This window comes from Streptomyces sp. bgisy027, assembly GCF_057710365.1.
Genome location: NZ_JBYIVZ010000018.1, coordinates 115,343 through 173,013 on the forward strand (window position 1 = coordinate 115,343; position 57,671 = coordinate 173,013).

Below are 57,671 nucleotides of genomic sequence, written 5' to 3' on the forward strand. Positions count from 1 at the left end.
CTTGTCGACGGTGAGCGGATCAACTCCTGCCTGGCCCTGGCCGTTCAGTACGACGGCCGGGAGATCACCACCATCGAGGGCATCGCCGGCGGACACCGCACCGAGAGCGCCGAACGCGCCCGCGCGCTGCAGGCGGCGTTCATCAGAACGACGGGTTCCAGTGCGGCTACTGCACCTCCGGTCAGATCTGCTCCGCGGTGGGAATGCTCGCCGAGCACGAGGCTGGAGCGCCGAGCGCGGTGACCGAGCATCCGGCCGCCTCCGGTGTGGCTGCGAGCGGACCCGCCGATCGCAGCATCGGCAAGCCGGCCGACCGCCTCGACGGTCCGGAGAAGACGACCGGTACCGCCCGCTACTCGGCCGAATACCCCTACCCGGACCTCGCCCACGCGGCACTGGTGCACTCGACGGTCGCCCGCGGCCGGATCACCGGCATAAACACCGATGCCGCGGCCCGGGTTCCCGGCGTGCTGAGGGTGCTCACCCACCGCAACGCACCGGTGCTGAAGCCGACACCGAAGGTGAGCCAGCTCAACCAGCACACCACGGCGCCCGGCACCACGGTCAACTACCTCAACACCGACGAGGTGCACTGGAACGGCCAGCCGGTCGCGGTCGTCGTGGCCGAGTCCCTGGGGGCGGCCCAGTACGCCGCCCGGCTGGTCAGCGTCACCTACGGTGAGCTGCCGGCCGTGCTCGATTTCCCGGCCGAGCAGGACAACGCCCTGCCGGACAAGGGCAACCTGATCGTGCCCGGCAAGGCCGAGAAGGGAGACGCGCAGGCCGCGCTCACGACGGCACCGGTGACGGGTGGACCTGTCGTTCAGCACACCCCAGCACACCTACAACGCCCTCGAACCACACTCCGCGACGGCCGCCTGGGACCGCGACCGGCTGACCGTCCATGAGGGAACGCAGAACATCGACTGGGTGCGCACACACCTGGCCATGAAGTTCGCGGTGCCCCGGGACGGCGTGCGGGTGATCTCGCCGTACGTCGGCGGCGCCTTCGGCGGGAAGTGGCAGATCTGGCCCGGGACGGTGCTGGCCGTCATGGCGGCACGGGTGACCGGCCGTCCGGTGCGCATGATGCTCTCGCGGGAGAGCGTGTACCGCACGGTCGGAGGCCGCACGCCGTCCGTCCAACGGGTCGCCCTCGGCGCCCGGACGGACGGCACCCTGACCGCACTCGTGCACACGGGCATCACGCAGGTCGGGCGGCTCGGCGGCTGGTTCGAACCGGTCACCAGCGTGTCGCGCCACGCCTACGCCGCCGAGAACATCCTGGTCGAACAGACCAAGGCCGTGCTGGACACGCTCCCCAACTCGACGACGCGGGCGCCAGGCGAGGCGATCGGCAGCTTCGCCCTGGAGACAGCGGTCGACGAACTGGCATACCGGCTGGACATCGACCCCCTCGAACTACGGGTCCGCAACGAACCGGAGACCAACCCGCTCAACGGCAACCCGTTCTCCCACCGCACGCTGCGCCGCAGTTACGCGATCGGCGCGGAGAAGTTCGGCTGGTACCGGCGAGATCCGCGGCTCCATGCGGGACGGCAGATGGCTCGTCGGCATGGGCATGGCCACGGCCTACCATCCCGCGCAGGAGTTTGTGAGCAAGCTGACGGTCAAGCTGTCGGCCGACGGCACCGTCCCGGTGCGCTGCGGGCTCCACGAGATCGGCAACGGCGCGGTCACGGCCCAGACCCAGATCACCGCCGACGTCCTCGGGGTACCGCCGACGGCCGTGACCGTGCGGTACGGCACCTCCGACGAACCCACCGCAACCACGGCCGCGGCGTCCGCGCAGACCGCGTCGGTGGCCGCCGATCTGACCGCGGCGTGCGAGAAGCTCAAGCAGAAGGTCCTCGCGCTGGCCGGGAAGTCCGCCGCCTCCCCCTTGCGGGGCCACAGCCTCAACGACCTTCAGGCCCGCGACGGCAGGCTGTACATGACCGGCCGGGCCAGCACCGGGGAGACCTACGCCGCGATCCTGGCCCGCGCCGGACGGGCTTCGGTGGAGGTCGCCGTGGGCGCCGACACGCGGATCGGCAACGTGGCCGGGCAGATGAAGATGATGTCGAAGGTCATACGCAACGACCGGCGCCTCGTCAGGGCCGCCACCGGCGCGCACTTCTGCGAGGTACGCGTCGATCACGACACCGGCGAGGTGCGGATCGTGCGCTGGACCGGAGTGTTCGGCATCGGCACCGTGATCAACCCCAAGCTGGCCGGGAGCCAGGTGCGCGGCGCCATCGTCATGGGCATCGGTCTGGCGCTGGGCGAGGAGACGCTCGTCGACCCGCGCAACGGCCGGATCATGAACCCCAGCCTGGCCGAGTACCACATCCCGGTCCACGCCGACGTGCCGCCGATCGACGTCCGCTTCCTCGACGAGCCCGACCCGACCATGCCGCTGGGCCTGATCGGCGTCGGCCAGGTCGGCATCACCGGCGCCGCCGCCGCGATCGGCAACGCCGTCCGCCATGCGACCGGCACGCGGCTGACCCACCTGCCCATCACCCTGGACCAGCTGCTGTGATCGACATCGCCGCGGAGCTACGGGCGTGGTGCGCCAACGGCCGGCCCTTCGCCCTGGCCACCGTCGTCGATACCAGCGGCAGGGCTCGGCGCCCGCCCGCTCGGTGTGGCCACGGCCGTCGCCGCCGACGGAACCGTACTGGGAGGCGTAGCGGTGTTGGGCAGGGTCCTCACCGTCAAACCGGAAGACGCCGTCCCGTCGTCCAGGGTCCACTGGCCATGGCAGCGATCACTCACTGGGCGCATCTTCCGTAGGCCACTCGATCGTGAAGATCAACCAGTCCTGGCCGGTCGCCATCGGGCAGTCGGCGCCGCGCGATCCGTCGCGGCTGGGCCGAGACGGCCGAGATCAGCCCATGGTCTTGAGTCGAGGCGTTCCTGACGGGTGGCCTGCGAAGTACTGGACCAGACCGGGGAATGTCGTGAGAAACCGTTGCCCTTCTGAATGCTCGAGTTGAGTTTCCGCCGTTCAGGCATGGTTTCGGTGTCGCTCCACCCTGTCGCCGTGCCGCTGACCTGACGGCGTCCCTAGGAGGCGCGCTCGCTCCGGTCACCGACGGTCTGGTAGTGATCCTGGCCTTCGGGCAGAGAGCCTGGGCCGTGCGCGGCGAAGCGCGGCCTCATCACGATGAGATACGTGACGGCGGCCACGAAGATCACCAGCGATGTCCAGTCGTTCTGGCGCAGGCCGAGGATGTGGTGGCTCTGATCCACCCGCAGATACTCGATCCAGAAGCGGCCGGCGGTGTAGGCGGCGGCGTACAACGCGAACGCACGGCCTCGGTCGAGACGGAAGCGGCGGTCGGCAAGGAGGACCAGCGCGACCACGCCGAGGTTCCAGAAGGACTCGTACAGGAACGTCGGGTGGTAGGTTGCCAGGTCCTGCATGGTGTAGAGCCGGTGCTCGGGGTCGATTCTCAAACCCCAGGGCACGGTCGTGGCCTTTCCGTAAAGTTCTTGGTTGAACCAGTTGCCCCACCGGCCTATGGCCTGGCCCAACGCGATCCCGGGGGCGACGGCGTCGGCGAACGCCGGCAGGGCGATGCCCTTGCGGCGGCATCCGATCCACGCACCGACGGCTCCACCGGCGACGGCGCCCCAGATGCTCAGGCCGCCCTCCCAGATGTAGAGGGCCTTGACCGGATCGCCGCCTTCGCCGAAGTACGGCTCGCTGGTGGTGACCACGTGGTACAGCCGGGCGCCCACCACGCCGAGCGGGATCGCCCACATCGCGATGTCCGGCACCGTGGTCTTCTCGCCGCCCCGTGCGACCCAGCGGCGGGTCCCCAGCCACATCGCGGCAGCTATGCCGAGGATGAGCATCAGCGCGTACGCGCGCAGCGGCAGCGGGCCCAAGTGGATCTCACCGGCCGGCGGGCTTGGGATGAAGGCGAGGCTCACTGGCCGTTCCTCACGGGTTGCGATAAGTGCCGCGGCCGCCTGCGAGCACGGTGTGGAGCGGCCATACGGCGTTGTGCCGAACGCCGCCCATCCTCGGCCCGCGCCGCGGGGCTTCACATCGACCAGTCGGTCATCTCGCGTCCGCCGTCCGGTTGACCTCGACCGCACCAGTCGCCCGATCTCGCCCGCTCCGGGCTCCGCCTACGCTTGACGGCATGGCACAGCAGCAGTCCTGGGAGCGGTGGCAGACCGTCTGGCAGCACGCGTTCGTCCTCACCGTGCTCACATTGTCCGTGCTGGGTGCGCTGGTGGGTGAGGGCGTGACCGCCGGTGCGGCATGGCTTCAGGCCGGGCTGGTGGTGGCTCTCGCCGCTTGGTACGGGTACTGGGCCGTAGCACGCGGCAGGGCCGGCCATCCGCCGCTGCCCTACCTCGCCGGAGCCGCGGCGGGGTGGGCGGTCATGGTGGCGGTCAACCCGGCGCTGCTCCCGGTGGGCCTGGCGGTCCTGGCTCCGTACTGCCTACGGCGGGCGGGCTGGTCCGCGGCCTGTGTGCTGGCTGTCGGCGTGGTCTGGCTGTGGCAGCGCTCGGCAACGGACGGATCCGTCGATGTGCGGGACTTCCTGGGCTGTGCGCTGGGTATGGCGGCCGCGGTCATCATGGTCGGTTACATCGCCGTGCTTGAGCGGGAGGGCCACACTCGGCAGCGGCTCCTGGACGAACTCACCGCCACCCAAGCCGAGCGAGCGGCCGCGGAGCGGTCCGCCGGCGTCCTGGCCGAACGCCAGCGCCTGTCTCGCGAGGTCCACGACACCCTGACGCAGGGCTTCGCGTCCATCGCCATGCTGCTGGACGCCGTGCGGGACGACCTCACTCCTGACACTCCGGCGGCCCGCCGTGTCGAGCAGGCCATGCGCACCGCCCGGGAAAACCTCGTCGAGAGTCGACGCCTGGTGCACGCGCTGCGCCCGGCGCCGCTGGAAGGCACACATCTGACGGACGCGGTCCGCGAACTCACCGCACGGCTGGCCGAGGAGACCGATATCGATGCCCATACTACGGTCACCGGCCGACCGGCCGCCCTGCCCTCCGGCACGGAGAGCGAGTTGCTGCGCGTGGTCCAGGAGGCGTTGACCAACGCACGCCGACACGCCGAGGCGGCGAGCGTCTCCGTGACACTGTCCTACCTCGAAGACGTCCTGGCCATCGACGTGCAGGACGACGGCAGCGGCTTCACACCCGCGGCTCGGCATCCGGGCGTGGGGCTGGCCACGATGCAGGAACGCGTCTCCTCCCTGGGCGGCGCCTATGTGGTCGAGAGCGCCCCCGGTGAGGGCACCACCGTCACCGTCACGATGCCGCTCCTGCCCCCGTCTCCGCCCGGCGAGGCGGAAGCCGGTCCCGCTGGGGGCCCGCGGCCTGCCGCAGCGGTGGTGATGGCGCCGTGACCACCCACCAGGTGCGGATCCTGATCGTGGACGACCATCCCGTCGTGCGTGACGGACTGACCGCCGTTCTTTCGACTCAGTCCGACTTCACGGTCGTCGGCGAGGCCGCCTCAGGCACCCAGGCGCTGGATCAGGCCGCCGCTCTCGCGCCGGACGTGGTGGTCATGGACCTGCAGATGCCCGGCATGGACGGCGCCACCACAACGGCCGCCATCCGGACCACGCACCCTGACGTGCGAGTGCTCATACTCACCACCTACAACACCGACGCCGACATCACCGCCGCCATCGACGCAGGCGCGGTCGGCTACCTCCTCAAGGACACCGGGCGAGAGGAGCTCTGCGCGGCCATCCGCACCGCGGCCCGCGGGGACGCGGCCCTGTCCCCCTCGGTGGCCACGAAAGTACTCGCCCATGTGCGGGGCGACAGGGGGGCCGGTCTCTCCGGCAGGGAGGTCGAAGTCCTCTCCGCGGCCGCCCGGGGGCAGAGCAACAAGCAGATCGGCCGCGCCCTGCGCCTGTCAGAGGCCACGGTCAAGACCCATCTGCTGCACATCTACGCCAAGCTCGGCGTCGCCGACCGCACAGCCGCCGTCACCACCGCGTTGGGACGCGGCATCATCCGCATCGACTGATGCCGAGGTTCACGCCGTCGCCTGTCGGAAGAACGTCGTGATGCTGACCTGACCGCAAGCAGTGGGGGAAGCTTCACCGACAAGGACTACGCCGTCGCGCTCGTCGACGAAATCGAGGACCCGCGTCACCTCGACCTGCGCTTCATCATCGGTTGCCGATCGGGCCGTCGCATCCCCTTGACCCGGGGGCGCACCCGCCGATGATGGCAGGGTGAGGACACAGAACGGAGAGTCGGTACTGGCCAGGGCAGCGCGGATCTTCGAGGCCTTCACGCCCGAGGAGCCAGCCCTGACCGTCTCCCAGATCGCACGCCGCACCGGACTGCACGTGGCGACGGCGTCCCGGCTGATCGCGGAACTGGTCACGCACGAGTTCCTCGCCCGGGATTCCGACCGCCGCGTCCGGATCGGTCTGCGCATGTGGGAACTGGTGACGCGGGCCTCCCCTGCCGTGTCGCTGCGCGACGCCGCCATGCCATTCATGGAGGGCGTGCACGATGTGGTGGGCCACCATGTGCAGTTGGGGGTGCTTGACGGCGACGAGGTGCTGTTCCTGGAACGGTTGAGCTCGCCCGGCGCGGTCATCAACTACACACGCGTCGCGTGCCGTCTCCCGCTGCACGCCTCCTCCAGCGGCCTCGTCCTGCTGGCCCACGGTCCCGCCGACGTACGCGCGCGGGTCCTCGCCGAACCCCTGCGCCGGTACACCGACGCCACCCCGGCCACCGCCCCCGCGCTGCGCACCTTGCTCGCCGGCATCAGGCAGCAGGGCTACGCGTACTGCCCCGGATACGTGCACGCGGACGCCCTCGGTGTCGCCGCCCCGGTGCGGGACGAACACGGCGACGTCCTGGCGTCCCTGTCGGTGATCGTGCCGAACGAACCCTCAGCGCGGCAGGTCGTACCCGTGGTGCGGACCGCGGTGCATGGGGTCTCGCGTGCACTGCGGTCACGCGGCCAGGCTCGCCCGCCCGCTTTCCCTCTCACTCATTGAGAATGCCGTCGCGCCCCCGGGCACCGGCCCCGCATCCTTCCGGGAACCCAACGACGGGAGGCGACAGCGTGGTCGGTACCAGCGTGGCCGAGGACGCCGCTCGAGGCGGAAGCCCGCGTAGCGCACGGAACGCGGTGACTCTGGCCGTCACCGGAAAAGAGCAAGTGGCCGACGGCGTCGTGTCGTTGACCCTCGCGCGTCCGGACGGCGCCCGGTTGCCGGACTGGACGCCGGGCTCCCACATCGATCTCATCCTGCCGGAAGGGACGACACGGCAGTATTCGCTGTGCGGCGACCGGTGGGACGCCCGGACCTACCGCATCGCCGTCCTCAGGGAGCCGTCGGGCCGGGGAGGGTCCGCGTATGTGCACGACCGGCTCCGTCCAGGCGACCATGTCGGGGTCGGCGGCCCGCGCAACCACTTCCCTCTCGTCCCCTCCGAGAGATACCTGTTCATCGCCGGCGGCATCGGCATCACGCCCCTGCTGCCGATGATCCGGCAGGCCGAACTGCTCGGCACTGAATGGCAGTTGCTGTACGGAGGCCGGACCCGCGCGTCCATGGCCTTCCGGGCGGAGCTGGCCGCCGCTTACGGCGGACGGGTACATGTCGTCCCGCGGTACGAGCAGGGGCACCCGGATCTGGCCACCTACCTCGGCTCGCCGGCCCCGGACACCAAGGTGTACTGCTGCGGCCCCACCCCGCTGCTGGCCGCCGTGGAAGACGCCTGCGCCTCCTGGGCGCCGCACGCGCTGCGCACCGAGCGGTTCAGTGCGACAGACCGATCCGCACCGGTGCGGGACACCGCCTTCGAGGTCGAGCTGCGCCGCAGCGGGCGGACGGTGACGGTCCGGCCCGAGGTTTCCGTGCTGGACGCTCTGCGCGGAGCCGGGGTGGACGTGCTGTCGTCGTGCGAGCAGGGCACGTGCGGCACCTGCCTGACGCCGGTGGTGGCAGGTGAGCCCGATCACCGCGACGCCGTTCTGACGGACCATCAACGCGCCGCGAACGACTGCATGTTCGTGTGTGTCTCGCGATCCTGCGGGGACCGTCTCGTACTCGATCTCTGAGGCCCGCCCACACGCCGCCCCGCACCGCGGCTTCACACCTCCCTCCCTCACTCACACAAGGAGATGAAATGTCCGATATGCTCGCCCGCCCCGTGGCTCCGCCCGTGAGCGATGCCGATCCCTTCTCCCAGGCGTCCCTGCTCCACCCCGAGCCGCTCCACCGGACCCTGCGCGAGGCGGGCCCCGTCGTGTACCTCTCCCGTTACGACGTCCACGCGCTCGCCCGGTACGAGCAGGTGTACGCGGCCCTGGTGGACTGGCAGCACTTCGAGTCCGGATCCGGGGTCGGCCTGGCCAACTTCCGCCGCGAGGAGCCGTGGCGCGCCCCGAGTCTTCTGCTGGAAGCCGATCCACCGCGCCACGACGCGCCGCGCCGGGTACTGCGCGACATCCTCGCTCCGCCCGCACTCCGCCGCCTGCGCGAGGCATGGTCCGCCACGGCGGAGGCACTGGTCGACCGCGTCCTCGACAGCGGCGAGGAGTTCGACGCCTTCCCAGCACTCGCGGAGGCGTTCCCGTTGCGCGTTTTCCCCGACGCGGTGGGCCTCGGGCCCGACGGCCGCGAGAACCTGCTCCCTTACGGAAACATGGCCTTCAACGCTTTCGGTCCGCGCAACGACCTGGTCGCCGCCGACGCGGACCGCGCCGCCGCGCTCGGAACCTGGGTGGGCGCCCGGTGCCGGCGCGAAGCCCTGACCGGCGACGGATTCGGCGCGGCCGTCTGGGCTGCGGCCGACCGTGGCGACATCACGTACGACCAGGCCCCCTTGGTCGTACGCTCGCTGCTCACCGCAGGCGTCGACACCACCGTGCACGGGCTCGCCGCCTGCCTCTACGCGTGCGCCACCCATCCCCGGGAATGGCAACGGTTGCGTGAACGGCCCGAGTTGGCGCGGGTCGCCTTCGACGAGGCGGTGCGCTGGCAGTCACCCGTGCAGACCTTCTTCCGTACAGCCACCACAGACGTCACCGTGGCCGGAACCACCATCGCCGAGGGCACGAAGATCCTCACGTTCCTCGGCGCCGCCAACCGCGACCCCGAGCGCTGGGCCGACCCCGACCGCTTCGACCTCACCCGCGACCCCTCCGGCCACGTCGGCTTCGGCATGGGCCTGCATCAGTGCGTGGGCCAGCACGTGGCCCGCCTGGAGGCGGAGGCGCTGCTGACGGCGCTCGCCCGCCGGGTCGAGTCCTTCGAGCTGGCCGCCGAGCCGCGCCGCCATCTCAACAACACGCTGCGTGCTTGGGAATCCCTGCCCGTACGCATCCGCCACGCTTCCTGACCCACCCCACTCCACGTGCCCGAGCAGAAGAGACACCACTGTGCCCCAGCACGTACGAGGGGTTGTCGGCCGCTTGAAGGGTGACGTGGTCCGCGTTGAGCGATCGCCGCCCTCCTGCTCCGCCCCGGATGCCCGTCCTCGGGTCCGTCGACTTCGCCGACGCGCTCGCCCGGATCGGCCGCTTCCCCGGCTATCGCGTCACCGTCCCCGACGCCCGCCGGTTGCCGCACAGCCGCCTCGACAGCCGCACCGCAGTGGCGGGCCTCACCCATGACGCTGAGCTCGACGTCCCCGTCCTCGGACGCGCTGTGCGCCTCCCCCTCGGCCATGCGGGCGCATGGGCTCACGACGCACACACCACCGGCGGCAGGCCGCACTCATCGACGCGGGGCTCACCCCCGCGCACTTCGCCCGACTCCACTCCCCGTCGGGCTGGACGTCAGCGCCGTCTCACGTGAAGAGACCGCCGTCTCCGCCGCCGCCCGCGACAACGCCGACAGCCGGTCTCTTCCCAGCATCAGCGAGTCGGTCCACCGCTGGCCCGCAGAACCGGCCGGTACGCATGCCTCCTCCTCCCGCTGAGAGACGCTTCTTCCAGGGCTCGGGGCGCTTTCAGGCGCGCACGAGCCGCGCCGCCTCGCCCAAGGCGTCATCCAGGGACTCGGGCTTGTGACCGAATGTGGCTGCGCTGGCCGTGGAATCCATGACGAACGGGCGGTCCCACTGGTAGTGGGTGATCCTCAGCTCGCGCAGGATCGGCACGGCCACGCCGGCGGTCCACAGCACCGGGTACGGGATCGATGCGAGCTTCGGCGCCGGGGAGCCCGCGAGGTCGGTGAACCGGGCCGCGAGTTGGCGGAGGGTCAGCGCGTCGTTCGACGGGACGTGCCACGGCTTGCCCCAGGCCCGTTCGTCCCCCGCCACCGTGACGAGCATCTTGGCCACGTCGTTGACCGAGGTAAAGGTGTGCGGATGGTCGACCGGCATGGGTGCGACGGCCCGCTTGCCGGCCAGCAGGGGCTTGGCCAGTGCCTGGCTGAAGATGCCGGTGCCTTGGAGGAGGTCGCTGCTGCGCACCTCGGTGGCACGGATCCGCCCGGCCTCGTGGGCGGCCAGCGCGTCCCGCCACATCTGGGCCCGCAGCCGCAGCTTCGGGTGCGCATCCGGCCCGACGAGCGGCGTGCCCTCGGTCATCGGCCCGGCCACCGGTCCGTAGCCGTACAGAGTCGCCATCGAGACGAGTACGGCCCCCGTACGCTCGGCCGTGGCGAGCAGCGACGACGCCACCGGAGGCCAGTCGGTCAGCCAACGGTTGTAGGGCGGGTTCGCGCAGTTGAACAGCGCCACCGCTCCCTCACTGAGGGCGATGAGACGCTCGGCGTCGCCGGCGTCCGCGGCCACTTGCTCGATGCCGGGATGCTCGGGACCGGTGCCCCGCCGGCTCACGAGCCGGACCTGTTCACCTCGCTCGGCCAGTAGCTTCGCCGTGGCCACGCCACTCGCACTGGCACCGACGATCACATGCAGGGACATGGTGATGTGCCTCTCCCTTGTCGGGGAATTTCTGAGAGATCGGATGCACAATAACGAGAGCACCCGCTCTCTCGAAGGTACCACCCTCACAGAGCAGGTGCTCTCCAGACAGCACACTCATTCACGAAATGTGCCGCTCCAAAGGCCCCGCAGGTCCACATGGGATCGTGCGCAGACCGAAAAGGGCGAAGGGATCAAGACCGCAGGCCGCTGCCCACCTGCGGGGTACGGCACCCCCGAGGTGGCGTAGGCCACACAGACCCCATCCGCGCACTTCCCCGCGCTCCGCGCCGTGCGGGCCCGGCGCGCCACTCGCCCGGTGTGGTGGCCGCGCGCACGACGCCGTCGACGGCATAGCGGGACACACCCTCGTGATCGAGGTCATAGAGCCGCGACCCGGTCCGCCGTCGATGCGGCAGACCGGGTCCGTTCAACGAGCGTTACAACTGGGATGGTTGGGGTTGCGGACCGGAGGGACGGCGAGGTTGCCCGTCAGAGCTTGCCGGCGTTGGGGGTGCCGACGCCAGTCGGTCCGTCGTATCCCTTGACTCCGGTGCAAAGGTAGTCCCCGCCGCAGAAGCCGTTGGATCCCTCGACTACGTCGTTCATGTGGGCGGCGTTCCTGTACAGGGGCGCGGCGCTCTCGCTGTACTGCCTGGGGTCGGGGCTCATCGCGATCATGGAGGCGACGAGCGGGGCCGCCAGGCTGGTGCCGCCGGCGGTGATCCATCCCGGCTTGCCGTAGGTGTTGTAGACGTCCAGCCCGCTGGCCGGGTCGGCCATGGCGGCGGTGTCGGCCACCGTGCGGTAGAGGCAGTGTCTGTCCTTCTGGAAGCTGGGCTTGGTGATGTAGGCGGAGCAGGCGCTGCCTGCGCCACTCCAAGCGGTCTCGGTCCAGCCTCGAGCGTTCGAGCTGGTCGCGATGGTGGTGCCACCCACACCGATCACCTTGGCCAGCACCGCGGGGAAAGACGCGGGCTGGTACCCGGAATCGCCTGTCGCGGCCAGGACCGGCACGCCTGGATGGGTGAAGTGCTTCTTGCCGATGGTGGGCATTCCGGCGAACTCGTCTCCACCCCAGCTATTGGATATCACGGTGGCACCGAGGGCGGCGGCGGTGCTCTCGGCGATGGCGAGATCTTCCAGGAGCGCGGAGTCCGCTTCCACGAGCAGGATGTCGCATTTCGGGCAGACAGCCGAAACAGCGTCCAGATCGAGGGCGATCTCGGTGCCCCAACCGACATGACCGGGAGGCATGGGCGAGGTCATGCCACGCTGGTTGACCTTGCGCAGGCAGCCGTTGGCGATGGTGCACGGCGGCATGCCGTGAGTGGAACGATAGACGGCGAGGTCGCTTTCGGCGTTGGGGTTGTCGTAGGCGTCGACGATGGCGACCGTGCGTCCCTCTCCGGCGTCGGCGTCCACCCCATAGGCGGCGCGGATCTGGTCCGGCGTCAGCGGTCCCAGAGACGCGACTGTCGCCGCGGGTTTCGCTCTCATGGCCGTGTGTGTGGAGGCGTCGGTCAGGTACTTGGCGTAGCAGGTGGCGGTTCCCGGAACGGGCGCGGGACAGGCGTCTGCCACCCGTGGGACCGGTGGCGTGGCGGCTGCGGCGGTGGTCGTCGAGCTGACGGCGAGGGTGACGGCTGCCGCCAGCAGCAGCACGATGCGGTGCAGCTTCATCGCGGTGGTTGCTCCTCTCGGGCGGGCGCTCAGGCGTGGACGATGTAGGCGGCTGTCGTGGTCTGCGTGACGGTGTTCCCGTTGGCGTCCCTGGCCGTGACGCGCAGGGTGACCGGCTTGCCGGCGCCGGCTTCGGGGTTGACCAGTTTGACCTTGAAGGCCTGCGGACCGGTGCGGACCACTGTGGCCGGAGTGAAGGTCGTCCCGTCGAGGCTGGTGCTGACTTCCGCGGTGGTGCGGGTGGTGTTGTCCAGGTAGGGCGCGACCGTCAGGGTGAAGTGCGATGCGCCGACCGGGAGCCGGTTGTGCAGGTCAGTGGGCAGGAGCGCGGTGACCTGCAACAGGCCCAGCGTCCGGCATTGCGCCTGATCGGTCGACAGACTGCAGGGCAGTTCCGGGGGCAGCGTTCTGCCTGTGGTGGACGACGAGTCGAAGCCGTACACGGTGACGCCACCTGTGGAGGTGCTGGTCCCGTTGCCGGTGCGGTTCGTGGTCACCTTCAGTCGGTACGTCGTCGGCTTGGCCGGCACTGCGGTGGTGAGGAAGGTCTGGTTGTCGCCACCGGCGACGGTGACCCCGCCCGCGGTCAGCGACGTGACGATCGCGGGGGTGCCGTCGGCCGGGAGGGTCAGGCCGCCGTTGTGACCGGGGACGGTGTCGTTGAACGGCGTCAGGCTGATGTTCATGCCGGTGGCCGTGCGGCATGCCGAACAGGCCAGCCTGTTCGGGTCTTTGCCGCTGTTCCGGGCAAGTCCCGGTGCCAGCGGGCCGCGTAGCCAGTCAACGCTGGACTTCGATCCGACCGGGTAACGCATTCGACCGGCGACCTCAACCATGTTGCCCAGGCCCCCTGGGGCATAGCGGTTACCCATGATCTGCTCGCCCCACCAGACGCCGGTGCCGCCGTTGACGTACTCGGTCCGCCTGGTCGGAGTCTGGAAGTACGCGAAGTACCCGAAGCCGTTCTCGGTGAACGGGTAGTGCGGGACGCGGGCGTTGCCGGTGGTATAGCTCGCGTCGTTGTAATAGCCGGCGTCGATCCTGGCCAAATCCTTCACCGCGATCTTGCTCGTGCCGCTCGCCGGCACCTTTCCGGTGGTCAGGAAGGTCAGGTCGTAGCTGTAGGGGGTGCCATGGGTACGGGCTCCGACGGAGTGGAAACGCGTGTTCCAGTTCAGTCGGCCGTGCTTCACGCTTTTCGACGGGGCATACAGAACGGTCGTGCTGGTGGCGTCGACGAGGTTCTGGACCACCAGTGGATCGCCGTCGTCGGTGACCGGGAACCGGGAGTACTCGAAACCGTAGCGGTCCACCTGTGCGGGTTTCGGAGTGGAGACCGTCGGGTTGATCCGCGCGTCGCGGGCGTCGAAGGACAGTGTCTGCAGGTTCTTGGTCACGGCGAAGTCCGCCACCGGCATCGCGAGGTTGACGGCTGTCGTGTCGGTGGGGAACTGGGTGATGGCCGCGAAGGCGGCGTAGTTGCCCAGCGGCACACTGACCCGTGCCTCGCCGTCGGAGTAGGCGGTGATGCGGCTGTAACGCCGCGAGTCGTCCATGTTGACCAGGGCAATGTAGCCGTAGGGATCGGGGTTCCCGTCGGTGCCGGTCACTTCGATCTTCAGCGTGACCTGTTCGTACCTCGGCGACATGACGGGGGACGCGGTGGTCGACAGCTTGCTCACACCGGAGAGACCCGACGGGCTCTTTCCGGCACGCACCGCCTTGGCCGCGGACAGCAGCGCGGCCCTGAACGCGGCAGACCCCGATGGTGTGACATGACCGGTCACGGTGTCCGAGGTACGTTCGGTGACAGTCAGGCCCGGCACGGCCGCGTCCGCCGATGTCGTGGTGGCAACCACGGTGACCGGTCCCGGCTGTTTGGCCAGACGGGTGACATCGAACAACGACGGATCGACCAGTGAGCCGATCAGTGGCTGGACCTCATTGGGGAAGACGTACTGTGCACCGCCGACCAGAAGAGACTGGAAACCGGTCGTGATGCCGGACCGGTCGGCGGGAACCATGCTCAGATCGGATCGGCCGGTTGGCGCAGTCGACTGCATCAGCACGGAATCGCCGGTGGGCAGCACGACAGCATTGCCGTCCTTCGGTAATGGCGTGGCCGGTGCGGCAGGTGCGTTCGGGATGCCGAGAAGTCCGGCCAGGGCGGCCATGGCGACGCCGACGGCGAACTTCCGGATCCGCTGTGGGGAACGGGGGGACAGGCGTTGCTGGAATTCCATCTGAACTCCTTGCATGGGCTGCGGGCCATTGAACAGCGCCGACGATCACCCTGATGTCCAGATTGGTCATCCCGGCCGAACCGGCCATGAACGCGTGACTCCCGTGCCGCCGCATCGGCACTCAGACAAGCCCTTGGGCCCTTGCGACCAGGCCGAGTTGGAAGCGGGTCGACACCTGGTGCCGATCCATCAGATCGCTGATCCAGCGGCGCACAGTGCGCTCGCTGACGTTGAAGCAGCGCGCCATCGCCGTGTCGCTCATACCGGTTGACATCAGCGACAACAGCTTGCCCTCCCGGTCGGCGCCGCGGTCGGTCCCCGCAACCCCTGCGGACAGGTCCACCGGTGTCGCCGCAGCCCACAGCAGTTCGAAAAGTACCGTCAGCGCGTCGGTGATCGCCGAGTGTGCCACCACCAGCGAGTCGGGTTTGCCGACCCGGGGGGAAACCATCAACGGCAGCATGGCGATCTCGCCGTCCACCAGCCACATCTTCGTGCGGACCTTCGGCAGGACTCGGGCGACCTCGCCGGCGCCGGTGATCATACGCATGTGCTCAAGCCCCTCGGGACTGTTCAGCACCGACGAGTCGTACAACGACAGCACACGGACACCGCGTTCCATCATGGATGCCTGCTGGTCGGCCAGCACCGGATCCGGCCCCACCACGAACGGCGGCGTGCAGATGGCCCATAACTCGCTGCGGGCACTGGCCATCAGAGCGGTCGCCCGGGCGGCCAGCTCGTCCGGACCACGGATGAGCTCGAAGAGCCGGCGAGGATCAGAACGCAGCCGGTTGGCTGCGAAGTCCTGATGTAAGTGACCGGCGATACCGTGGGCCTGGTCCAAGACCGTCTGCGCACGGCGTGCGGCACTCACCAGTGCGACGGTCGGATCCAGCCCGACCCAGCCGGCGCTAGTGCGTCCGATCAGTCCGACGTCGGCCAACCGGTCCAGCGCCGCGGAAACGCCTGCACCGGCCATGTCCGGCGCCTCGGCCGGCCGGGACAACACCGCCTCATAGACCTCACGTTCCAGCGAGTTCAATCCGATCAGGTCCCAGAACCGACCGACATCGGACAACGGTTCACGTTCAGACACGAGGTCGATCATCACACCTGCCGCGCCGACCCGGAAGAGCCGTCAGGGAAGCGCGGCCGTGCTCGTCTCGATGGCGACCCTGTACGGCCCTTCCGCCGACGTCGCCGTGCGCCGGTTTGCATGCCGCCGCCGATGGGGGCGCACTGCGGGGCCGACATCCGCACGGGCCCCGAACTGATTGCTTCTGGGGCTGCGGCCATGCCGCACCGTGGAGCGCCTGTGCCACGCGGCCACAGGGACGCTCGGCGAGTCCCCACCGCGGACGCGACCGGGGCCGGGCGGCCGAAGCCACGCCAGAGCGCGATGCCACAACCTGCCGAAGAGCCGCCGTCGCGCAGTCGCGGGACGGCGGCGTCACCGGAGAAACACACGACCGGCGCCGAACGGCCACCGACCGGTCGGAGCACTCCGCCCGTCCGACCACTGACGGTTCATGCCGCCGGTCATCGGTCGCCGTACGCCTGCACCGCCGCTCGGCCGGGATCCGGCCGCCGTGGCGCGTCAAGGGACTCAGAGCGTCCCGGGCGCAGAGCGGGCGAGCCGGACCATGGCCCGGTAGAGGGTCTGGGGAGCCGGGGCCCGCGGCACGGCCGGAGGTTCGGTCCCGGGAGTCGCGTAGGCGCGGAGCATCTGCCCGACCAGGCGGCGCCAGGCGTCGGGGGCGGCGTCGCCAGTGGCGGCGACGACGCCGGCGTTGGCCATGAGCAGGATGACCATGTCCTCCGAGGTGAAGTCCTCGCGCAGACGCCCGCTGTTCTGGGCACGGGTGACGACTTCGACGAAGCCGTGGTACGCCTCGGCACGCCGGGCCTCAAGTGCTTTGGCGGACGGGAAGGTCATGGTCAGGACGTCGGCGAAGCCACGGTCAGCAGCCTGCATCGCACAGACGGCCTCGACGTAGCGGGTGAAGCCGTGCCAGGGGTCGGGGTCGGCGAGCGCCTCGGTGACGGCGTCGGCGTAGGCGTCCATGCGATCGGCGAAGACGGTGGTGATGAGTTCCTCGCGGCTGGCGAAGCGGCGGGAGAGAGTGGCCTTGCCGACGCCCGCCTCGCGGGCAATGGAGGCCATGGAGACGCCGAGCCCTTCGGTGGCGTACAGACGGCGGGCGGCCGCCACGATGCGGTCGCGGTTGCGTTCGGCATCGGCGCGCAGACCCTGCTCGGGCTGCTGACCTGGGACTTCGGCGGGATCTGCTAGTGCTGTCATACCTCCATCCTACCGAACTGGAACGGTCGACCCATTTATGGTTATGCTGGCCCCATGGAAGCGGGAAGGCCGTTTCACTTATTGACAGGTGGATGCTGTGCATGCCGTGACACTTGAAGCCGTCCCCGGTAGCCCTGCGCTGACCTCGGTCGACACCCCAGTCCCGGAGGCCGGCGAACTGCTGGTGAAGGTGGCCGCCGCCTCGCTGAACGGCATCGATGTCGCCACGGCGGCGGGCTACATGCAAGGGATGATGGAGCACCGGTTCCCACTGGTGCTCGGCAAGGACTTCGCGGGCACCGTCGAGGCCGTCGGTGAGGGCGTGGACGGCTTCGCGGTCGGCGACGCGGTCTTCGGTGTGGTAGCGAGGCCGTACCTCGGCACCGGTTCGTTCGCGCAGTACGTCACCACCCCGGCCGCCTTCGGCGTCGCCCGCATTCCCGTGGGGCTGAGCGTGCGTGACGCCGGCGCGCTGGGCCTGGCCGGAACCACGGCGCTGGACAGCCTGAACGCCGTGGCCCTGGCCAAGGACGAGGCCGTGCTGATCTCCGGCGCCACCGGCGGCGTGGGGGCGCTGGCCGTGCAGCTCGCCGTCGGCCGCGGCGCGACGGTGATCGCGACAGCGCGCGCCGGTGAGCGGGCCGACTTCGTCGCCGGTCTGACCGATGCCGATGTGCACGTGGTCGACTACACCGAGGACCTGGAGGCTCAGGTCCGCCGGATCGCTCCGGACGGCGTGGACGCGGTGCTCCACTTCGCGGGCGACGGGGTCCGGCTGGCAGGCCTGCTGCGGGCGGGCGGGAGGCTCGCAGCCACAGGGGGCTTCACCCAGGACGCCGTCGAAGGTCTGGATGTCACCGTCCACGCCATGATGGCCAATCCGACTCCGCAGACCCTCGACGCACTGGCCGAGGACGCCGCCTCGGGCGCGCTGCGGGTACCGGTCACCGCCACCTACCCGCTGGAGCAGGTACCGGACGCACTCGCCGCCTTCAGCGCCGGCAAGCTCGGCAAGCTCGCCGTCACCGTCTCCTGACGCCCTCCCAGCCCACACCACGAGAGAGATCTGACTGTGCCCACCATCGCCATCGTCGGCGCCGGCCCCGGTATGGGCCTGGCCATCGCCCGCACCTTCGGCAGCCGCGGCTTCGACGTCGCCCTGATCGCCCGTACCAAGGAGAAGCTCCAGACGCTGGTCGACGAGCTCGGCCGGGAGGGCATCACGGCGGCCGCGTTCCCCGCCGACGTACTCGACCGCGCCTCGCTCACCGACGCACTCGATGCCGCCAAAGCGCGCTTCGGCGGCATCGACGTACTGGAGTACTCCCCAGCCCCGCACTCCCCGGTACCCGGCTTCACCATGGCCACCCCCTCCCAGGCAACGGTGGACAACCTGCAGCCGCAGATCGAGTACAACTTCTACGGCGCCGTCGCCGCCACCCAGGCGGTCCTGCCCGCCATGCGCGAAGCCGGCGCCGGGACCCTGCTGTTCACCACCGGCGCCGGCTCGGTGGACCCCAACCCCATGCTGGGCAACGTCAACGCGGCAGCGGCAGCCCTGCGCAACTGGGCCGTCAACCTGAACAAGGAACTGGCCGGCACCGGCGTGTACGCCGCCCATGTGGCGATCGGTGCCTGGATCGGCGGGGGCGGCCCGGAGGGCGCCCCGACGGCCACCGCCGAGGAGATCGCCCCCCTCTACTGGGAGCTGCACGAGAGCCGTGACCGCTCCGAGGCCGTCTTCACGGCCTGACCTTCGCCCCCCCGCAGGCTTATGTTCGCCGCCCACACGGGCGGCGAACGTGTCCCATCCCTCATTCCCATCCTCCTGCCCGCTCAAGCCGAAGGACTCTCCGCCCCATGAACGTCTTCCTGTGGATTCTGCAGGCCATCCTCGCCGCCATGTTCGCCATGGCCGGCGTCATGAAGTCCACCCAGCCCAAGGACAAGCTGGCCGAGAAGCTGGCCTGGGTGAACGACTTCTCGCCCGCCACCGTCCGTTTCATCGGCGTCGTGGAGTTCGCCGCCGCTCTCGGCCTGATCCTGCCCGCGGCCACCGACATAGCCCCCGTACTCACCCCGCTGGCCGCGAGCGGCCTCGTGATCACGATGATCCTCGCCGCCATAACCCACGCCCGCCGCAAGGAACCCCCGGCGATCGTCTTCAACGCCGTCCTGCTGATCCTGGCCGCCCTGGTCGCCTGGGGCCGCTTCGGTCCCTACTCCTTCTGACTCCTCCTCCAGGATCGCGCCGCAGCCGGGGCAGGTTGTGGCGCGATCAGGGTCGATGAGGGCCAGGTTTCAGAGGGGTCGGCGCAGCGCCGGCGGCTGATGACACCTTGAGTCTCATGCCAGTCGCTGGGGCGGCCGCCCCAGCGACTGGCATGCGGCGAGCACGGCGCCCAACCTCTGCACGGTGGCGCCGAACGCCACGGGAGTGAATCATCGCCGCTGCGCGCGGTCGTCCAACTCAACAGTGCGAACGTCTCCATGGCCTTTCTGCCCCGCCAGCCTGGAGCAGCCCTTCGCGCTGCGTCATTGGCTGTGTCGAGACCCCCCACGACCTACCTTGAAGCGAAGCACGGCCCGCCCGACCGGAGCGGGTCACAGGCCACTTCAGGCAATCACCTGACTCGCTACCCGTGAGGCGATACCGGACACGGCATGACGCCCGGTGTCACTGCGGCGGGCAGTCGGCTGGCGTCAGCGGGGTGTTATGCCGTCAAAAGCGATGTCAAGAGCGCGCGTGGCCCCATCGGCCGCCGACTCGACCGCGGTCGCGATGGCGTTGGCCATGATGAACAGTTCCGCCGGTTTCACGTCCGCTCGGGCTGTGTCATGCGCGCGGGCATCGGCGAGCAACTCCGCGAGGGTCGCCTCCAGCGGCTCGTGCCAGTTGCCGACGAAGTCCTCGCTCTCTACGACGGTGCTGAGTGAGGCCGAGGCCAAACCTTGGCGGCTGGCCAGGTAGTCGACCAGGAGCCCGAGCCAGGCCCTGAGCGCCTGGCCGTCGTTCTTGGTCTCCAGCAATTCGCGGGCAGCGTCACGGAGTGCGCCGACGTCGGCGGAGTACACCTCGACCAGCAGGGAGTCGCGTGTGGGGAAGTGCCGGTAGAGTGTGGCGTTGCCCACTCCCGCGCGGCGGGCGATGTCATCCAGCGAGACGTCCGGTCCCTGCTCCGCGACGGCTTCACGAGCGGCTGCCACGAGGCGTTCGTAATTGCGGCGGGCGTCTGCCCGCAGTGCCCGGGGCGCCATCGCCCATCACCTCATAATCGGGGAACCCTCCGTTTAGCCTACCACCGGGATATCGGACCCCTGGGCCGGTCAGACGATCCCACGCCTACCCACTCCCGCGGGGAATCGGTTGATGACCGGATCCGAAGACGCGCTCCGGACGGTCACCGCGCGCTTCAACGCCACGTTCAACCAGAAGGACCCCCGAGCCGCCGCAGTCAGCCTTCCCATGGACAGCACTTGAACTCTCGCGCAGCGGCGCCCTATCGGCCGAGCACCACCAGCCACTGGTCACTGTCGAACCGCCGGCCCAGTTCGCGACGGGGGGATCAGCTCGCCGGCAACTCCGCGAAACCGGCCCCCTCCAGCCGGGAGGAGGACAGAACTTCCCGCCGGACGAGGTCAGGATGGACGCATGGTTGTGGGCCGCCCAGCATGACGGGGACTTCGCACGTTGCGCGGACCGCCGGGATCGCGCACCGATCGTCGTCCACATCACGCCGTTCCGGGGCCAGATCCTCGCAATGAAGACAGCAACCGCCGACGCCGCCGGGGCATACCAACCCGCTTGCTCACCGGGGAGCGCCAAGGAGTCGCAGAGGTCTCGGAATCAGCCGCCCCTCCCCCGCGACGACGCCGGGGCCGGCCTCCCAGACTCAGCACCAACTGATGGCGAGAACCTTGAGAACGGTTTCGACGAGCGTCGTCACCGAGGGCAACAAGACGAACACAACAATTCTGTGCCGGCGTACGGGCTGTGGTGCGCTCGTCAGGGAAGCCCCGGTACTAAAGGAATGCCGAGTCAGCGCTTCCGCCCAGCAGTGTTGAAGTCCCTGACAGCCAGGGCGATCGGCTCTCCACACCTCGCGCCCTGGTGTCGCTCTCCGAGTACCGCGTGGATGGCCGCCGCAAAGGGGACCGCGGCGGAACCGGGGCCTGGTTGCCGCTTCCAGGACGCAGCCGGTCGGGGCTGACCCCACAGTCACGCCCTCGGTTAGAAAGTGTGCGGTTTCGTTCGAGTAATCGCCGATCACCGACGTTACTCCACAATTCAGCGTTGCACGGGTCTTGACTCCGGCGTGACGGCCGCCACAGACTCCGCCTGACCGCGCAGTCGTACGGCTTGGTATGACCGCGCGGTCATACCAAGCCGTACGACTGCGACTCCACGGCCGAGTGTGGGACCCGACGCCGTGAAGATGGAGAAGTTATGTACAGAGGAAAAGCAGCGAAGGCGCTGGGAACCTTCGCCGCGGCAGCTGCGATGCTGGTGATACCCATGGCCAGTGCGCAGGCGTACAGCCCGACGGGCGGGGTCATTTACCAGCTCGGGGACGAACCGTGCCTCAAGGGCCGGGGCAACTGCGCGATCTATGTGAAGTCGGCGCAGCTGCCCGGCGGACGTCTCGTCGCGTCGTTCGAGAAGGCCACGGTCGTGCCGGAGACGGGCAGCGCCGACGGCGAGACCCTGCCTATCTACAAGAGCGACGACTACGGAACGTCGTGGCAGCCACTGTCGGAGGTCGAGGCTCCGGCGTACCTCTCCGACGACCCCAAGTACGCGAAGTACACGAGCAACTGGGGGGCGCCGTACCTCTACACGCTTCCGCAGGACGTCGGCGACCTGAAGAAGGGCACGCTGCTCCTGGCGAGCGTCGTGACGGGCGACGACCACTACTACCTGGAGCACAAGGCGGCCGACCCGAACTGGACGCCGTCCAACGACGGAGACCGCAGTGACGTGGCGATCGCGCTGTTCTCCAGCACCGACGAAGGCGTGACGTGGGACGTCCTCAACATCGTCGCGACGGGCGGCTGGCAGGGCGGCAGCGCGGGCGCGGTCGGCAGGAATGTCGCCGCCGCGAACAAATACCGGCAGGTGGACCCCCTGTGGGAGCCTTACCTGATGGTCCACGAGGGCCAACTCGTGTGCTACTACTCGGACGAGAACGACTATATCGGCTTCGACCCGGTCACCGGGGTTCCCACCCTGGACCCCGCGAACGACACCGCCCCGGACTCCCACGGGCAGATCCTCGCCCACAAGACGTGGGACGGTCGGAGCCCGCAGTGGAGCGACCCCGTCGTCGACGTGGCGGGCCTGACCCAGAACATGGGCGGCGGCAAGACGGAGATCGGCGGCGGCCGGCCGGGCATGACGAACGTCGTCCCGACCGCGGACGGCAAGTGGCTCCTCACCCTCGAGTACTGGGGCGGCGGAACCAACACCCGGTACGTGCTCGCCGACGACCCGCTGAAGTTCTACCTCGGCTCCCCCACGGGCACGGGCGTCACCTCGCTGCCGGTCGATGCCGGTTCCCGTCCCCTCGCGGCCGGTGGCAGCCCTGTCATCATCAGACTGCCCGACGGGCGCCTCGCCTACAACGCCGCCAGCAGCGGCAACGTCTGGATCAACGAGAGCGGACGCAGCGACGGCGTGTGGAAGGAGTACCAGACGACCTCGCGGGCCGGCTACACCCGCAACCTTCAGTACGTCGAAGGCACCGGCCGCATCTCGATCCTCAACCACCAGGGCACCTCTACGCTCCGCTACGCCGAAGTCGACTTCGGCCGTTCCGAGGGGGCCTACTACCAGCTCGTGAACCGCAGGACCGGCCAGGTGATCGGTACCGGGAACAAGACCAACGACGCCAACATCGGCAACGGGGACGTGCCGGACGTCCGCCTGGAGGACGCCGGCTCGGTGGCGAACAAGGACACGCAGTACTGGCACCTGGTCACCAAGGCCGACGGCGCCCTGACGCTGCTGAACAAGTCGGGCGGCCGTGCCGCCGGCATCTGGACGGCGAATCCGACGGCCGGCCAGCGGATCGGCCAGTGGGCCGACGACACGCCCGCGGGACTGTGGAACCTCGTCAAGACCGCTGACGGGTACTACAGGTTCCAGGCCGCGAAGAACACCAACGTGTATCTGACCGGTGCCTCCGCCGGGGCGCCGCTCACCCTGCAGAACGCGGTCGAGGACGGCTCGCAGGAGTGGCAGCTCGTCCAGCAGGCTCCGGCCTCCGCTGACCTGACGAAGGACAGGCGGTCCCAGCGTCTGATCGCGGGCAGCGTCGGGAAGGACAGCACCGTACGTCTGAACGCCGCCGCGTCGGATCCCGCGGGCACGGCCCTGCACACGGGCAAGACGGGCCACGCCTACGCGTTCGCGGCCGACGGGAAGGTCACGGACCTCGGTCCGGTCCCCTTCAGCGAGGACCAGAAGGGCCACGTGACCCTTCCGGAGAGCCTCGCGGCCGGGCAGGTGAAGATCGCCGTGGTGTTCGACGACACGCCGTTGATGTGGGACGCGACCAGAGTCCGGGCCACCGCCACCAAGCGATGAGCTGAAATCTGCCAGGCCAGGGCTGAAGCGCCCGCTTGCCGGACCTCAGCCCTGGCCTGGCCGGACGCTTGGCGGGCGCGCCGCTCGCCAAATATCGAATATATCGCCTTCCCGGCGAAGGGCGATGGCGGCAAGTGGGGGTGCCACCGGCGCGCTGTCCCGCCCACCTGCGCTCACCCTGCCCCCGGCTGCGCAACTTTCGGTCTCGGACGATCCGGGACGACTTCTTGACCGTCGAGATTCGGACAGTCTAGAGATCTCGCCACTCAATGTTTACGTAAACATCCCTTACCCCTCGGAGCCGCACCATGCGGGCCTCGATCTCTGTGTCCCGTCGGGACGTGCGGCGCACACAAGAGTTGGAGCACTCGAGATGGCACACCGCACCCGCTTCAGACGGCTCCTGGGAGGCATGGGCATCACCGCCCTTGCGACCGGGACCGTCCTGGCCACCGCCTCGCTGCCGGTCGCCCACGCGGAGACGGCCACCGTCTCCGTCACCGTCCGGCTCGACCCGTCGTACAAGCAGGAGAGGTTCGAGGGCTGGGGCACCAGCCTGGCCTGGTTCGCCAACGCCACCGGCGACTACCCAGACGAGATACGGGAGAAGCTCGCCCAATTCCTCTTCGGGGATGACGGCCTGGCCCTGAACATCGCCCGCTACAACATCGGCGGCGGCAACGCCCCGGACGTGAAGGACTACCTCCGTCCCGGGGGAGCGGTCGAGGGCTGGTGGAAGGCGCCCGAGGGCACCACCCGCACGGACACCGACTGGTGGAGCGCCGACGACCTCGCCGACTGGAACGAGAACGCCGACGCCACCCAGCGCTGGTGGGTGGACCGGATCAAGAAGGACATCACGCACTGGGAGGCGTTCAGCAACTCGCCGCCCTGGTTCATGACCGTCAGCGGCTATGTCTCCGGTGGCTTCAACTCCAAGGCCGACCAGCTCAAGACCGAGTCCGTTCGCGACTTCGCGGCCTACCTGGTGGGCGCCACCGAGCGGTTGGAGAAGGCGCACGGCATCAAGGTCGACACCCTGGAGCCCCTCAACGAGCCGAACACCGGCTACTGGGGCACCACCTTGGGCGCCGACGGCCAGCCCGTCGCCAGCCGTCAGGAAGGCGCCCACATGGGCCCCGAACTCCAGCAGAAGGTGATCCTCGCGACGGCCGCGGAGCTCGCGAAGTCCCACACGAACGCCAAGATCTCCGCGATGGACGAGACCAACCCGGGCCTGTTCGCCACCAACTGGAACTCCTACCCCCAGCAGGTCCGCGACGCCGTGGGCCAGATGAACGTCCACACCTACGGCACCGGGCAGCGCACCGCAGTCCGCGACCTGGCCAAGTCGGCCGACAAGCCACTGTGGATGAGCGAGGTCGAGGGCGACTGGGGCGATGGCCAGAGCTTCACCGACATGCGCCCCGGCCTGGGTCTCGCCCAGCGCATGGTGGACGACCTGCGTGAACTGGAGCCGCGTGCCTGGGTGTTCTGGCAGCCCGTCGAGGACTACGACAACATGAAGCCCGGCGGCGAGTCCGCCAAGGGCGGCAACTGGGGCGAGATCCAGCTCCCCTTCAACTGCACGGCGCAGGACACACTGGAGACCTGCCCGATCCGCACGAACACCAAGTTCGACACCGCCCGCAACTTCACCCACTTCATCAAGCCTGGCGACCAGCTGATCAAGACGGACAGCACCTCCAGCACCGCGGCGCTCTCCAAGGCGGGCGACGGGGTGACGGTCGTCCACGTCAACAGCAGCACGGGGGCCCGGTCCGTCACGCTCGACCTGTCGAAGTTCGCCGACTTCGCCGCCGACGCCACCGTCACCCCGGTGGTGACCAGCGCCGGAGGCAAGCTGGAGCAGCAGGAGCCCGTCCCGGTCACCGGCGCGCAGGCCACCGTCACCGTGCCCGCCCAGTCCGTGACCTCCTTCCTCGTCGGGGGAGTCTCCGGCGTCGCGAACGACGCGGCCGAGCTGCGGAAGGGACACACCTACCGACTGACCGGCGTCCAGAGCGGCAAGGACCTCGCCGTCGCCGATGACGGCACCGGCCTGGTCATCAGGACCGTCGACACGGCCACGCCCAGCAGCCGGCTCTGGCATCTGGACCAGATCAGCCGCGACACCGGGAACCGGAAGCGGTACGTCTTCACCAACCCGCAAGACGGCAAGCGGCTGGCTGTTCGCGACGGCGCCCTGCTGGTCGAGCCCGACGAAGGCGTCCGCGACACCGCCGCCCGGTGGACCATGTCGTCGACCGGCGACGGCACCTGGACCCTCGTCAACGCAGCCACCGGCCAGCTCCCGGACGTGTACGGCCAGTCCAGGAACGACGGAGCCCCGGTCGGCGTGTGGTGGCCGAACTCCGGCTCCAACCAACGCTGGAGAGTCACCGACGTGACATCCGAGGCCGCTCCGGACGACAGCCCCTCAGCCGAGTAGCGGCCTGACACGACCGCCCCCCCAGGACGCCCCGGCTGCCCCACGTGTTCCATGGCCGCCTTGGGCCGTCATGGTCCAGGCTTCGTACTGTGCGCGGGAGGGTTCACAGGGGCCGGCGCGCGGATGACGCGGATCAGGGCGGCCAGGCGGGCGCGAGGCGACCGGCATGCCCAAGTCGTCGAGTTCGACGATGCGGACAAGGTCACTTCCGGACATCGGTCATGCGCGGACTCGATGCGCGACCGCGTAGCAGCCCGGCCGGGTGACGTTCCTGTCTGCCGATGCGAAAGCCATCGGGCTGCCCACTGCCGGGCATCCGCGTTGGTCGGGTAGCCCGGGGCATCTCAGCCCCGGGCTACCCGACCAACCGAGAATCCGCGTCTGGACATGGGGCATCCGGGCGTGGTGCGCGCGGCGTCGCCGCGGTGGCCAGCGTCAGGACCCACACCACCAAAGCAGCAATCGGATTGCCCTATCCATTTCTGTGGTACGGTATTGACATCAACCGGAACGCTCTATCCGGATCGATAATCGGATAAACCTATCCAGATCTTGTCTCCCTCTCGTCTCTCCCGAAAGGACTCTGCTGTGACCAGCATCGCCATCGTCGGAGCCGGCCCCCAGCTGGGCCTGGCCATCGCCCGCACCTTCGGCACCCAGGGCCTCAACGTCGCCCTGATCTCCCGCGACCGCGACAAGCTCGACGGCCTCGTCACCACCCTCACCGCCGAAGGCATCACCGCCGCCGCGTTCCCCGCCGACGTCCTCGACCGCGACGCCCTCACCCAGGCCCTCAAGGACGCCGCCACCCGCTTCGGCAGCATCGACGTACTCGAATACTCCCCCGTCGGCACGATCGGCTCCACCACCCTGACCACACCCACCGCGACCCAGCCGTCCGACGTGCAGCACGAGATGGAGTTCCAGCTCTACGGAGCCATCACCGCCACCCAGGCGGTCCTGCCCGCCATGCGCGAAACCGGCGCGGGGACCCTGCTGTTCACCACCGGCGCCGGCTCCATCGACCCCGTCCCCCAGGTCGCCAACGTCAACGCCGCCGCAGCAGCCCTGCGCAACTGGGCCATCAACCTCCACAAGGAACTCGACGGCACCGGCATCCAAGCCGCCCACATCGGCATCGACGTCTCCATCGGCATGTCCGTCGTCCCCGGCTTCCCCACCGCCAAGCCCGAACAGATCTCCCCCGTCTACTGGGACCTGCACACCACCAAGCGCGACCAGGCCGAACTCGTCTTCAGCCTCTGACACCACACCGAATCTCGTGACCAGCCCCACCTCGAACCTTGATCGCGCCGCGGCGTTCCGGTCTGCGGCGCGATCAAGGAGGAGGGTTCCGTCGCGATGGACATCACCGGCCGCCCGATCGCGGCCTCCAGCGTCATGAAGCCCGCCGAACACGGTGAGCGGCTCATGCCCTGATATCTGCGGCCTGCTGAATGCCTCGCCGGCCGCATCCCCCCACTTCTTCGAGGAGCGGACCCTCATGACCACGACCACCGACCCGTCCTACGTCGACCCGGCACTGATCAACCCCCGCGCGGTACGTCTCGTCAATGGGTTCAAGGACTTTCTGGCCCGCATGCGTGACGAGGAGGGACTGACCTACGACGAATTCAGCGTGGCCGCCGATCTCCTGCAGAGGGCCCAGGCAAACACCGGCGCCCCCCTGGCGATGATCTTCGGCCCGCTCTACAGCGAGGTCTGGCTGGGCGACCGGGACGGCTACACCCCCGGAGCGGGCGTCGACGCCTTCACGGTCATCCCCGGCACACCCCACATCGGCAACCCCGGCACCCTGCCGATGCGGCCGGACGAGCCCGGCACCCCGCTGTTCGTCTCCGGTCGCGTCCTGGACGGCCACGGGGGGCCGATCGCGGGCGCCAGGCTGGAGATCTTCCACGCCGCCGACAACGGCAACTACTCCGGGCTGTACGACGACGGGGTGCCCAAGTACAACCTGCGCGGGCACCTGTTCACCGACGCCGACGGCCGCTACGCCTTCACCACCATCACTCCGTCGTCCTACGCCGACCCCCACCTCACGGAGGTCGACGGAGTCGCCGAGGCCTGCGCGGCCCTCGGGCGCAGCCTCTACCGCCCGGCCCACATCCACTACGAGGTCCACCACGCCGATCTGATCACCCCCTGGGCGGGTGAGGTCTACTTCAAGGGAGACCCTGTCATCCCCGTCGACTTCGTCGGCGGGACAAAGGCTCCTCGTTCCCTGCAGGCCGACACCGTCCTGCACGAGGATCCCGCGGGCATAGACGCAGCCGGCCTCCAGGGCCCCTACCGGACGACGGAGTTCGATTTCGTCCTCAAGACCCGCACCAGCCCCGACACCGTCTCCCCCAAGGAGACGACGGCATGACCCGTGAGGACGCGACCGCTTGGGCGCTGTCCCGGCTCAACACCGCCTTCTACCATCACTACGACCGCCGTCAGCACGACGCGGTGCTCGGATTCTTCACCTCCGACGCCGTGTACGAGCTGCGCGGACTCAGGATGCAGGGACATACCGAGATCCTGGACGGGCTGAACGCCCGTCCGGGGCCCGAGCAGACCATCCGTCACATCATCGGCGCCGCTCACTTCCACACCCTCGGCGACACCACCGCCCAGGGAATCATCACCGTACTCGGGTACGGCGGGATCACACCCACAGAACCAGGGCCCGCTCCCTACACGATGGAGTCCGGCGGACACATCTTCGAACTCGTCGACCACTACCGTCTGGAAAAGGGCCGCTGGAGGATCTCCCACCGCACGGGCCGCCAGATACTCACCCCGACCCACGCCGGATAGTCCGCACCGGGGGCGTCGGTCAACGGCAGGCGCTCCCCTGACGCCCTGGTGCCACGGTGCGATCACGGCCCGAAGGACGCGCCGGCATGAGAAGGGTCAGAGCGAAGACGGCACTCGTCATCGTTTCCTGCCGGGCCGGCCGTCGGCCTCACCTATGAGGGGACTCCGGCCGACGTCCACCGGGCACGCGACGACCGGGGTCGGGCGGGCGCTCCGGCGTCACCTCCGCCTCCATCGCCGTCGCCGTCGCCGTCGCCGTCGCCGTCGCGGATTGCATCGGCCCGCCGAAGACATCGCCCTCTGTCGCAAGTTGGCCGCCCTCCTCGGCGGCCGTATCAACCCGCTCCTCGACACCGACCGGTTCGCCTTGTGGGCGCGGTGCCGACGCTGAGGCGCCGCGGCACTCGCGGGTTTCCGGTGTGGCGGCCGGAGTCCAGGCCACGGAGGGCAGGCGACACAACGGCCCTCTTGTCGCGACCGATGCCCGGCCGGCAGGGGCAGCATGATTGCTCTGGCGCAGAATGTGGCCTGGCCCGTCACGCCAGTGAGATGCGTCGCTTAGTCTCCTGTCGGTGGCGTGCGGCGTTACGTCTCCGTGTCCAAGACCCAAGGGGAACCTGGAGGCGCTGGTAGTGACACCGTTGGGAGAGCCCGGCGAAGGTCCAGGATTTGCGCGTGTCGCGGAACGCGGCGATCCGGCCGATGCCGTCGCGGTCGGGGTAGGCACTCAGGCCCTCGTCGGCCGGGACGACGCCCTCGCCGGTGTGACGCGGGCGCTGCGGTCCGGACGGTCACTGGTGCTCATCGAGGGCGAGCCCGGTATCGGCAAGTCCCGGCTGCTGCACGAGGCGCTCAAGGACGTCGCCGACGACGCCCTCTTGCGCGCCTCGTGCCCGCCCCTGCCCGAGCCGTTCCCGCTGGGGCCAATCGTGGACGGGGTGCGGCGTCTGCGACCGGCGCCGTCCGAACTGGGACTGAGTTTGCTCGCCGGCGCGTTGCGGCCATGGTTCCCCGAGTGGGCCGACGAGTTGCCTGCGGCACTGGAGGCGCTGGAGGAGCCGAAGGAGACCCGGCACCGGCTACTGCGCGCGATGACAGAACTGGTCGAGCGGCTCGGCGTCGCGACGCTCGTCGTCGAGGACGCGCACTGGGCGGATTCGGCGACGCTGGAATGGCTGCTCACCCTGTGCGCCACCGGTGACCAGCGCATATCGATCGTGCTGACGTACCGCCCGCACGACATCCCGGCGGGATCCCTGCTGCGGCGGCTGACGTCCCGCCGCCCTGTCGGCATGACCCTGACCAGGCTCGATCTCCCACCACTGGATGTACGGCGGACCGGGGAACTGGTGCGCTCCCTCCTCGGCGCGGACGAGGTCTCCCAGCAGTTCGCCGCTTTGCTGCACCAGCGCACCGACGGCGTCCCCCTGGCCATCGAGGAGACGATCCGGTCGATGCGTGAGCGCCGCGACATCGTCCACCAGGATGGCGAGTGGATTCGCCGGGCAATCGACGAGTTACACGTGCCGCCCACACTGCGGGACTCGGTGCTGGAGCGGGTTGACCGGCTTCCCGCGGAGGCGCGGCGAGTGCTGGAAGCCGCCGCGGTGCTGGGCGAGCCGGTCGACGTGACATTGCTCGAGGCGGTTGCCGACGTGGGCGAGGAGCCCGGGCGGCAGGGAATCGCGCGCAGCCTTGCCGCAGGCCTGCTGCGCGATGTCGGTGATGGCCGACTGGCGTTCCGCCATGTGCTCGACGCGGAGGCGGTGGCGGACGCGATCCCGGCGTCGGAGCGGTGGCGGCTGCACCAGCGCGCCGCGGAGAACCTGCGGAAACTCGACCCGCCACCGGTGGCCCGGCTGGTCCGGCATCTGCGCGAAGCCAACGACATGAACGGGTGGTCGGCCTACAGCGAGCAGGCCGCGGATCTGGCCTGGGAATCGGGTGACGACCGCACTGCCGTGGCACTGCTGCTCGTGGTGTTGACCGAGGTCGAGCACCCTGTGGAGGCGCGGGTCCGCCTGGTACGGAAGATCGGGCGGTTCGCGGCGGCCGGCGGTACCTCGTTCGGTGCCAAGGCGACGGACGTCACGAGCGCACTGCGCCTGGTCCTCTCCGACGTCGGACTCCCGGCCGGTGACCGCGGTGAGATCAGGCTGCTGCTGGGGCGCCTCCTGCTTCAGCTGGGGCAGTTCGACGTCGTCTACCAGGAGGTCGAGGCCGCGGTGCCCGACCTTGGCGCCCAGCCCGCCCTGGCGGCCAAGGCGATGCTCTCCTTGGCGCTGCCACGTGGACCGTGGCCCGCGAGAGCTCACCTGACCTGGCTGGACCGCGCGAACGGACTGATATCACAGGTGGGGACGCGGGCGGAGCTGCTGGACCTGACGATCGACCGAGCATCGATCCTGTTGATGTTCGGCGAGGCTGCCGGATGGCAGGCGGTACCTGAGGTCACACTTGACGCGCGGACCGAGGACGAGCGTCGGCAAGTCGCACGCGGCTTGATCAATTTCGGCCACATGGCGATCGCCTGGGGACTGTACGAACAGGCTGAGCAGTTCCTCGCCGACGCTGTCGAGGAGATCCACGCGACCGGATACACGCGGCTGCTCGGCATCGCCAGCAGCACGCGAGCCCGGCTGGACTGGTACACCGGCGCATGGTCGGGCCTGGCGGAAAACGCCGCGGCTGTGTCGGAGTCCGCTGCCAGCCTGCAGGAGGCGAGGATCGAGGCAAGCGGGATCCTCGCGCTGCTGGATCTGGTCGAGGGACGCCGGGACACGGCCGAACGAGGACTGCGCGACCTGCTCGACGAAACCAGCCGGCGCGGCATGGTGGACGCCATGGTCGTCCCCGCGGCGGCCCTGGGCCGCTCCGCACTGCTCGACGGAGCAGTCGACGAGGTCCTGGACCTCACGGCTGAGATGCTCGCGACCATCGAGCGCAAGAACCTGTGGCTGTGGGCAACCGATGTGCTTCCCGTCCGGATCGAGGCACTGATCGCCGCCGGCGCGGACGCCGACGTCGACGCGCTGCTCGGGCAGTTCGCCGTCTGGCTCGGCGGTCGGACCGCGCCGGCGCCCGCCGCGGCGTTTGCCACCTGCCAGGCCATCGTGGCCGAGGCCAGGCGCCTCGACGACGCCGCCGCGCTGTTTGCCGACGCCGCGGCGGCGTGGGCAGCGCTGCCGCGGCCGTACGACGAGTTGCTCGCCCTTGAGCGCCGCGGCCGGTGTCAGCTCGCCGCGGGCCGGCAGGACGAGGCGCTGCGGCTGCTGTCGGACGTTGAGCGGCGGCTGCGTGAGCTGGGCGCGAAGCGTGACGCCGACCGGGTTGCCAGGCTGCTGCGGGAGTACGGAACCGGGGTGGTGCGCACATGGCGGCGTGGCCCGCAGGGCTACGGCGACCAGCTGTCTCCCCGCGAGCTGGAGGTGGTAGGGCTGGCCGCGCGGGGCATGACGAACCGGCAGATCGCCGACACGCTGTACATCAGCCACCGGACGGTCGGGCAGCACCTGTCCGGGGCGATGCGCAAGCTCGGCACCTCGTCCCGTACCGCGCTGGTGGTGGCGGCCTCCAGAGCAGGGCTGCTGCCGTCGGAGCCGGAGTGATGCATGCCGACGGCGATCGGTGGCCCCTTTCGCAGTGGGCACCGATCGCCGCCGGTTCGTCCGGATGCTGTCTGCTGCACGACGGTCAGGGTCCGTGGGCCATGACTACCGTGCCGTGATCGTCACTGGCTCGGACGTGACCGTGAGCGGCGTGCAGCCGGGTAGGGTCCCGGTCGCCCTGAGGCTCACCTGACCCCGAAGGCACGGTCCACGGTCTGGTCGACCGAGTGCCCGTTCGCGTCGGTCGCCACCGTGCGCAGGCTCACGTGCTTCGACGTGCTGCTGGGAACCTTGAACTTCGCCTGCCACGTGCCCTCGGCTCCGGCCCGGGTGAGCCCGAGCCTGGTCCACGACTGGCCGTCGTCGTAGGAGATCCACGTCTGTACCCTGGTGACCTCCGCGTCGCCCGTTTGCGAGGGGCGGGCTGTGACGGTGAGCTTCTGCGGCCTGTCGGCGCGGACCGTGTTGGACAGGTCCACTCCGACGCCGTAGCCGATCTGAGGGATCGAGACGCCGTTGGCCGAATCCGGCCGCGGGTTCTCCCGGAACGAAGCGGTAGTGACTATGTGGGTCGAGTACTCCCAACCGGGATAGTCACGGCGCGCCTCGACCACCAGCTTGTAGTCCGCCTCGCCCGAGGGAACCGAGATGGAACCGAAGTCCGATATGGGGTTCACGAACAGCTGGGTGCCGTTGCGATACAGCGTCAGCCGCTTGGTGTCAGGCGATTCCCTCATCGTGAAGAGCCCGTTGGGGTCGAAGAAGCGGTCCGTCACGACCCAGAGCCTGTTGCCGTCGGTCCTCAGCATGGCGAACTTCGAGGTGTTGACGACCTTGAAGTACTCGACAGTGCGGTGACCCGGCCGCATGATCCGGGGCGTCGCAGCTTCGATGTCGACGAACCATGCCGATCCGCCCGTGGCGTCGAAGGCGATCCCGGGCATGTAGGCGGTCTCCGGGCTGGCGCTGAACCACTCGTCGAGCACAGCGCCGCGGCGTACCGGAAGTTGGGTGTTGATCGGGACATGCCGCCCATAGGGCCCGTTCAAGCGCGTGATGTTGTTGGTGTACATCGCGGGTCCGACACCGCCTCGTTCATGGATCCGGGCGCTGACGTGCGCGTGGCTGGACTTGTCGACCGGGACTGCCAGCGGACCGGGCGAGACCTCCTTGAAGGGCGTGACGAGGTCGTACACGAACGGTGTGAGCGGGGTGCCCACGAGGCTCACCTTGACGGGCTTGCCGCGAGCCAGGAGGCGACGCAGGTCGCGCACGTCCTCCCCGGGCAGTGCGAAGGCCGGGGCCGCTTGCGAGTTGACCGCCGCGTCGAGGCGACCGGGTTCTGTGTTCCCGATCGCGACTACCGCGGCGCCCCGGGCTCCCGCCCGATCGATGACCGCGGAAATCGCCGGGCCCGGTGCCGGGGTGGCGAGCACGAGCTTGCCCTTGACGTCCTTGCCCGCGAAGTCGTCCTCGGAGCCGTGCCCGACATCGACCAGCTCCGGTCTGGCCTTGCCCTCGAACTGCTGTGCCGAGCCGAGCCGGTTCGGCCGCAGACCCTTCCGGCCGGTCTTCGCCACCAGGACCGGAGCGGTCCGTGTGGAGTACACGTTGATCTCCTGCGTCCCGTTCTCGGGTGCCGCGGTGGGGAACAGGCTGATGCGCTTGAAGTCCGGCGGCAGCGTGACCAACGGGCCGAAGCGAAGTTCCGACCAGGTGCTGCGCCAGTAGCCCAGCGAGCCGGCCTGCTGCTCGGTGTCGCGACCAGTACGGTAGGTGACTTCCGTGGCTCTGCGCGCGTCGAGCGCGATGTCGACGCCGTCGTCCCCGATCCGAACCTCGGGCTTGACGTGCAGAGCGACATCCTCGACCTGCTCGCCGCCGGAGTCGGGGCTCAGCAAGAGGGTTTCGATGGCGTAGGTGCCGGGCTTGACGCGCAAGGTCGCCACACCATTGCGGAAGACCCCCTGGAACGTGTCCCATCCGGTCTCGTCGTGCACGAGCAGGAGGCTTTCGTCCAGGACCGGCTCGCCGTTGGTGGCGGTGCCGCGCACCGTGATGGTGCGCAACGGCGGCTCGACGTAGAGCGAGACCGGTACCCGCACCGACGCACTCGAGTCGGTCGCCGCGGCGGTCACCAACCCGGACAACAGCGTCTCAGCGGTGAGCCGGTTGGGGTCGGCGGTGATCGTCACGGATGCCGCTCCACCGGCCGGCACCGTCAGCTCGCTGGCCGACAGACGCACCGCGCCGTCAGGGACCGAGTCACCTGCGGACGACGTGACCGACGCTTTGAGAGTGAAAGTGCGCGCAACAGTTGCGTCGTTGTGGATCGCGACCTCGCGGGTCACCGTCTCGTACGGCGCCCCTTCGACGAACGGCGCGGCACCGAGGTTGACGGCCGCGGGAACGGCGTAGGCCGACTGCGCCCGCGCCCGTGCGACGTCGGCGCGGCCGGAACCGCCCTCCTCGACCCGGTATTCGCCCGGCTCGGCCGAGCCGACCAGCGCCGACTTGAGCTGCTGCCATGTCCACTGCGGATGCGCCTGCTTGAGCAACGCCGCGGCGCCGGCCACGTGCGGCGACGCCATGGACGTGCCGTCCATCGCGGTGTAGCGCTCGTCGACGGGCTGGCCCATCGAGGTACCCGCGGCACGGGCGGCGACGATGCCGACTCCCGGAGCGGAGATCTCCGGCTTGACACCGTGGTCGCCGATCCGCGGGCCGGTGCTGGAGAAGTGTGCGAGAGTCTCGTCCCGGTTCAGCGCCCCCACGGTGAGGGCGTCCTTGGCCGAGGCCGGTGTTCCGATGGTGTTCGGGCCACTGTTGCCCGCCGCAACGACGAAGAGCGAGCCGTGATCGGCTGTGGCCCGGTCGACAGCGACGCTGACCGGGTGGGTCCCGTCGTCGGCGAAATCAGTCCCCAGGCTCATGTTGACAATGTCCGCACCCTCGGCGGCGGCCCACTCGATGCCCGAGATGACGTCCGAGAGGGAGCCGTTTCCGTCGTCGCCCAGCACCTTGCCCGATATGAGGTCGACCCCCGGTGCCACGCCTTTCGCACCGTTGCCGGTACCCGAGCCGCCCACGGTGGCCGCCACGTGCGTGCCGTGCCCGGCGTGGTCGACGGCGTCGGGCGAACTGCTGAAGTTCTCCTGCTTCGACACCCTGCCGTCCAGATCGGGATGGGTCGCGTCGACACCGGTGTCGAGCACCGCGACCTTGACACCCTCGCCGTCGAACCCGTCCTTCCACAGCGCGGGGGCACCGATCTGAGGGACCGACTGGGCGAGGTCGACCGTGACCTTGGCGTCCAGCCAGATCTTGCCCACGTGCAGCGCCTTGCGCTCCTTGGTGCTGTTGTTCTGCTGCCAGAAGGCCTTGGCTTTGGCTTTGGGCACGTCTACCCCACGGGAGTTGATGCTCCGCAGGTTCCTGGTGACCTTCGCCTGCGGGGCCGCCTTCGGTGCGGCGGCTCCGTCGCTGTTGTCGAGGAGCAGTGGCAGTACCTTCGTGGACGCGTCGTCGTAGCCGTCCGCGACGAGCTGCTCGACGTCGAACAGTTCGAGGTCGACCGCCTTGTCGATCACTGCCTGCCGGGCAGCCTGCGGGATGACGTACGTTCCCGTCTCGGCGGGCTGGACGACGGCCAGGCCCCGCGAAGGTCCTTCCGGATGTACTCGGAAGGCCGGTGGGGTATCGCCCTTGAAACTGGTGACGGTGACGACGTCACCGGTGACGAGTGTGACTTCGTGGGTCGCCTCGATCGTGGCCCGGCCCTGTGCGGGAGCGGGCGCTGTCGGTGGCGAGCTCACCGCGGGACTCGCTGTCACCGCCAGCATGGGCACTGACAGGAGGGGGGCTGCCAGCAATGTCAGCAATCGGCTGCGGCGGGATCGGCCGCGCGGCCGGGGGACGGGGTGTCTGCGCATGCCTGTCTCTCCGGTTGTAGGTCAAAGGGGTTCGTAGCCGCCGTGAATGGGCGGTGCACCGGAGCCCTGAATGTCATCCGGGGGCTCGGACGGCGGTGAGGGCATGGCCGGGTCGGCTGACTCGCTCGCGTCGGATGCCGCGGCTTTCTGCTGCCTGGTGGGCGAGCGGCGGGTTTTTGCCATGCCACGGACGATGACACCAACACCGCCGGAACAGCGAGCGTCCGAATGACGTATTGGTTATGACTGGTTGCACCGGGAGGACGACGTGCTGTGCGATGCCGTTCCTCCACATCTACGGCTTCACGGTCATCCTCAACTCGGCCCTGCTGGCGGGCGCGACCGTCGTCACACTGCCGCGACTCGGACTGAGCCCGTTCCTCGACGCCGAACAGCGTTACGGTCTCCCCCGGGGCCACCTCGCACTGCCATGGTCCTGGACCTCGCCCAGGCGCCGGAGGTCGACGAGTACAACCTGTCGTCGATACGTACCAGGGTCTACGTCGCGGCCCGCTCAACAAGGAGTTGGCGAAGCGGGCCGAGAAGCGCCTCGGCTGCGTGATCCGTCAGGGCTACGGCATGACCGAGGCGAGTCCCGGTACGCACTGCGCCTACGACGAGGGCTTCACCTCGACACCCGCCGGGGCGGCGGGGCAATGCTGCCGGACACCAAGCCGCGGCTGGTCGCCTCGGCGACGGGCGAAGAGGCGGCGCCCGGTGAGGCGGGAGAGCCGTGGGGGCGCGGCCCTCAAGCGATGGCCGGAAACCCGGGCACGCCCGACGTAACCGCGCAGACCCTCGCCGAGGGATGGCCGCGCACCGGCGACATCGCCCGCGTCGACTAGCACACGAGCTTCTTCATCGTCGACCGGCTCACGGAGCCGATCGAGTACAAGGGTTACCAGGTTCCGACGGCGGCGAGGCACCCAGGACGTTCGCCGTCGCCCGGGGGGTGCCCCTACGCCTTTGGTCAAGGGAAACGGGGGTGGGGTGGGTCGGTGAACCGGGGCAGCATGGCGGGGTGGCTGATCTGTTGTGGGATGACGTGAAGTGCTTCTTCGACCTGGACTTGATGGGGTCGCTGCCGGACGAGCGCATCCCGGATGCCTCGGTGGAGGTCTGGCAGGCGGTCCTCGATCTGGTCGCGGAGAGGGGCTGGAAGTACCAGTACTCCGAAGGAGAGTTGGTACTTCCGGTGCCCCGGGCAGAAGCCGTGCTGTCCCGTCCGGCGGATGCCGAGTGCCCTGACCTGCGGGTCTGGCCGACTGCCGATGTGTTGGCGATCTTCCGTTTCCATGCTGCCGATGAAGTCGACTTCGACGTCGACCTGCGGGAGTTGCAGGGCCAGGAGCGACTGGATGTGTTCTCCGGGTTCCTTCGGGAGATCGGGCGGCGGCTGGGCAGGCCGGTGCTGATGGACCCGGAGGGCGACTACGGCCATCCGGTGCTTGGCTTCGATGTCGACGCCGATCGAGTCGTTCTCCTCGCAGACCCGCAGGTCAGGTGACTGAGGCCGACGGCTGCGGTTCGTAGAAGGTGCCGTCGCGGAGCATCGCGAACAGGACATCGGCCCGGCGTCTGGCGAGGCAGAGCAGGGCCTGGGTGTGATGCTTTCCCTGGGCAATCTTCTTGTCGTAGTAGGCCCGGGAGGCCGGATCGCCCAGGGCAGCGAACGCGGAGAGGAAGAAGGCCCTCTTGAGCTGCTTGTTCCGTCTCCGGGAGGGCTGTTCGCCGCGGATCGAGGAGCCCGAGCTCCGGGTCGCCGGGGCGAGACCCGCGTAGGCGGCGAGGTGGCCGGAGGACGCCGGGCGCTGCCAGCCTTTCAATAGGCATCGCTGTGCCGAAGAGGGTTCGGAGTCATCCCGACGCCCACCAGACCACCACGAAACTCACCGTGGAGAAAGGTGCCTGTCTTCTTTGAGGCCTCACAGGTCAGAAGGAACTGAGGCATCCGATCCACGCGATCCAGACCCGCCTCAACAAGCGCGTGCGGAAGCACGTACGCACTGCATTAGAGGGTGGGCCTCCAACAGTTCCTCGATCCGCCCGGCGAGCAGCTCGCGCTGGTCAAGGACGGCAGTCAGGGAGGCTGCCAGACTCGGGACGATCAACGCAGCCGCTTCGGACCCCGGAACCGTCACGGTCTGCTCGTCCACGCGTCGAAGATCTCCTCGACCAGCCGCTCGGCCATCCTCGGCGCCTTCGGCCGCAGCAGGGTGACCAGGCGCCGTCTGCCGGCCTTGCGGATCTGGGCCGGGGATCCGAATCGTTCCAGCAGCGTGAGGACGGCCGGGTGCTGCAACCGCGGCCCCAACACCCGTTCCAGCGAGGGATGGATCTGCGTCAGCAGGCCGTGCAGCCGGTTCGCGACCCGGGTCGCTTCCCCGGCGAGGTCGTCGTCGAACCCGACGATCATCTCCAGCTCGGCGATCATCTCGTCCTCGCCGTCGATCGCCCTCAGCGTGTGCGACATCGCCCCGGCCGCGTCCGCGATGATGAACGCGTCCTTCGCGTCCGTCTTCGCCTCACCCGGCCCTGCAGGCCGAGGCCAAGGACCTCGAGAACGAGATCCTTGCGCTGGTACGGCAGTTGGCCCCCGAACTCCTCGGTCTGCTCGGAGTCGGACCGATCACCGCAGCTCAGATCCTCGTCAGCTGGTCACACCGGGCCGGTTCCGCTCCGAGGCGGCCTTCGCCTCCTTCGCCGGAGTCTCACCCATCCCCGCGTCCTCCGGGCTGACCAACCGGCACCGGATCAACCGCAGCGGCGACCGACAGCTCAACCGAGCCCTGCACACCATCACACTCATCCGGATGCGGTTGGACCCTACGACGAAGACGTACGTTGCCCGCCGAGTCGCCGAAGGCAAGACCTCACGCGACGCACAACGCTGCCTCAAGAGAGCCATCTGCCGACAGCTCTACAGAACCTTGAACACGCCGACCGAAACATCCTCAAGCGGCTTGACGCGATATAGCAGCCTCGGGGGGACAGCCGATCCGCAGGACCTCCTCGACTGCGCGGCCACGAGGGTCGCGCCGTACAAGCCCATCAGGGCCGTCGAGTTCATCGACGTCATCCCCAAGTCGCCGGCCGGGAAGATCCTGCGGCGCCCGCTCAAGAACGCTCCAACACAACCGCGCGACACCGAGGACACAAGTGCGGATCTGACGGGCAAGGTCGCGGGCGTCGCCGGCAGCGGGCAGGGCCTCGGCTGGCACAAGAGCCTGCTCACCCCGGCGGACCGCGCACCATGGTGTCGTCAGGTCAACTGCGGCATGACCTCGGTCGCGACCCAGTCCATGGCCTTCTCCACGGCTCCCTCCGCGCTGGGAAGCCAGAGGGTGCAGACGGTGAGCCCTGCCTCGGCGAGGCGTCCCAGATCGTCGACGATGCTCGCGGCGGTCGGCTTCCGGCCGCCGAGCGGCCGTCGCTCCGACGGCACCTCGCCGGGAAAACCCAGAGGGCTGAGGAATTGAATCGACGTGATCGTCACACGGTCGGCGTCCCCGGTGTCGGCGGCTGCTTCCCTCAGGCGGCGTCGCATGCCGGTGAGCTCGTCAGCGTCGACGGCGGAGACGTACCAGGCGTCGCCGAACCGCAAGGCACGACGCAGAGCAGTGTCACTGTGGCCGCCGACCCACACCGGCGGACCGCCGGGGGTGACCAAAGGCATTCCCAGCTGTGCGTCACGCAGAGTCGTGAACCGCCCGTCGAAGTTGGCGGGCCTTTGCGTCCACAGAGCCTTGACGGCCCCAAGATGGTCGTCGGTGCGGGAGCCGCGTTCGCGGAGAGACACGCCGACGGCGTCGAAGTCAGCTGGCATCCAGCCGGTACCGACGCCCAGGATCAGGCGGCCTCCGGATACGAAATCCAGGGTGGCTGCCTGGCTGGCGAGCAGAGTCGGAGGGTAGTACGGCATGACGAGCACCGATGTCAACAGCCGTATGCGCGTCGTCGCGGCCGCGAGGGCCGACAGCATGACGAGCGGGTCGGAGAGGTGGATGTCGGCGTCGTATCCACCCTCCAGGAGACGCTGGCCGGCCGCGACATGATCAAAGCCCAGGTCCTCGGCATGGCGCGCAGCGCGAAATGCGGCGGGCGCGTCGTCGAGGGGCCAGCGCTGCTGGAGGGAGACGCCGAAGTTCAGCGGAGACACAGAATGCCTTTCGGTTGGGGGGTGGGGACAGCGGCGGTTTCCGGACCGCCCTGTGGTTGGGCTGTGCTGGGCGGGGACAGCTTGTTCGAAGTGGAACCGGTAAGTGGCGAGGGCAGGTGGGGCAGGGCACGGCCCAGGACAGTCAGCCCACACCAGCCAGGCCGGGAATGGGACGCGCCCCCGCGACAACTCCGGGACAAATAGGGGCGAACGGGTGCCAGGTCTCTGCTCACGCCATGACGGGCGACTGCCGAGGGCGCCTCGAAGCCGGTGGCTGGCGGACCAGGGATGAGACAGTTCCAGTGCGCCGGTCGGCGAGCCGGGAGCCTCTTGTATAACTATCACTTGGTGCAGGTCGAAGGCTTGTTGCCGACTGCGAAGAACCCGACAGAGATCCGGCGGAAAAGGAGAGCTATGGCCGACACAAGCAGGACCCAGGTCGATTTCTGGTTCGACCCGCTGTGCCCGTGGACCTGGATGACGTCCCGCTGGCTGACCGAGGTCGCGACGCTGCGCGAGATCGAGATCCGCTGGCATGTGATGAGTCTCGCCGTCCTGAATGAGGACAAGCTGGACCAGATCCCACAGGAGCACCGAGAGCAGATGGGCAAGGCGTGGCGGCCGGTGCGCGTACTCACGGCGGTCCTGCAGAAGTACGGCAACGACGCCACAGGCCGCCTCTACACCGAATTCGGGGCCCGCTTCCACCGCGACGGCACGGGGCCGACACTGGAGGCGATCGGCGGGGCACTCGAAGCGGCCGGCCTCCCGGACGACCTGGTGGAGTACGCCGACTCGAGCACTTACGACGCCGACGTACGGGCCTCTCACCAGGCGTCCCAGGACGCGGTCGGCGAGGAAGCGGGCAGCCCCGTCCTCGCCGTGTCCGGCCCGGACGGCGAACGTCTCGGTTTCTTCGGCCCGATCGCCGCGCCGATACCACGGGGAGAAGTGGCCGGACGCCTGTGGGACGCCGTTCTGCTCGCCGCGTCCGTTCCAGGCTTCGCCGAACTCAAGCGCACCCGCACCGCAGACCCCGTCTTCGATTGACCGTCCGGTTCTCGCGCCTTTTGACGCCCGCACACTGCCGCGCCTACGAGCGTGTGCGGGCCTTCGGCGCGTGCCGACCCGGGCCGGACTTCCCCTGTCCAGCAGCTGACACCGGAAGTAACAGTGGTTCGCGAGACGGGGGCGGACGAAACTTCCTGCATCTCCCCACCCGCCGGGGGTGAGACAGACCTGCTCACCGAGATTCCCCGCCTCCAGGTCGCTGACCTGCGGTCAGGCTCCACAATGGAGTAGCCGGCCGCCACCGCGACTGGACCCGACTCACCCATCCGCCTCCAGCAGCCGTAACCGTCCACTCTCGTAATGCAACGGCAGTGCGCCTGAACTTCGCCGTGGCGCCGTGGTCTATTTGGCGACCGCTTCGCGTACGGCTGGGACGATCTCGGTGGCCCAACGACCGAGAGTGGTCAGGTCCTCCACGAAACCGCTGGGTTCGGTGAAATTGAATCCGGAAGCACCGTGTTCCAGCACGGCCCCGGTCAACTCCTCGATCCACTGCTCCACCGACCCTCCGATCCAGCGGCCGTCGTCATCGCGCGTCGTGGCCAGCGGACGGTCGGTGATGCTGCCGGGGAAGTTGTAGATCGTGCGGATCTCTCCGGGATCGCGGCCGACAGCCGTCGCGGCCTCGTCGATGACAGGCCGGGACGTGCGATACCGCTCGCTGAGCCAGTCCGCGGTGAGGGGAGGCAGCCATCCGTCGGCCACACGGCCGGTGGCAGCCAGGGACTTCGGGCCTGCCGACCCGGTCCACACGAGTGGCGCGGCCACGGGCGCGGGGTCGATCTGGTTGACCTGGTAGTGCTTGCCTTCGTACGTGACCGCCGGGCCGCCCCCTGACAGCTTCTTGATCAGGACGATCGCCTCCTCGAAGGCGTCGACGGCGTCGCTGGGCGAGAGACGCGGAACGCCCATGTCGGAGATCCGGTCCCACTGGAACCCCGCCCCGACGCCGAGCACCACGCGGCCGCCGGAGAGGGCCGACAGCGACGTCAGCGTCCGCGCCAGCATGGGTGCGGGCCTGGTCGGCAGATTCGTGACATTCGCGAAGCCCGTTATCCGCTGTGTTGCGCCAAGGGCGAATCCGAGGGTCGCGTACGTGTCCAGGTACTCGGCGACGTACGGGTGGTCGAACATCGACACGAGATCGAGCCCGTCACGGTCGGCCTGCTGGACCGCGGCCAGCAGACCCGGCAGGTTCCCCAACGCGTTGTTCGCACAGAAACCGAAAAATATCTTCTCACTCATGAGCACGCCCCTGTTCTCAGTTCGTAGTACGAACTGTATTGGTTTGGCCGCGAACTAGGGGCGCTTCTCGGCCAACTCCATGAAGACCGCAGGCACGTCGTTGTGCCGCACGATCCGGCCGAGCAGGAGGGCTAGCGTGTCCCGCTCGGCATCAGCCAGACTGCCCGCGAGCCGGTCGATACGGCGGCCGGTCTCCGCGTAGAAATCGTGCGCGAGGACGCGACCTTCCGGTGTGAACGCGACCCGGACCGCACGCGTGTCCCTGGGGTCCGACTCGCGCCGGACCAGGCCGCTTCGCTCGCTCCGGTCCACAAGGCCGGTGAGGCTCGATTTGGCTAGACTCAGCACCTCACCCAGTTCGCCCATACCGTATGGTTTCGCCATCAGCACGCACAGCAACTGGCCCTGCTGCGGGGTGATGCCGTATTCTCGCGCGGACTCGGCATACACGGCGTTCACCATGAAAGAAGTCCGCACAAGTCCGGACACGAGCCCCATTCTTTCTTTTCCATTCTTCATTCACCCAGGCTAACAGTCCGGCCTTCTTTGGTTCCTGGGACGAACCGCTCCTGCCAAGTAGCCAAGCGGCCGCCGAGTTCCACCCTTCTTCCCCGCGCGCCGAATCATGAGGGTTGCCGACGGCGGCTGAAAGAGCGTGTCCTGAATCACTTTTCTGGCGCCAGGGTCACGCAATTGAGTGTGGCCGGGGGCGAGGCATCCCTCTGGAACCCGTGCTTCCGCCACGTCGAAAGCGTGGCGATCGAAGACGCGGTGGTCGACGGCGAACTGGTGGTCGTGCGGGCCGCGGGCCGGGCCGCGTGTCATGCCCGCGGAGCAATGTCGAGTCGGGGGACAGCCGATATGTCCGCCGACACGACAGTCGGCGGACGCCCCGTGGCGATCGGGTTACAGGTCCGGCTTTACGCTGCCGCGACCGCACCTGCCGACGAGCCACGTTTGCCAGTGGGTCGATGAACTCGTCTTCCTGCAAGGTAGACGAAGCCCCCGGCTGCAGACGGCGCTGCAACAGATGGTCGTGATGCAGGCGGGCGGGCCGGCGCCCGCCTGGCGATCACACTCCCTGTCCGGGCGAGCCGGTCGACACCCACGGCTGGGCGGTCGACCCGTTCGGCGGCGGTGGCGAACGCGACACAACGGCCCGCCCGGCCGACCCGGCCTCGACCGCCTTCTCTGCGCGCACAGGTCACGTCACGACCGTCCGTGCGCCGCCTTGAGGCGGACGAGTAGCCATGGACCGTACACGACATGTTCATCCCGGTCCGCGAACGCACAGTGGACACAACACCTGAACCGAAACGGAGCGCAACCGACATTCGCCGCGTGACCAGACGTGTCAACAGGCCCGCTCAGACCGCCTGCTCACGAGCCTTCTGCAAAACGCTTCAACTCGCTCCGTGCGCGACGGAACGCCCGGCGAGGATCAAGTCGACTCCGTAGGCGAAACGGTCGCCGAAACTCTCCCCGGTGAGGTACTCGATCGTCTCCGCAAGAACGGGACAGGTCGCCGGATCGGCCGCCGCAGCCTCAACACCGGGGGTTCGGTCCGGCGATGTCTGCTCCTCGTTGACCAGGCTGATAACACAATAGATCAGAGTCCAAGCCGTCCAGGCCACCTCCTTCGGGCTGCGTCCGGTGGCGCGCAGGGCAGCGTTGAACACCTCGGCGAACGCCAACTGGTGAGGGCGGGCCAACGAGAAGCCCTCCCGCATCAGGCGGGCGCCATCGCGGTGGGAACGCAGCGTCTCACGGAAGGATTTGAGAAGCTCGCGGACCCGATCCTCCGGATCCCGGGGCAGGCGGGCAGGCACACAGTCGGCCATCATCGCGTCGGTCACCGCGCCGAGTAGGCCGGCCTTGTCCTTCACGTGCCAGGCCACCGCGTTGACCCGAACCCCCAGGCGGCCGGCGACGGCCCGCAAGGACAAGCCGTCCAGGCCGTCACTCTCCAGCACTTCCATTGCGACAACGACGATCCGCTCCTCGGTGAGCCCGACATGGGCCCGGGACACCGAGGGGCGAGGTTGCCCTGCCGAATTTGACGTCTTGGACACCGCACAATAATACTCACAACGAGCCTTGAACACTGACCAAGGGGTTCGTCCTGGCTCGGGAAGCTGTCCGCCGGCCGGTGGCAGCTCCTGGTTGGGAATTCTGAAGGGATATCAGCATGGGCAAGCTCAGCGGCAAAACCGCTCTCGTCACCGGTTCCAGCCGGGGTATCGGCCGGGCCACGGCCGTCGGCCTGGCCCGTGAGGGTGCACTGGTCGCCGTGCACTACGCGCACAAGGAGGAGGCCGCTCAGGAGACCGTCGAACTCATCGAGAAGGACGGCGGCCGGGCCTTCACAGTCGGCGCGGAACTGGGCGTGCCCGGCGACATCGACCGGCTGTTCCGCGGTCTGGAGGCTGGCCTGACGCAGCGCACCGGGCGGACCACCCTGGACATCCTGGTGAACAACGCCGCTGCGACGTCGAACGGGGACGCCCCCGAAGACGTCTCGGCCGAGGAATTCGACCGGATGTTCGCGGTCAACGTCAAAGCACCCTTCTTCATCACCCAGCGTGCCCTCCGGCTCATCCCCGAGGGGGGACGTGTCATCAACATCTCCTCCGGTATGACCCGCCTCGCCAACCCCACGCAAGCCGTGTACGTAATGACCAAGGGGGCGCTCGAACAGCTCACGCTGAACCTTGCGCGACATCTCGCTCCCCGTCAGATCACGATCAACAACGTGCTTCCCGGAGTCACGGACAATGGGAGCGAGATCTTCCAGATCCCCGAGGTCCGGGATCAGCTTTCCCAGATGTCGGCGTTCAAGCGCCTTGCCCAGCCGGAAGAGGTCGCCACCGTAGTGGTCTTCCTCGCCACCGACGAAGCGCGCTGGATCACCGGCACGTCCCTCGACGCCACCGGCGGCAGCCTCCTCGGCTGAGGCGTGCTTCGAATATGGGGCACCGGCCACTCATCGATGGCTGCTATGAGGACCGTTGCCCCGTAGCGGACCGCGAGCCTGTCGCACCACGTGACTACGGCGCACGCGACACCTCTTGGCGTCGATTGACGTCACGCTCGGCCACGTGCCAGGCCTGGCTAGTAGTCCTCCGATCGGACTTCGACCGCCGAGTGCCACGGAAGCCGTGCTGCTTGCGGTTCCGCGTCTCGTCTGCTGCCCGGGGTGGTGCAGCAGCTGTCACGCCGCCCGAGGCAGGCGCAGTTGTTGCGGAATGCGTAGGCCTGTTGACCACGTGCGTGGAGGCTCGGGGCCTATCCGTCTCGAGCCCTCACACACGCCCAGGGCGACGTCGAACTGCGGGGAGTTGTCCCACCGCCCGGCCGTGATCACGATCAGCAGCAGGTTGAGCTTCGGCCGTGCCTGAAGGTTGGTACAGATAGGCCGCCAGACCCGCCCCCGGCGCGCATGTCCCGCCATGGGATGCCGGTGCGGGACCGGAACCGTATGCCGTCTATCAGCTCTCGTCGGGTCCTGTCGGTGGCCGAACGACCTTCTTTCCCCTACGCGGCAACAGCGGCTCCGGAAACATCCACTTTCGGTCTTTGCCCCCCACCCACATTTGATTCGACGGCCCGAGTCAGCGGCGAGGCGTGTCCCACCACCTGGTGTAGCCGATCATGCATGCGGAACGCCCAGGTCGCGGCCCTGATCGCCGTCGCCGCGCGGACTGTTGGCGCCCACGTCGCCGCGACCGGCGACACCTGCCCGGCACCCCATGGCGGGACGTGTCTGCCGAGCCGAGGGCCGGAGGCGACGGGGCCTGATCGGCTGCACCACGGCAAGGGACACCACCAGAATGTGCGTTCCGCTCCGACACGAGCGCGGACACCCGCCGATTACCGCCCTCCTCATCTCATGTCTCACGGAGGGCAATCCCCGACAGGAGCAACACGTACCTGTGAGTCATATTTGCACAGCGCCGTCACCCTCGCCCAAGGCGGGAGGCCAGGGCTGCACGATAGACTTCTGACTACGCCTCCCGCTTAGACCAGCGGACCGGCTGGGCCTCCCAATCCCCAACGCTGTCTGCTCCTGTCGCCCCCGGTCCGGATCGAGGACGGCTAGCTTTACGTACGGTTGACAGGTAGGGACTGATGGGCGCCCAGGACGACACCACTGCCATCACCGAGCGTTCCGATGCCGCGCGCAACCGGGCCCGGTTGCTGGGGGCCGCCGGGCGCCTGGTGGCCGAACACGGGGCCGAGCGCGTCACCATGGAGGCGATCGCGAAGGAAGCCGGTGTGGGAAAGGCCACCCTTTTCCGCCGGTTCGGTGATCGGGGCGGCCTTCTGCTGGCTCTCTTCGCCGAGGCTGAGGCCGACTTCCAGGAGGTGTGCAGGTCCGGTCCGCCCCCTCTTGGCCCGGGGGCGCCGGCGAAAGACCGGCTTACAGCGTTCGGCTGCGCAATCATCGAGCGCATCGCGGGCGAGACAGATCTGAGTACCGCGTTGGCACGCCAACTGCCGCGCGAGCGCCGGTACGTCTCGGAGACCGCAGATATCTACCACCGTCATGTGTCAACGCTGCTGTGCGAAGCCGGAGCAGACGGCGACTGCGACATGCTCGCCCACGCCTTGCTCACCTTCCTGAACATCGACGCGGTGGACCATTTGCGCCACGACCGCAACGTCGACGCCGCTCGCCTACAAGCCACCTGGGCGGACCTGGTAGGACGAGTGGTCCCACACGGCACCGATCCGGAACCTCACTCAGCATCGGCTCTTTGACCTGCGTTAACAGCGCCCAAGCGTACGCTTGGGCACCCTTGGCCTCAGGTCAGCTGCCCTTACCCGTCGATGCTGCGGTACCTGACTGGCCGGCTCGCAGCATGGCCTTGTAGAGGGCGCCGTGGCCCGGCGAATCAGGCAAGGAGCCGCGGCCCGGGGCCTCCAGGGATTGGATCAGCAGGGCGACCACGCGTCGCCAGGCATCCGGAGCGGCGTCTCCGGTGGCATTGACGACACCGGCGTTGGCCATATGGATCAGCACCAGGTCCGAGGGGTCGAAGTCCTCGCGCAAGCGACCTGCGGCCTTGACTCGGCCGATGAGCTCTACCATCCCCTCGTACGCCTCGTTGCGGCGCGCCTCCAGAACCTTGGCAGTCGGGAAGGTCATGGTCAGCACGTCGGCGAAGCCGGAGTCGGCGGCCTGCATCGCACAGGCGGACTCGATGTAGCCGACGAAGCCGTTCCAGGGATCTGAATCGGCCAGGGCAGCGGCAACGGCATCGGCATAGGCGCCCATACGGTCGGAAAAGACCGCGTCGACCAGCTCCTCCTTGGTGGGGAAGCGGCGGAACATGGTGGCGATCCCCACCCCTGCCTCGCGAGCCACGGAGGCCATGGATGCGTTCAAGCCGTCCCGCGCGAACACCGTGCGTGCGGCGGCTATGATCCGCCCTCGGTTGCGCTCGGCGTCACTGCGCAGCGGCTGGGCGGCGGGGCCGTCGGAGTTCTGGGCGCCAGGGTTCATGCAGACCAGTCTAGCAATCGGATTGCCCTATCCATTTTTAGTGCTACGCTGGCCAGAGTGAGCCGGAGAGAGTTATCCGCATCGGTAAACGGATAGCCGACTCCGATCTTCCGTGCAGACGCGGTGGAGCGGCCCCTGTTGCGGTGCTGCCGCTTCCAGGCCGCTCTCTTTCCCAGCACTGTTCAGTACCACACTCTCTGCAGAAGGATTTGCTGTGACCAGCATCGCCATCGTCGGAGCCGGCCCCCAGCTGGGCCTGGCCATCGCCCGCACCTTCGGCACCCAGGGCCTCAACGTCGCCCTGATCTCCCGCGACCGCGACAAGCTCGACGGCCTCGTCACCACCCTCACCGCCGAAGGCATCACCGCCGCCGCGTTCCCCGCCGACGTCCTCGACCGCGACGCCCTCACCCAGGCCCTCAAGGACGCCGCCACCCGCTTCGGCAGCATCGACGTACTCGAATACTCCCCCGTCGGCACGATCGGCTCCACCACCCTGACCACACCCACCGCGACCCAGCCGTCCGACGTGCAGCACGAGATGGAGTTCCAGCTCTACGGAGCCATCACCGCCACCCAGGCGGTCCTGCCCGCCATGCGCGAAACCGGCGCGGGGACCCTGCTGTTCACCACCGGCGCCGGCTCCATCGACCCCGTCCCCCAGGTCGCCAACGTCAACGCCGCCGCAGCAGCCCTGCGCAACTGGGCCATCAACCTCCACAAGGAACTCGACGGCACCGGCATCCAAGCCGCCCACATCGGCATCGACGTCTCCATCGGCATGTCCGTCGTCCCCGGCTTCCCCACCGCCAAGCCCGAACAGATCTCCCCCGTCTACTGGGACCTGCACACCACCAAGCGCGACCAGGCCGAACTCGTCTTCAGCCTCTGACACCACACCAGCTTCCCCGAGACCCCGATCGTGCCGCTTCGCGCCAGCACTGTGGCAACGCCCCAGAAAGTCTCCGCTCAACAATGAACGTTTTTCTTTGGATTGTGCAGGGCCTCCTCGCTGCGGCCTTCGCGGCCTCCGGCGCCAGAAAGCTCGCCAAGCCCGACGGTCAGCACCTGCCCCCGCGACTGGTGCTCCTGATCGGTACCGCCGAAGTCGCCGCCGCCATAGGCCTGATCCTGCCTGCCACCACCGACATCGCCACCGTGCTCACGCCGCTGGCCGCCACCGGCATCGCGGTGATCATGATCCTGGCCATGGGGTACCACGCCCGCCGCAAGGAGTGGACGCCCATCGCGATCAACGCGGTTCTGCTCGCCCTCGCGGCACTCGTGATGTGGGGCCGGTTCGGGCCCCACGCCTTCTGATCCAGTCCCTCCTTTGGCTCGACGGCCCGGCAGGTGTCGGCACGGGCCGCCCCCCTCCGGCCCAACCGGACATCCGAGACAGGAGATGACCATGGAGTGCGGCATCCTGTCCCTGTCCGACCTGCAAACCGACCACGCGACGCTGACTTGCACGACGGCCCGGCGCCGCGCCCGCGAAGTCATCTCTCACGCGGTCACTGCCGACCAGGCGGACCTGTGCCCAGACCTCTTCGGGCCCAGCGAGCATCACAACACTGTTGAGCATTGACCAGATTCTCGGCCAGGTCGCCTTCGCCAGCGTGCCCGTCACGATGATCCATCGCTCCACCGGATTCCTCGCTACCGACGTCGCCCCGCACATCCGCATGGAACTCCGCCTGCAGGCAGGCTGAAGCCGGCTCCACCGGCCTGTGCCCGCCCACGGTGGCGCCCCTCACAAGGAGCAGACAGCAATGACCGCAACCAACCACCCGTCGGGCCTCGACCCGCTGTCGTCCGACCCCCGCGCGGCACATCTCGTCGAGGCATTCAAGGACGCTCTGGTGCGCATGCGCGACGGACAGGACCTGACCGCCAAGGACCTCGAGGTGGCCACCGACCTGCTGCAGATAGTGCAGGCACCCGCCGGAACCTCACTGGCGGCGGCGGTCATGCCGCTGTTCAGGGAGGTCTTCCAGGGGCGCCAAGATGGCTCCACCGCTTCCGAAGAGTCAGCCGCCCCACTCACGTCCGGTCCAGCGACCCTCATCAGTGTTCTGCGGAGCCCGGAACCCCGCTGGTGGTGAAGCCGAGGGGCTGCCCGCTCCAGTGAATTGATGACCGCACGGTTTGAGAGTTTCCCGTCGTGTACGGCGGAGCGGCTCAAGGCTCTTTCCCCCTGCCGCATCCGGACACGTCCAGGGTTCGAATGCGGCGGGCCTGACCGGCAGGCGCGCTGCCCACGTGCGGTGTCGGCAGTGCCCCGACAGGCAACGTTTGCCCCGTCGCGACGCCCGGCACGCTCCCCCGACTGCCCTAAGAACTCCTAACGAAATGATCTTCGAGGTGGTTGGATCACTCCGGGACCGTTGATCCGGGGGTGTGGGGTGGCTCGGCCGAAGCCGTGGGAAGTTGATGACGAGTTGTGGGCGGTGGTCGAGCCGCTGTTGCCCAAGGTTGAGCGTCGGACCCGGCATCCGGGACGCAAGCGGCATCCGGACCGGCTGGTGTTCCAGGGCATCCTGTTCGTGCTGCACACCGGGATCGCCTGGGAACACCTGCCGCAGGAACTCGGCTTCGGGTCGGGCATGACCTGCTGGCGGCGCCTGGCCGAGTGGACCGAGGCAGGAGTGTGGCCCCGGCTGCATGAAGTTCTCCTTTCCAAGCTCCGCGGCGCGAACGCCCTGGACTTCTCCCGTGCTGCGGTCGACGGCTCCCACATCCGGGCGTTAAAGGGGGAGCCAAGACGGGACGAAGTCCCGTCGACCGGGGCAGGACGGGCAGCAAGCATCACCTGATCACGGACGCCACCGGCATCCCGCTCGCCGCAACCTTGACCGGCGGCAACCGCAACGATGTCACCCAGCTGATCCCACTCCTCCAGGCCGTGCCGCCCGTGCGGGGCAAGCGCGGCCGGCCCCGGCGCCGCCCGGACGTGGTGCTGGGCGACCGCGGCTACGACCACGACAAGTACCGCCGACTCGTCTGGGACCTCGGCGTGAAGCCGCTGATTGCCCGCCGCGGCACGGAGCACGGCTCCGGCCTGGGCACCCAACGCTGGGTCGTGGAGCGCGCCTTCGCCCACCTGCACTGGTTCCGCCGCCTGCGGATCCGTTGGGAGATACGCGACGACATCCACGAAGCCTTCCTCACCCTCGGATGCGCACTCATCTGCTGGCGGCGCCTGAAGTCATTGCGTTAGGAGTTCTAAGAGGGCATGGGAGGTGCCTCCACTCACGTTTCGGCCGAAAGCCCAAATACATCCAGTGCGAGGACTTCCGGCCGGCACTCCGCCGGCCTTCGGCCGGGGGCACCCCCAGAGCACGCACCGGACGCCGCTCCTTGGCGGGCAGACGTTGCCTGCCGCGGCACTAGCGGCGTGCGTCCTCGGTGGCGGCGCGCGGACGACCGCATCGAGAACTGCCGGGGAGGCGCCCGCGAGGCTGCCGCGCTCCAGCTTGCCGTAGTAATCGACGCTGACGTCGGCCAGCGCCGCGACCTCGCTCCTGCGAAGACCAGGCACACGGCGCCGGGAGCCGGCTGGCAGCCCCGCCTGCTCCGGGGTGATCCTGGCACGCCGCGAGGTCAGGAACTCGCGGACTTCATGAGCAGTTCGGGATCCCGCGCCAGGGTAGCCGCGATCGCAACGCGCTGCCGTGTCCCGCCGGAGAGCTGGAAAGGGTAGAGGCCCATGACCGCCCCCGGGTCCAGACCCACCTCGCGCAGGCGGCGCGAGATCTCCGCGGCGGCGTCCGCCCGGTCACGGCGCTTACTCGGGGACAGCGACTCCAGCAGGTGGGCGCCGACGTTCGAAGCACGCGTCCCGAAGACCGGCCAGGCCCACTTCGACCACGCCGTCGCGCACGTCACCATGAGACGACGTCTGCTCCAGACACCACCCCACGCCCACAGCCGGGACGATCCCCGCCCCATGCCTTCGCCGACGACCAGAGCCTCCTGACGCCCGGTTCGCATCGCGATCCCGAGCTGTCAGGAGGCCCTTGGCGGCGCCGACGGGACTGTCAAACGAGTCGGGTGACGCCGCTCAGTTGATCCGGACGATCCTCCAGAGCTGGTCGTCGTTGCTCAGGCCGCTCCACTGGATGACGGCTGCTCCGTTGCTGGTGGAGGACTGAGCGACGCCGGCGTAGAGGCCGCTGTTGACGTTCCTGAGTTTGTAGTAGCCGTTGCCGCCGTCGGTGAGGGTCCACTTCTGCGAGTCGGCTGAGGAGGGTGTGTTCTGGATGACGGCGGTCCCGGCGGTGGTGGAGCCGCCGGAGATGTCCAGGTTGAGGTTGCTGTTGACGTTCCTGATGCTCCAGGCTCCGCCGCCCGCGGACTGGAAGGTGAACAGCTGGCACGAGCAGGCGGAGTTCTGCCACTGGTTGGCCGCCGTGCCGGCGGTGGTGGAGGCCTGGGGGATGTCGAGGTACTTGCCGCTGTTCTTGTTGACGAGGACGTACTGACCGGTGCCCAGCGGCGGCAGGGCGGTCTGGGTGAGGTTCCAGCGCTGGCAGGCGCATCCGGTGCTGCTCCACTGGGCGGCCTGCGTGCCCACGGCCGTGGAGGCGTTCGGGATCTCCAGGAATTTGCCGGTGACGCGGTTGGTGACGGTGTAGCCGCCGGCGGGGTGGGGGGCGACCGTCCATTCGTGGTCGAGGGTGCCGTTGTCGTCCCACTGCAGGATCTTGGCGCCGTCGGCGGTGGACTGGTTCTGTACGCCCAGGACCTTGCCGCTGGCGACGTTGAAGATCTTGAAGTAGCCGGACGGTTGCTGGACGAAGCGCCACTGCTGGTCGGTGGCGTTGGTGGTGGTCTGCTGGGTCGCGGTGGTGCCGTTGGTGGTGGAGCCGCCCGCGATGGTGAGCTTCAGGTCGCTGTTCGCGTTGGAGACCGTGTAGGTGGCACCGTTCGAGATGCCACCGCCCAGGTCGACGACGCTGTACGTGACCGGGTTGACGCCAGTGCTGCGCGCATGCCCTCCGCTGAGCACCATCAGGCTGTGGCCGTCCGCGAGGGGGAGCGTGCCCCGGCTGTATCCGCCGGCGACGTTGGAGCGCATCCGCGTCCAGCTGTTCGCGGCGCCGTTCTCAGTGTTGACGAACAAGTCGTCGCTGCTGGTGGCGGTGGTGACGAGGGTTCCGTTGGGGCCGCCGGTGGGCAGCCAGGTGATGTACGGCGTGCCCCAGGGCACCAGGCCGTCGGTGGACCGCAGCGGGATGCCAGTGACGGAGTCGAACGCCTCCGGGTCGGAGGAGATCTTGTAGTAGACGGCGAAGTTGCCGTTCGGGGAGCCGCCGTACTCGTACGTCATGATGTATCGGCCGTTGGGCATCCTGGCGACGGTCGGCATTCCGGGGCGTTGGCTGTAGGTGGGCATCGCCACGTCGTCCACAACCGGGCCCCAGTTGCGGACATCGGTGGAGACCTGATGGACGATCTTCTGGCCGTGGTCGGTGTCACGCTGGTCGGAGTAGTAGACGATGAGCTTGTCGCCGGAGACCAGGAAGAAGGGTTCCCACACGGGGGTGTAACCGTTGCTGGATATCGCCCTGCCACCGGTGGCGATGTTGGTGACGAAGTCCCAGCTCTGGCCGCGGTCGGTGCTGGCGTACAGATCGATCTTGCTGCCTCCCCGGTCGTAGGGCACCGAGTCGCCGGCGGCGAGGATGGTTCCGGCGGGGAAGCCGCCCATAGCGCGGGGCAGTTCGAACAGCTCGGGCTGCCAGCGCATGCCCCAGCCGTTCTGGGTGTCGGCGACCTCGGAGATCTTCGTCCAGGAGGCACCGTTGTCGGTGCTGCGGTAGATCGGGAAGACCGGCATGTCCACGCGGTACTGCTCGAACGTGGCGAGCAGGGTGCCGTTGGCCGAGCCGTTGTGCTGCAGACGCATCGCGCGCGGATAGAAAGTCCCGGGCGAGAGCGCGTCCGGCGGCGGTGTGTACAGCGTCTGCGACGGACGGGATTCCGCGGCCGCGCGGCCCGCTGCGGGCAGGGTCAGTGTCGCCACCGCGGCCAGCAGGGCGACCACCAAAGTCAGGAAGGCGAGAGGACGGGAACGCGGAGCGGCGCCGGGTCTGGCGCCCCAGGGCGAGGAAGGCATGTGCGGCTCCGAGGGGAAGGAATTGAAATGTGTTTCGGCGCCCGCCGCTCGCCGAGACCAATTGGGTCGGGGGAACGGCGGAGTCCAATGGACGTGCGTCAGGCACGACGACTCGAGGGCCGGCGGGAAGGATGCCTCAGTGGGCGCGAAGCACCGAGCTGCCCGAGTGGGAGGGGGGCGGCGCGGTCGAGCCGCGGACGACGAGTTCGACGGGTGGCTCGCCCGCTGGCGGCAGCTCGGCGCCGGGCTCCTCGATGGCGTGCACGAGAAGCCGGATTCCTTCCCGCGCCGCGGCCTCGAAGGGCTGGCGGACGGTGGTCAGCGGCGGGGAGACGTAGGCGAAGACCGGGTTGCCGTCGAACCCGACGACGCTGATGTCCTCCGGCACGCGCCGCCCGGCTTCCCGCAGGGCGTGGATCAGGCCGATGGCCATCTCGTCGCCCGCGGCGAACACCGCGGTCACGGAGCTGTCCGAGGCCAGCGCACGACCCGCCGCGTACCCGGAGGCGGCCGACCAGTCGCCGTTGAGCAGGGGCGGTTCGTGCGCGCCCCGTGCGGCGAGTGCCGCCTGCCATCCCTCGATGCGGTCCTTGGTCGCGTACCAACGCCTGGGGCCGGCGAGGTGATGGACCGTCTCATGGCCCAGGTCCAGCAGGTGTTCGGTGGCCGCCCGCGCCAGTTCGTGGGCGCCCACACCGACGGTCAGTGTGCGGGTGGCGGTGAAGGCAGGTGCGGGGGGTGCCCCGACGAAGAGGACCGGCACGTCGATGCGGAGTGGGATGTCTCCTTTCACAATGGGTTCGGAGACCACGACGCCGTCCACGCCCTGCTCGAGGAGTGACTCGACGGCACCGGCGATGTCTTCCGGCGCCCCGTCCGGCGTGCTGACGACACGGAGCGCGAATCCGGCGTCCCGTACAGCCTGCTCAATGTGCACGAGCAGAGAGGCGGTTCCATAGCCCGCGGTTCCCAGGGCGACGACACCGAGGGAGCGGGTGCGTCCGGAGGCCAGCGCCCTGGCGGCATGGTTCAGCCGGTAGCCGAGTTCCTCGGCGGCCGCGAGGACACGTCGGCGGGCCTCATCGGAGACGTACGGCTCATCGTTGAGGACCCGAGAGACCGTTTTGCGCGACACGCCCGCCACCCGGGCGACGTCCGCACTTCGCGGCGCGGTCGAAGCTCGCCCCACTTCTGGTGACATGAAGCCTCCTACGGCCGCGATCCGGCATCAAACAACGTCAACACTATGACCGCGCGGTCTGACCGCGCGGCCATATCTACGCAGCCGGCAGGCCTGTACGTCAAGGATTCTCGCCGCCCAATTCCGCTCCGCGCTCGCACGACGGGGGCACCGTAGCCAAACCAAGAGCAGAGTCAACGCACATTTGTGCAGGCCATACCCACCCTGGTGGCCACTGCACCAGCCTCGGCAGGAGAGGAACAAGCCCCGACGCGGCGTTCGCCCTGTCCGAGCCTCCGGCGCAGAGCCTTGACACTTACCCCTCACAGCATTCACTCTTCCTGACATCTCGCGGATCGAGTTTGTTCGTTTGCGTTTGATTCTGGTCACTTCGTTTGACCTACCCCTCGCCATATCGGGCCGATGTGCCACGTCTGGGTACTGCCGCCCCTCAGGAGCCGAAATGCATTCATCCCCCAGTCACCCCATACCTGGCACCAGCCGACGCACCTTGCTGCGTGGCATGGGCGGCGCCGCCGTCCTCGGCGCCGGCATCCCTCTGCTCAGCGCCTGCGGCGGCAGCGAAGCCTCCTCAGGCCCCAAGACCGTCACGCTCGGCTCCAACCAGTCCGATGCGGTGCCGAAGAAGGCGTACGGGGAGATCTACACGGCGTTCACCAAGCAGTCCGGGATCACGGTCGACGTCAACACCAAGGACCACAACACGTTCCAGGAGCAGATCAACTCGTATCTGCAGGGCACACCGGATGACGTGTTCAACTGGTTCGCCGGGTACCGGATGCAGTTCTTCGCCGAGAAGGGTCTGGCTTCCCCGATCGATGATGTCTGGGAGAAGATCGGCGGGAACTTCCCCGTGGCGATGCAGAAGCTGAGCAAGGGTGCGGACGGCAAGTACTACTTCGTGCCGCTCACCACATCGCTGTGGGCGGTCTTCTACCGCAAGAGCGTCTTCCAGCAGTACGGCTACGAAGTCCCCACCACCTGGGACGACTTCGTCGCGCTGTGCAAGCAGATGCGGAAGGACAAGCTGGTCCCGATCGCCTTCGGCGACAAGGACGCCTGGCCGGCGATGGGCACCTTCGACCAGATCAACTTCCGTCTCAACGGCTACGACTTCCACGTCGAGCTGATGGCGGGCAAGGCCTCCTGGACCGACTCCAAGGTCAAGGCGGTCTTCGACCACTGGTCGGAGATCCTGCCCTACCACCAGGAGGGCGCCATGGGCCGCACCTGGCAGGACGCCGCGCAGACACTGGTGTCGAAGAAGGCCGGCATGTACGTCTTCGGATCGTTTGTGGCACAGCAGTTCACCAACCAGGCCGACCTCGACGACCTGGACTTCTTCGCCTTCCCGGAGATCAACGCCGAGTACGGCCAGGACACCGTCGAAGCACCGACCGACGGCTTCATGCTCTCCAAGGCCCCGAAGAACAAGGCGGGCGCCGCCCAGCTCCTGGAGTACCTGGGCACCCCGGCCGCCGAGGAGATCTACGTCAAGTCCGACTCCAGCCTGGTGGCTTCCTCCAACAAGGCCGACACATCCTCCTACACGGCGCTGCAGAAGAAGGCATTCGAGATGATCTCCGGTGCGAAGAGCCTCACGCAGTTCATGGACCGTGACAGCCGGCCTGACTTCACCTCGACGGTGATGCAGCCCGCGCTGCAGAAGTTCATCCGTGACCCCAAGGGGATCGACGGCATCCTGTCGTCGATCGAGCGCCAGAAGAAGACGATCTTCGCGTCAGGCTGATCGATATGGCAACCGACACCCCCACCAAGTCACCGGAGGCGGCCGACGTGCCGCCTCCGGGCGCGACATCCACCA

The 57,671-nt window shown here is 68.6% G+C and carries 44 protein-coding genes and 7 pseudogenes (2 of these 51 running past the window's edge); 33 read left to right on the plus strand and 18 right to left on the minus strand.

What is annotated here, in order from left to right; all coding sequences use genetic code 11:
* The 4 genes and pseudogenes from AC3ETA_RS20255 to AC3ETA_RS20270 all read left to right on the plus strand — a co-directional run.
* Positions 1-263: pseudogene (locus tag AC3ETA_RS20255) on the plus strand ((2Fe-2S)-binding protein); its annotated part reaches 131 nt to the left of the window's first position; the annotation flags it as partial.
* 3 nt (positions 264-266) lie between these two features.
* Positions 267-908 carry a hypothetical protein gene (locus tag AC3ETA_RS20260; RefSeq protein ID WP_432194358.1) on the plus strand — a complete coding sequence of 214 codons (642 nt, stop codon included), beginning with the start codon at positions 267-269 and terminating at the stop codon, positions 906-908.
* Positions 811-1,377: pseudogene (locus AC3ETA_RS20265) on the plus strand (molybdopterin cofactor-binding domain-containing protein); the annotation flags it as partial. The gene AC3ETA_RS20260 and the pseudogene AC3ETA_RS20265, both read left to right, overlap by 98 nt.
* A gap of 172 nt (positions 1,378-1,549) precedes the next feature.
* Positions 1,550-2,545, plus strand: a complete 996-nt coding sequence (locus AC3ETA_RS20270) for a xanthine dehydrogenase family protein molybdopterin-binding subunit (RefSeq protein ID WP_432194314.1) — start codon at positions 1,550-1,552, stop codon at positions 2,543-2,545.
* Positions 2,546-3,072: 527 nt separating this feature from the next.
* Here the strand turns inward: AC3ETA_RS20270 and lgt are convergent.
* Positions 3,073-3,945 (minus strand): prolipoprotein diacylglyceryl transferase, encoded by an 873-nt coding sequence (gene lgt / locus AC3ETA_RS20275; RefSeq protein ID WP_432194315.1) that lies wholly within the window; start codon positions 3,943-3,945, stop codon positions 3,073-3,075.
* 215 nt (positions 3,946-4,160) lie between these two features.
* Here lgt and AC3ETA_RS20280 point away from each other — a divergent pair, with 215 nt between their 5' ends.
* The 6 genes from AC3ETA_RS20280 (at position 4,161) to AC3ETA_RS20305 (ending at position 9,833) form a co-directional block, all read left to right on the plus strand.
* The gene (locus AC3ETA_RS20280) at positions 4,161-5,393 is read left to right on the plus strand and encodes a sensor histidine kinase (RefSeq protein WP_432194316.1); all 1,233 of its coding nucleotides are present in this window, start codon (positions 4,161-4,163) and stop codon (positions 5,391-5,393) included.
* On the plus strand, positions 5,390-6,028 hold the full coding sequence (locus AC3ETA_RS20285) for a response regulator (protein ID WP_432194317.1): 639 nt from the start codon (positions 5,390-5,392) through the stop codon (positions 6,026-6,028). The genes AC3ETA_RS20280 and AC3ETA_RS20285 overlap by 4 nt, the downstream gene beginning before the upstream one ends.
* A gap of 211 nt (positions 6,029-6,239) precedes the next feature.
* Positions 6,240-7,022 (plus strand): IclR family transcriptional regulator, encoded by a 783-nt coding sequence (locus AC3ETA_RS20290; protein WP_432194318.1) that lies wholly within the window; start codon positions 6,240-6,242, stop codon positions 7,020-7,022.
* A gap of 68 nt (positions 7,023-7,090) precedes the next feature.
* Positions 7,091-8,092, plus strand: coding sequence for a PDR/VanB family oxidoreductase (locus AC3ETA_RS20295; RefSeq protein ID WP_432194319.1), 1,002 nt, complete (start codon positions 7,091-7,093; stop codon positions 8,090-8,092).
* A 68-nt stretch (positions 8,093-8,160) separates the two neighbouring features.
* Positions 8,161-9,375, plus strand: coding sequence for a cytochrome P450 (locus tag AC3ETA_RS20300; RefSeq protein WP_432194320.1), 1,215 nt, complete (start codon positions 8,161-8,163; stop codon positions 9,373-9,375).
* A 128-nt stretch (positions 9,376-9,503) separates the two neighbouring features.
* Positions 9,504-9,833, plus strand: coding sequence for a hypothetical protein (locus AC3ETA_RS20305; protein WP_432194321.1), 330 nt, complete (start codon positions 9,504-9,506; stop codon positions 9,831-9,833).
* A 154-nt stretch (positions 9,834-9,987) separates the two neighbouring features.
* On the opposite strand, the gene AC3ETA_RS20310 is transcribed toward AC3ETA_RS20305, so the two are convergent.
* From AC3ETA_RS20310 to AC3ETA_RS20330, 5 genes are all read right to left on the minus strand, one after another.
* Positions 9,988-10,908: a Rossmann-fold NAD(P)-binding domain-containing protein gene (locus AC3ETA_RS20310; RefSeq protein WP_432194322.1), complete on the minus strand. Its 921-nt coding sequence runs from the start codon at positions 10,906-10,908 to the stop codon at positions 9,988-9,990.
* A gap of 492 nt (positions 10,909-11,400) precedes the next feature.
* Positions 11,401-12,591, minus strand: coding sequence for a S53 family peptidase (locus AC3ETA_RS20315; protein ID WP_432194323.1), 1,191 nt, complete (start codon positions 12,589-12,591; stop codon positions 11,401-11,403).
* 29 nt (positions 12,592-12,620) lie between these two features.
* On the minus strand, positions 12,621-14,834 hold the full coding sequence (locus tag AC3ETA_RS20320) for a hypothetical protein (protein WP_432194324.1): 2,214 nt from the start codon (positions 14,832-14,834) through the stop codon (positions 12,621-12,623).
* A 121-nt stretch (positions 14,835-14,955) separates the two neighbouring features.
* The gene (locus AC3ETA_RS20325) at positions 14,956-15,945 is read right to left on the minus strand and encodes a hypothetical protein (RefSeq protein ID WP_432194325.1); all 990 of its coding nucleotides are present in this window, start codon (positions 15,943-15,945) and stop codon (positions 14,956-14,958) included.
* A 498-nt stretch (positions 15,946-16,443) separates the two neighbouring features.
* A complete protein-coding gene (locus AC3ETA_RS20330) occupies positions 16,444-17,139 on the minus strand; it encodes a TetR/AcrR family transcriptional regulator (protein WP_432194326.1) in 696 nt (231 codons plus the stop codon).
* A 106-nt stretch (positions 17,140-17,245) separates the two neighbouring features.
* Between AC3ETA_RS20330 and AC3ETA_RS20335 the strand changes: the two genes are divergently transcribed.
* The 3 genes from AC3ETA_RS20335 (at position 17,246) to AC3ETA_RS20345 (ending at position 19,371) form a co-directional block, all read left to right on the plus strand.
* Positions 17,246-18,175, plus strand: coding sequence for an NADP-dependent oxidoreductase (locus AC3ETA_RS20335; protein WP_432194327.1), 930 nt, complete (start codon positions 17,246-17,248; stop codon positions 18,173-18,175).
* Between the two features lie 36 nt (positions 18,176-18,211).
* On the plus strand, positions 18,212-18,892 hold the full coding sequence (locus tag AC3ETA_RS20340; protein ID WP_432194328.1) for an SDR family NAD(P)-dependent oxidoreductase: 681 nt from the start codon (positions 18,212-18,214) through the stop codon (positions 18,890-18,892).
* A 107-nt stretch (positions 18,893-18,999) separates the two neighbouring features.
* The gene (locus AC3ETA_RS20345; protein WP_432194329.1) at positions 19,000-19,371 is read left to right on the plus strand and encodes a DoxX family protein; all 372 of its coding nucleotides are present in this window, start codon (positions 19,000-19,002) and stop codon (positions 19,369-19,371) included.
* A 471-nt stretch (positions 19,372-19,842) separates the two neighbouring features.
* On the opposite strand, the gene AC3ETA_RS20350 is transcribed toward AC3ETA_RS20345, so the two are convergent.
* Positions 19,843-20,346, minus strand: a complete 504-nt coding sequence (locus AC3ETA_RS20350; protein ID WP_432194330.1) for a TetR/AcrR family transcriptional regulator — start codon at positions 20,344-20,346, stop codon at positions 19,843-19,845.
* A gap of 1,309 nt (positions 20,347-21,655) precedes the next feature.
* Between AC3ETA_RS20350 and AC3ETA_RS20355 the strand changes: the two are divergent.
* The 6 genes and pseudogenes from AC3ETA_RS20355 to AC3ETA_RS20380 form a co-directional block, all read left to right on the plus strand.
* Positions 21,656-23,389: pseudogene (locus AC3ETA_RS20355) on the plus strand (RICIN domain-containing protein); the annotation flags it as partial.
* 709 nt (positions 23,390-24,098) lie between these two features.
* Positions 24,099-26,177 carry an RICIN domain-containing protein gene (locus AC3ETA_RS20360; RefSeq protein ID WP_432194331.1) on the plus strand — a complete coding sequence of 693 codons (2,079 nt, stop codon included), beginning with the start codon at positions 24,099-24,101 and terminating at the stop codon, positions 26,175-26,177.
* A gap of 588 nt (positions 26,178-26,765) precedes the next feature.
* The gene (locus tag AC3ETA_RS20365; RefSeq protein WP_432194332.1) at positions 26,766-27,443 is read left to right on the plus strand and encodes an SDR family NAD(P)-dependent oxidoreductase; all 678 of its coding nucleotides are present in this window, start codon (positions 26,766-26,768) and stop codon (positions 27,441-27,443) included.
* Between the two features lie 238 nt (positions 27,444-27,681).
* Positions 27,682-28,569, plus strand: coding sequence for a dioxygenase family protein (locus AC3ETA_RS20370; protein WP_432194333.1), 888 nt, complete (start codon positions 27,682-27,684; stop codon positions 28,567-28,569).
* Positions 28,566-29,003 carry a nuclear transport factor 2 family protein gene (locus tag AC3ETA_RS20375; RefSeq protein ID WP_432194334.1) on the plus strand — a complete coding sequence of 146 codons (438 nt, stop codon included), beginning with the start codon at positions 28,566-28,568 and terminating at the stop codon, positions 29,001-29,003. The genes AC3ETA_RS20370 and AC3ETA_RS20375 overlap by 4 nt, the downstream gene beginning before the upstream one ends.
* Before the next feature lie 632 nt (positions 29,004-29,635).
* Positions 29,636-32,611 (plus strand): helix-turn-helix transcriptional regulator, encoded by a 2,976-nt coding sequence (locus AC3ETA_RS20380; RefSeq protein ID WP_432194335.1) that lies wholly within the window; start codon positions 29,636-29,638, stop codon positions 32,609-32,611.
* A gap of 185 nt (positions 32,612-32,796) precedes the next feature.
* Here AC3ETA_RS20380 and AC3ETA_RS20385 read toward each other — a convergent pair whose 3' ends face one another.
* Positions 32,797-36,426 carry a S8 family peptidase gene (locus tag AC3ETA_RS20385; protein WP_432194336.1) on the minus strand — a complete coding sequence of 1,210 codons (3,630 nt, stop codon included), beginning with the start codon at positions 36,424-36,426 and terminating at the stop codon, positions 32,797-32,799.
* Between the two features lie 773 nt (positions 36,427-37,199).
* On the opposite strand from AC3ETA_RS20385, the gene AC3ETA_RS20390 reads away from it, so the two are divergent.
* Positions 37,200-37,388 (plus strand): hypothetical protein, encoded by a 189-nt coding sequence (locus tag AC3ETA_RS20390; protein WP_432194337.1) that lies wholly within the window; start codon positions 37,200-37,202, stop codon positions 37,386-37,388.
* Between the two features lie 176 nt (positions 37,389-37,564).
* A complete protein-coding gene (locus tag AC3ETA_RS20395) occupies positions 37,565-38,050 on the plus strand; it encodes a hypothetical protein (RefSeq protein WP_432194338.1) in 486 nt (161 codons plus the stop codon).
* On the opposite strand, the pseudogene AC3ETA_RS20400 reads toward AC3ETA_RS20395, so the two are convergent.
* A pseudogene (locus tag AC3ETA_RS20400) lies at positions 38,043-39,073 on the minus strand (IS110 family transposase); the annotation flags it as partial. The gene AC3ETA_RS20395 and the pseudogene AC3ETA_RS20400 sit on opposite strands and share 8 nt — an antisense overlap.
* 2 nt (positions 39,074-39,075) lie before the next feature.
* Between AC3ETA_RS20400 and AC3ETA_RS20405 the strand changes: the two are divergent.
* Positions 39,076-39,476: pseudogene (locus AC3ETA_RS20405) on the plus strand (transposase); the annotation flags it as partial.
* A gap of 329 nt (positions 39,477-39,805) precedes the next feature.
* Here the strand turns inward: AC3ETA_RS20405 and AC3ETA_RS20410 are convergent.
* Entirely contained in the window at positions 39,806-40,702 is an 897-nt protein-coding gene (locus AC3ETA_RS20410) for a TIGR03619 family F420-dependent LLM class oxidoreductase (RefSeq protein ID WP_432194339.1), read from the minus strand.
* Positions 40,703-41,116: 414 nt separating this feature from the next.
* On the opposite strand from AC3ETA_RS20410, the gene AC3ETA_RS20415 reads away from it, so the two are divergent.
* The gene (locus AC3ETA_RS20415) at positions 41,117-41,752 is read left to right on the plus strand and encodes a mycothiol-dependent nitroreductase Rv2466c family protein (RefSeq protein WP_432194340.1); all 636 of its coding nucleotides are present in this window, start codon (positions 41,117-41,119) and stop codon (positions 41,750-41,752) included.
* A gap of 363 nt (positions 41,753-42,115) precedes the next feature.
* Here the strand turns inward: AC3ETA_RS20415 and AC3ETA_RS20420 are convergent, their stop codons facing one another.
* From AC3ETA_RS20420 to AC3ETA_RS20430, 3 genes are all read right to left on the minus strand, one after another.
* The gene (locus AC3ETA_RS20420) at positions 42,116-43,018 is read right to left on the minus strand and encodes an LLM class flavin-dependent oxidoreductase (RefSeq protein WP_432194341.1); all 903 of its coding nucleotides are present in this window, start codon (positions 43,016-43,018) and stop codon (positions 42,116-42,118) included.
* 54 nt (positions 43,019-43,072) lie between these two features.
* Positions 43,073-43,516: a MarR family winged helix-turn-helix transcriptional regulator gene (locus AC3ETA_RS20425; RefSeq protein ID WP_432194342.1), complete on the minus strand. Its 444-nt coding sequence runs from the start codon at positions 43,514-43,516 to the stop codon at positions 43,073-43,075.
* A 905-nt stretch (positions 43,517-44,421) separates the two neighbouring features.
* Complete coding sequence (locus AC3ETA_RS20430; protein ID WP_432194343.1) at positions 44,422-45,090, minus strand: TetR/AcrR family transcriptional regulator C-terminal domain-containing protein; 669 nt, start codon at positions 45,088-45,090, stop codon at positions 44,422-44,424.
* Between the two features lie 116 nt (positions 45,091-45,206).
* Here AC3ETA_RS20430 and AC3ETA_RS20435 point away from each other — a divergent pair, with 116 nt between their 5' ends.
* Both AC3ETA_RS20435 and AC3ETA_RS20440 read left to right on the plus strand, forming a co-directional pair.
* Positions 45,207-45,971: an SDR family NAD(P)-dependent oxidoreductase gene (locus AC3ETA_RS20435; protein ID WP_432194344.1), complete on the plus strand. Its 765-nt coding sequence runs from the start codon at positions 45,207-45,209 to the stop codon at positions 45,969-45,971.
* Positions 45,972-47,146: 1,175 nt separating this feature from the next.
* Positions 47,147-47,779, plus strand: coding sequence for a TetR/AcrR family transcriptional regulator (locus AC3ETA_RS20440; RefSeq protein ID WP_432194345.1), 633 nt, complete (start codon positions 47,147-47,149; stop codon positions 47,777-47,779).
* A 49-nt stretch (positions 47,780-47,828) separates the two neighbouring features.
* On the opposite strand, the gene AC3ETA_RS20445 is transcribed toward AC3ETA_RS20440, so the two are convergent.
* Positions 47,829-48,524 carry a TetR/AcrR family transcriptional regulator gene (locus AC3ETA_RS20445; protein WP_432194346.1) on the minus strand — a complete coding sequence of 232 codons (696 nt, stop codon included), beginning with the start codon at positions 48,522-48,524 and terminating at the stop codon, positions 47,829-47,831.
* Between the two features lie 214 nt (positions 48,525-48,738).
* Here AC3ETA_RS20445 and AC3ETA_RS20450 point away from each other — a divergent pair, with 214 nt between their 5' ends.
* The 6 genes from AC3ETA_RS20450 (at position 48,739) to AC3ETA_RS20475 (ending at position 51,744) form a co-directional block, all read left to right on the plus strand.
* Complete coding sequence (locus AC3ETA_RS20450; RefSeq protein ID WP_432194332.1) at positions 48,739-49,416, plus strand: SDR family NAD(P)-dependent oxidoreductase; 678 nt, start codon at positions 48,739-48,741, stop codon at positions 49,414-49,416.
* Between the two features lie 104 nt (positions 49,417-49,520).
* Positions 49,521-49,844 carry a DoxX family protein gene (locus tag AC3ETA_RS20455; RefSeq protein WP_432194347.1) on the plus strand — a complete coding sequence of 108 codons (324 nt, stop codon included), beginning with the start codon at positions 49,521-49,523 and terminating at the stop codon, positions 49,842-49,844.
* Between the two features lie 91 nt (positions 49,845-49,935).
* A complete protein-coding gene (locus AC3ETA_RS20460; protein ID WP_432194348.1) occupies positions 49,936-50,112 on the plus strand; it encodes a hypothetical protein in 177 nt (58 codons plus the stop codon).
* Entirely contained in the window at positions 50,102-50,236 is a 135-nt protein-coding gene (locus tag AC3ETA_RS20465) for a hypothetical protein (RefSeq protein WP_432194349.1), read from the plus strand. The genes AC3ETA_RS20460 and AC3ETA_RS20465 overlap by 11 nt, the downstream gene beginning before the upstream one ends.
* A gap of 60 nt (positions 50,237-50,296) precedes the next feature.
* Complete coding sequence (locus AC3ETA_RS20470; protein WP_432194350.1) at positions 50,297-50,629, plus strand: hypothetical protein; 333 nt, start codon at positions 50,297-50,299, stop codon at positions 50,627-50,629.
* 300 nt (positions 50,630-50,929) lie between these two features.
* Positions 50,930-51,744 (plus strand): IS5 family transposase gene (locus AC3ETA_RS20475; RefSeq protein ID WP_432194351.1). Its coding sequence is split into 2 segments (ribosomal slippage): positions 50,930-51,256 and positions 51,259-51,744, totalling 813 coding nucleotides; the frame shifts between segments, so codons are not numbered across the junction.
* A gap of 195 nt (positions 51,745-51,939) precedes the next feature.
* On the opposite strand, the pseudogene AC3ETA_RS20480 reads toward AC3ETA_RS20475, so the two are convergent.
* From AC3ETA_RS20480 to AC3ETA_RS20495, 4 genes and pseudogenes are all read right to left on the minus strand, one after another.
* Positions 51,940-52,131, minus strand: a pseudogene (locus AC3ETA_RS20480) (transcriptional regulator); the annotation flags it as partial.
* A complete protein-coding gene (locus AC3ETA_RS20485; protein WP_432194352.1) occupies positions 52,128-52,517 on the minus strand; it encodes an ATP-binding cassette domain-containing protein in 390 nt (129 codons plus the stop codon). The gene AC3ETA_RS20485 and the pseudogene AC3ETA_RS20480, both read right to left, overlap by 4 nt.
* Positions 52,518-52,587: 70 nt before the next feature.
* On the minus strand, positions 52,588-54,645 hold the full coding sequence (locus AC3ETA_RS20490; protein WP_432194353.1) for an RICIN domain-containing protein: 2,058 nt from the start codon (positions 54,643-54,645) through the stop codon (positions 52,588-52,590).
* 136 nt (positions 54,646-54,781) lie between these two features.
* The gene (locus tag AC3ETA_RS20495; RefSeq protein WP_432194354.1) at positions 54,782-55,846 is read right to left on the minus strand and encodes a LacI family DNA-binding transcriptional regulator; all 1,065 of its coding nucleotides are present in this window, start codon (positions 55,844-55,846) and stop codon (positions 54,782-54,784) included.
* Between the two features lie 442 nt (positions 55,847-56,288).
* Here AC3ETA_RS20495 and AC3ETA_RS20500 point away from each other — a divergent pair, with 442 nt between their 5' ends.
* Together AC3ETA_RS20500 and AC3ETA_RS20505 are read left to right on the plus strand one after the other, a co-directional pair.
* On the plus strand, positions 56,289-57,596 hold the full coding sequence (locus AC3ETA_RS20500; protein ID WP_432194355.1) for an ABC transporter substrate-binding protein: 1,308 nt from the start codon (positions 56,289-56,291) through the stop codon (positions 57,594-57,596).
* 5 nt (positions 57,597-57,601) lie between these two features.
* A pseudogene (locus tag AC3ETA_RS20505) lies at positions 57,602-57,671 on the plus strand (sugar ABC transporter permease); its annotated part runs 233 nt beyond the window's last position; the annotation flags it as partial.

Excerpts from the sequence above, each read along its gene's own strand:
- AC3ETA_RS20270 (WP_432194314.1), top strand. The coding sequence starts at position 1,550 with ATGCGGGACGGCAGATGGCTCGTCGGCATGGGCATGGCCACGGCCTAC.
- AC3ETA_RS20280 (WP_432194316.1), top strand. The coding sequence starts at position 4,161 with ATGGCACAGCAGCAGTCCTGGGAGCGGTGGCAGACCGTCTGGCAGCAC.
- AC3ETA_RS20300 (WP_432194320.1), top strand. The coding sequence starts at position 8,161 with ATGTCCGATATGCTCGCCCGCCCCGTGGCTCCGCCCGTGAGCGATGCC.
- AC3ETA_RS20305 (WP_432194321.1), top strand. The coding sequence starts at position 9,504 with ATGCCCGTCCTCGGGTCCGTCGACTTCGCCGACGCGCTCGCCCGGATC.
- AC3ETA_RS20310 (WP_432194322.1), bottom strand. The coding sequence starts at position 10,908 with ATGTCCCTGCATGTGATCGTCGGTGCCAGTGCGAGTGGCGTGGCCACG.
- AC3ETA_RS20315 (WP_432194323.1), bottom strand. The coding sequence starts at position 12,591 with ATGAAGCTGCACCGCATCGTGCTGCTGCTGGCGGCAGCCGTCACCCTC.
- AC3ETA_RS20320 (WP_432194324.1), bottom strand. The coding sequence starts at position 14,834 with ATGGAATTCCAGCAACGCCTGTCCCCCCGTTCCCCACAGCGGATCCGG.
- AC3ETA_RS20325 (WP_432194325.1), bottom strand. The coding sequence starts at position 15,945 with ATGATCGACCTCGTGTCTGAACGTGAACCGTTGTCCGATGTCGGTCGG.
- AC3ETA_RS20330 (WP_432194326.1), bottom strand. The coding sequence starts at position 17,139 with ATGACAGCACTAGCAGATCCCGCCGAAGTCCCAGGTCAGCAGCCCGAG.
- AC3ETA_RS20345 (WP_432194329.1), top strand. The coding sequence starts at position 19,000 with ATGAACGTCTTCCTGTGGATTCTGCAGGCCATCCTCGCCGCCATGTTC.
- AC3ETA_RS20360 (WP_432194331.1), top strand. The coding sequence starts at position 24,099 with ATGGCACACCGCACCCGCTTCAGACGGCTCCTGGGAGGCATGGGCATC.
- AC3ETA_RS20370 (WP_432194333.1), top strand. The coding sequence starts at position 27,682 with ATGACCACGACCACCGACCCGTCCTACGTCGACCCGGCACTGATCAAC.
- AC3ETA_RS20375 (WP_432194334.1), top strand. The coding sequence starts at position 28,566 with ATGACCCGTGAGGACGCGACCGCTTGGGCGCTGTCCCGGCTCAACACC.
- AC3ETA_RS20390 (WP_432194337.1), top strand. The coding sequence starts at position 37,200 with ATGCTGCCGGACACCAAGCCGCGGCTGGTCGCCTCGGCGACGGGCGAA.
- AC3ETA_RS20415 (WP_432194340.1), top strand. The coding sequence starts at position 41,117 with ATGGCCGACACAAGCAGGACCCAGGTCGATTTCTGGTTCGACCCGCTG.
- AC3ETA_RS20420 (WP_432194341.1), bottom strand. The coding sequence starts at position 43,018 with ATGAGTGAGAAGATATTTTTCGGTTTCTGTGCGAACAACGCGTTGGGG.
- AC3ETA_RS20425 (WP_432194342.1), bottom strand. The coding sequence starts at position 43,516 with ATGGGGCTCGTGTCCGGACTTGTGCGGACTTCTTTCATGGTGAACGCC.
- AC3ETA_RS20435 (WP_432194344.1), top strand. The coding sequence starts at position 45,207 with ATGGGCAAGCTCAGCGGCAAAACCGCTCTCGTCACCGGTTCCAGCCGG.
- AC3ETA_RS20440 (WP_432194345.1), top strand. The coding sequence starts at position 47,147 with ATGGGCGCCCAGGACGACACCACTGCCATCACCGAGCGTTCCGATGCC.
- AC3ETA_RS20445 (WP_432194346.1), bottom strand. The coding sequence starts at position 48,524 with ATGAACCCTGGCGCCCAGAACTCCGACGGCCCCGCCGCCCAGCCGCTG.
- AC3ETA_RS20460 (WP_432194348.1), top strand. The coding sequence starts at position 49,936 with ATGGAGTGCGGCATCCTGTCCCTGTCCGACCTGCAAACCGACCACGCG.
- AC3ETA_RS20470 (WP_432194350.1), top strand. The coding sequence starts at position 50,297 with ATGACCGCAACCAACCACCCGTCGGGCCTCGACCCGCTGTCGTCCGAC.
- AC3ETA_RS20485 (WP_432194352.1), bottom strand. The coding sequence starts at position 52,517 with ATGCGAACCGGGCGTCAGGAGGCTCTGGTCGTCGGCGAAGGCATGGGG.
- AC3ETA_RS20490 (WP_432194353.1), bottom strand. The coding sequence starts at position 54,645 with ATGCCTTCCTCGCCCTGGGGCGCCAGACCCGGCGCCGCTCCGCGTTCC.
- AC3ETA_RS20495 (WP_432194354.1), bottom strand. The coding sequence starts at position 55,846 with ATGTCACCAGAAGTGGGGCGAGCTTCGACCGCGCCGCGAAGTGCGGAC.
- AC3ETA_RS20500 (WP_432194355.1), top strand. The coding sequence starts at position 56,289 with ATGCATTCATCCCCCAGTCACCCCATACCTGGCACCAGCCGACGCACC.